General features: G+C 68.4%; 56 protein-coding genes and 1 tRNA gene (2 of these 57 running past the window's edge). 36 read left to right on the top strand and 21 right to left on the bottom strand.

From position 1 onward, the window contains the following. Both Ssi02_RS17810 and Ssi02_RS17805 read right to left on the bottom strand, forming a co-directional pair. Window positions 1-245 carry the beginning of a VanZ family protein gene (locus Ssi02_RS17810; RefSeq protein ID WP_204026847.1) on the bottom strand. It extends 274 nt beyond the left edge of the window, so the window shows 245 of its 519 coding nt (coding positions 1-245); it begins with the start codon at window positions 243-245; the stop codon falls past the left edge of the window. 897 nt (window positions 246-1,142) lie between these two features. Then, complete coding sequence (locus tag Ssi02_RS17805; RefSeq protein WP_204026846.1) at window positions 1,143-1,646, bottom strand: DUF6232 family protein; 504 nt, start codon at window positions 1,644-1,646, stop codon at window positions 1,143-1,145. Window positions 1,647-2,046: 400 nt separating this feature from the next. Between Ssi02_RS17805 and Ssi02_RS17800 the strand changes: the two genes are divergently transcribed. Next, on the top strand, window positions 2,047-3,072 hold the full coding sequence (locus Ssi02_RS17800; protein WP_204026845.1) for a hypothetical protein: 1,026 nt from the start codon (window positions 2,047-2,049) through the stop codon (window positions 3,070-3,072). Between the two features lie 321 nt (window positions 3,073-3,393). Here the strand turns inward: Ssi02_RS17800 and Ssi02_RS17795 are convergent, their stop codons facing one another. After that, window positions 3,394-3,714, bottom strand: coding sequence for a GYD domain-containing protein (locus Ssi02_RS17795; protein ID WP_204026842.1), 321 nt, complete (start codon window positions 3,712-3,714; stop codon window positions 3,394-3,396). Window positions 3,715-4,053: 339 nt separating this feature from the next. On the opposite strand from Ssi02_RS17795, the gene Ssi02_RS17790 reads away from it, so the two are divergent. After that, entirely contained in the window at window positions 4,054-5,100 is a 1,047-nt protein-coding gene (locus tag Ssi02_RS17790) for a hypothetical protein (protein ID WP_204026840.1), read from the top strand. A gap of 6 nt (window positions 5,101-5,106) precedes the next feature. Here the strand turns inward: Ssi02_RS17790 and Ssi02_RS17785 are convergent, their stop codons facing one another. Then, window positions 5,107-5,838 carry an AfsR/SARP family transcriptional regulator gene (locus Ssi02_RS17785; protein ID WP_204026838.1) on the bottom strand — a complete coding sequence of 244 codons (732 nt, stop codon included), beginning with the start codon at window positions 5,836-5,838 and terminating at the stop codon, window positions 5,107-5,109. Between the two features lie 427 nt (window positions 5,839-6,265). Here Ssi02_RS17785 and Ssi02_RS17780 point away from each other — a divergent pair, with 427 nt between their 5' ends. The 5 genes from Ssi02_RS17780 (at window position 6,266) to Ssi02_RS17760 (ending at window position 9,765) form a co-directional block, all read left to right on the top strand. Further along, entirely contained in the window at window positions 6,266-7,042 is a 777-nt protein-coding gene (locus Ssi02_RS17780; RefSeq protein ID WP_204026836.1) for a hypothetical protein, read from the top strand. 8 nt (window positions 7,043-7,050) lie between these two features. Continuing rightward, complete coding sequence (locus Ssi02_RS17775; protein WP_204026835.1) at window positions 7,051-7,716, top strand: hypothetical protein; 666 nt, start codon at window positions 7,051-7,053, stop codon at window positions 7,714-7,716. A gap of 105 nt (window positions 7,717-7,821) precedes the next feature. Continuing rightward, window positions 7,822-8,208 carry a hypothetical protein gene (locus Ssi02_RS17770; RefSeq protein ID WP_204026833.1) on the top strand — a complete coding sequence of 129 codons (387 nt, stop codon included), beginning with the start codon at window positions 7,822-7,824 and terminating at the stop codon, window positions 8,206-8,208. Window positions 8,209-8,346: 138 nt separating this feature from the next. Then, window positions 8,347-8,547, top strand: a complete 201-nt coding sequence (locus Ssi02_RS17765; RefSeq protein ID WP_204026831.1) for an antitoxin — start codon at window positions 8,347-8,349, stop codon at window positions 8,545-8,547. A 702-nt stretch (window positions 8,548-9,249) separates the two neighbouring features. Beyond that, a complete protein-coding gene (locus Ssi02_RS17760) occupies window positions 9,250-9,765 on the top strand; it encodes a hypothetical protein (protein ID WP_204026829.1) in 516 nt (171 codons plus the stop codon). 300 nt (window positions 9,766-10,065) lie between these two features. Here the strand turns inward: Ssi02_RS17760 and Ssi02_RS17755 are convergent, their stop codons facing one another. Together Ssi02_RS17755 and Ssi02_RS17750 are read right to left on the bottom strand one after the other, a co-directional pair. After that, a complete protein-coding gene (locus Ssi02_RS17755; protein ID WP_204026827.1) occupies window positions 10,066-10,632 on the bottom strand; it encodes a hypothetical protein in 567 nt (188 codons plus the stop codon). Between the two features lie 401 nt (window positions 10,633-11,033). Continuing rightward, window positions 11,034-11,633, bottom strand: a complete 600-nt coding sequence (locus Ssi02_RS17750) for a TetR/AcrR family transcriptional regulator (RefSeq protein ID WP_204026825.1) — start codon at window positions 11,631-11,633, stop codon at window positions 11,034-11,036. A gap of 91 nt (window positions 11,634-11,724) precedes the next feature. Between Ssi02_RS17750 and Ssi02_RS17745 the strand changes: the two genes are divergently transcribed. After that, window positions 11,725-12,954, top strand: coding sequence for a glycosyltransferase (locus Ssi02_RS17745; RefSeq protein WP_204026824.1), 1,230 nt, complete (start codon window positions 11,725-11,727; stop codon window positions 12,952-12,954). Window positions 12,955-13,926: 972 nt separating this feature from the next. Here the strand turns inward: Ssi02_RS17745 and Ssi02_RS38770 are convergent. After that, window positions 13,927-14,064, bottom strand: a complete 138-nt coding sequence (locus Ssi02_RS38770) for a hypothetical protein (protein WP_239128998.1) — start codon at window positions 14,062-14,064, stop codon at window positions 13,927-13,929. A gap of 393 nt (window positions 14,065-14,457) precedes the next feature. Beyond that, window positions 14,458-14,531: transfer RNA gene (locus Ssi02_RS17735), tRNA-Gly, on the bottom strand. A 111-nt stretch (window positions 14,532-14,642) separates the two neighbouring features. Here Ssi02_RS17735 and dcd point away from each other — a divergent pair. The 3 genes from dcd (at window position 14,643) to Ssi02_RS17720 (ending at window position 17,093) form a co-directional block, all read left to right on the top strand. Beyond that, the gene (gene dcd / locus Ssi02_RS17730) at window positions 14,643-15,218 is read left to right on the top strand and encodes a dCTP deaminase (protein ID WP_204026823.1); all 576 of its coding nucleotides are present in this window, start codon (window positions 14,643-14,645) and stop codon (window positions 15,216-15,218) included. A gap of 258 nt (window positions 15,219-15,476) precedes the next feature. Next, window positions 15,477-16,094, top strand: coding sequence for a DUF47 domain-containing protein (locus Ssi02_RS17725; RefSeq protein WP_204026822.1), 618 nt, complete (start codon window positions 15,477-15,479; stop codon window positions 16,092-16,094). Next, window positions 16,095-17,093, top strand: a complete 999-nt coding sequence (locus Ssi02_RS17720) for an inorganic phosphate transporter (protein WP_204026821.1) — start codon at window positions 16,095-16,097, stop codon at window positions 17,091-17,093. Between the two features lie 270 nt (window positions 17,094-17,363). On the opposite strand, the gene mshD is transcribed toward Ssi02_RS17720, so the two are convergent. After that, window positions 17,364-18,269: a mycothiol synthase gene (mshD, locus tag Ssi02_RS17715; protein WP_204026820.1), complete on the bottom strand. Its 906-nt coding sequence runs from the start codon at window positions 18,267-18,269 to the stop codon at window positions 17,364-17,366. Between the two features lie 174 nt (window positions 18,270-18,443). On the opposite strand from mshD, the gene Ssi02_RS17710 reads away from it, so the two are divergent. After that, window positions 18,444-20,210, top strand: coding sequence for a bifunctional metallophosphatase/5'-nucleotidase (locus Ssi02_RS17710; protein WP_204026819.1), 1,767 nt, complete (start codon window positions 18,444-18,446; stop codon window positions 20,208-20,210). A gap of 50 nt (window positions 20,211-20,260) precedes the next feature. Here Ssi02_RS17710 and Ssi02_RS17705 read toward each other — a convergent pair whose 3' ends face one another. Beyond that, window positions 20,261-20,977 (bottom strand): winged helix-turn-helix transcriptional regulator, encoded by a 717-nt coding sequence (locus Ssi02_RS17705; RefSeq protein ID WP_204026818.1) that lies wholly within the window; start codon window positions 20,975-20,977, stop codon window positions 20,261-20,263. A 287-nt stretch (window positions 20,978-21,264) separates the two neighbouring features. Here Ssi02_RS17705 and Ssi02_RS17700 point away from each other — a divergent pair, with 287 nt between their 5' ends. From Ssi02_RS17700 to Ssi02_RS17675, 7 genes are all read left to right on the top strand, one after another. Further along, window positions 21,265-21,516, top strand: a complete 252-nt coding sequence (locus Ssi02_RS17700; protein ID WP_204026817.1) for a ubiquitin family protein — start codon at window positions 21,265-21,267, stop codon at window positions 21,514-21,516. 102 nt (window positions 21,517-21,618) lie between these two features. Beyond that, on the top strand, window positions 21,619-22,302 hold the full coding sequence (locus Ssi02_RS17695; RefSeq protein ID WP_204026815.1) for an LmeA family phospholipid-binding protein: 684 nt from the start codon (window positions 21,619-21,621) through the stop codon (window positions 22,300-22,302). An 88-nt stretch (window positions 22,303-22,390) separates the two neighbouring features. Beyond that, window positions 22,391-22,903, top strand: a complete 513-nt coding sequence (locus tag Ssi02_RS17690) for a sigma-70 family RNA polymerase sigma factor (protein WP_204026813.1) — start codon at window positions 22,391-22,393, stop codon at window positions 22,901-22,903. Then, entirely contained in the window at window positions 22,900-23,802 is a 903-nt protein-coding gene (locus tag Ssi02_RS17685; protein WP_204026811.1) for an anti-sigma factor family protein, read from the top strand. Before Ssi02_RS17690 ends, Ssi02_RS17685 begins: the two co-directional genes overlap by 4 nt. A gap of 133 nt (window positions 23,803-23,935) precedes the next feature. Beyond that, on the top strand, window positions 23,936-24,142 hold the full coding sequence (locus Ssi02_RS39815) for a putative leader peptide (protein WP_373870158.1): 207 nt from the start codon (window positions 23,936-23,938) through the stop codon (window positions 24,140-24,142). A 455-nt stretch (window positions 24,143-24,597) separates the two neighbouring features. Further along, window positions 24,598-25,437, top strand: a complete 840-nt coding sequence (locus tag Ssi02_RS17680) for a sulfurtransferase (protein WP_204026809.1) — start codon at window positions 24,598-24,600, stop codon at window positions 25,435-25,437. After that, window positions 25,437-25,736, top strand: a complete 300-nt coding sequence (locus Ssi02_RS17675) for a DUF1416 domain-containing protein (protein ID WP_204026807.1) — start codon at window positions 25,437-25,439, stop codon at window positions 25,734-25,736. The genes Ssi02_RS17680 and Ssi02_RS17675 overlap by 1 nt, the downstream gene beginning before the upstream one ends. Window positions 25,737-25,822: 86 nt before the next feature. Here Ssi02_RS17675 and Ssi02_RS17670 read toward each other — a convergent pair whose 3' ends face one another. Then, on the bottom strand, window positions 25,823-26,230 hold the full coding sequence (locus Ssi02_RS17670) for a hypothetical protein (RefSeq protein ID WP_204026805.1): 408 nt from the start codon (window positions 26,228-26,230) through the stop codon (window positions 25,823-25,825). A gap of 365 nt (window positions 26,231-26,595) precedes the next feature. Here Ssi02_RS17670 and Ssi02_RS17665 point away from each other — a divergent pair, with 365 nt between their 5' ends. The 4 genes from Ssi02_RS17665 to Ssi02_RS17650 all read left to right on the top strand — a co-directional run bounded on the left by Ssi02_RS17665 (window position 26,596) and on the right by Ssi02_RS17650 (window position 35,043). Further along, window positions 26,596-28,773 carry a hypothetical protein gene (locus Ssi02_RS17665; RefSeq protein ID WP_239128997.1) on the top strand — a complete coding sequence of 726 codons (2,178 nt, stop codon included), beginning with the start codon at window positions 26,596-26,598 and terminating at the stop codon, window positions 28,771-28,773. A 160-nt stretch (window positions 28,774-28,933) separates the two neighbouring features. Continuing rightward, window positions 28,934-32,011, top strand: a complete 3,078-nt coding sequence (locus Ssi02_RS17660; protein WP_239128996.1) for an ATP-binding protein — start codon at window positions 28,934-28,936, stop codon at window positions 32,009-32,011. 250 nt (window positions 32,012-32,261) lie between these two features. Then, window positions 32,262-33,491 carry a Mur ligase family protein gene (locus Ssi02_RS17655; protein WP_204026801.1) on the top strand — a complete coding sequence of 410 codons (1,230 nt, stop codon included), beginning with the start codon at window positions 32,262-32,264 and terminating at the stop codon, window positions 33,489-33,491. 862 nt (window positions 33,492-34,353) lie between these two features. Further along, window positions 34,354-35,043, top strand: coding sequence for a type 1 glutamine amidotransferase (locus Ssi02_RS17650; RefSeq protein ID WP_204026931.1), 690 nt, complete (start codon window positions 34,354-34,356; stop codon window positions 35,041-35,043). Window positions 35,044-35,666: 623 nt separating this feature from the next. On the opposite strand, the gene Ssi02_RS17645 is transcribed toward Ssi02_RS17650, so the two are convergent. Further along, window positions 35,667-36,035, bottom strand: a complete 369-nt coding sequence (locus Ssi02_RS17645) for a DsrE family protein (protein WP_204026799.1) — start codon at window positions 36,033-36,035, stop codon at window positions 35,667-35,669. Window positions 36,036-36,124: 89 nt separating this feature from the next. Between Ssi02_RS17645 and Ssi02_RS17640 the strand changes: the two genes are divergently transcribed. The 6 genes from Ssi02_RS17640 to ygfZ all read left to right on the top strand — a co-directional run bounded on the left by Ssi02_RS17640 (window position 36,125) and on the right by ygfZ (window position 41,579). Beyond that, a complete protein-coding gene (locus Ssi02_RS17640) occupies window positions 36,125-36,634 on the top strand; it encodes a heme-binding beta-barrel domain-containing protein (protein ID WP_204026797.1) in 510 nt (169 codons plus the stop codon). Between the two features lie 52 nt (window positions 36,635-36,686). Beyond that, entirely contained in the window at window positions 36,687-37,004 is a 318-nt protein-coding gene (locus Ssi02_RS17635; protein WP_204026796.1) for a DUF2470 domain-containing protein, read from the top strand. Window positions 37,005-37,477: 473 nt separating this feature from the next. Continuing rightward, window positions 37,478-37,912: a Fur family transcriptional regulator gene (locus Ssi02_RS17630; protein WP_204026795.1), complete on the top strand. Its 435-nt coding sequence runs from the start codon at window positions 37,478-37,480 to the stop codon at window positions 37,910-37,912. Window positions 37,913-37,952: 40 nt separating this feature from the next. Then, complete coding sequence (locus Ssi02_RS17625; protein WP_204026794.1) at window positions 37,953-38,534, top strand: histidine phosphatase family protein; 582 nt, start codon at window positions 37,953-37,955, stop codon at window positions 38,532-38,534. A 53-nt stretch (window positions 38,535-38,587) separates the two neighbouring features. Next, a complete protein-coding gene (locus Ssi02_RS17620) occupies window positions 38,588-40,516 on the top strand; it encodes a WD40 repeat domain-containing serine/threonine protein kinase (protein WP_204026793.1) in 1,929 nt (642 codons plus the stop codon). A gap of 88 nt (window positions 40,517-40,604) precedes the next feature. Beyond that, a complete protein-coding gene (ygfZ, locus tag Ssi02_RS17615) occupies window positions 40,605-41,579 on the top strand; it encodes a CAF17-like 4Fe-4S cluster assembly/insertion protein YgfZ (protein WP_204026792.1) in 975 nt (324 codons plus the stop codon). A gap of 108 nt (window positions 41,580-41,687) precedes the next feature. On the opposite strand, the gene dtd is transcribed toward ygfZ, so the two are convergent. Then, window positions 41,688-42,113: a D-aminoacyl-tRNA deacylase gene (dtd, locus tag Ssi02_RS17610; RefSeq protein WP_204026791.1), complete on the bottom strand. Its 426-nt coding sequence runs from the start codon at window positions 42,111-42,113 to the stop codon at window positions 41,688-41,690. A gap of 69 nt (window positions 42,114-42,182) precedes the next feature. Here dtd and Ssi02_RS17605 point away from each other — a divergent pair, with 69 nt between their 5' ends. Beyond that, on the top strand, window positions 42,183-43,133 hold the full coding sequence (locus Ssi02_RS17605; RefSeq protein ID WP_204026789.1) for an asparaginase: 951 nt from the start codon (window positions 42,183-42,185) through the stop codon (window positions 43,131-43,133). A gap of 126 nt (window positions 43,134-43,259) precedes the next feature. Here Ssi02_RS17605 and Ssi02_RS17600 read toward each other — a convergent pair whose 3' ends face one another. Both Ssi02_RS17600 and Ssi02_RS17595 read right to left on the bottom strand, forming a co-directional pair. Then, on the bottom strand, window positions 43,260-43,958 hold the full coding sequence (locus tag Ssi02_RS17600) for an ankyrin repeat domain-containing protein (protein WP_204026787.1): 699 nt from the start codon (window positions 43,956-43,958) through the stop codon (window positions 43,260-43,262). A gap of 244 nt (window positions 43,959-44,202) precedes the next feature. Next, on the bottom strand, window positions 44,203-45,759 hold the full coding sequence (locus tag Ssi02_RS17595; RefSeq protein WP_239128995.1) for a DUF2207 domain-containing protein: 1,557 nt from the start codon (window positions 45,757-45,759) through the stop codon (window positions 44,203-44,205). A gap of 140 nt (window positions 45,760-45,899) precedes the next feature. On the opposite strand from Ssi02_RS17595, the gene Ssi02_RS17590 reads away from it, so the two are divergent. Next, window positions 45,900-46,823 carry a neutral zinc metallopeptidase gene (locus tag Ssi02_RS17590; RefSeq protein WP_204026785.1) on the top strand — a complete coding sequence of 308 codons (924 nt, stop codon included), beginning with the start codon at window positions 45,900-45,902 and terminating at the stop codon, window positions 46,821-46,823. Between the two features lie 70 nt (window positions 46,824-46,893). On the opposite strand, the gene Ssi02_RS17585 is transcribed toward Ssi02_RS17590, so the two are convergent. Together Ssi02_RS17585 and Ssi02_RS17580 are read right to left on the bottom strand one after the other, a co-directional pair. Continuing rightward, a complete protein-coding gene (locus Ssi02_RS17585) occupies window positions 46,894-47,577 on the bottom strand; it encodes a response regulator (RefSeq protein ID WP_204026784.1) in 684 nt (227 codons plus the stop codon). Further along, window positions 47,574-48,737 (bottom strand): sensor histidine kinase, encoded by a 1,164-nt coding sequence (locus Ssi02_RS17580; protein ID WP_204026783.1) that lies wholly within the window; start codon window positions 48,735-48,737, stop codon window positions 47,574-47,576. The genes Ssi02_RS17585 and Ssi02_RS17580 overlap by 4 nt, the downstream gene beginning before the upstream one ends. Window positions 48,738-48,882: 145 nt before the next feature. Between Ssi02_RS17580 and phoU the strand changes: the two genes are divergently transcribed. Next, window positions 48,883-49,530, top strand: coding sequence for a phosphate signaling complex protein PhoU (phoU, locus tag Ssi02_RS17575; RefSeq protein ID WP_204026782.1), 648 nt, complete (start codon window positions 48,883-48,885; stop codon window positions 49,528-49,530). Between the two features lie 80 nt (window positions 49,531-49,610). On the opposite strand, the gene Ssi02_RS17570 is transcribed toward phoU, so the two are convergent. The 3 genes from Ssi02_RS17570 to mshA all read right to left on the bottom strand — a co-directional run bounded on the left by Ssi02_RS17570 (window position 49,611) and on the right by mshA (window position 52,207). Then, complete coding sequence (locus tag Ssi02_RS17570; RefSeq protein WP_204026781.1) at window positions 49,611-50,354, bottom strand: phosphoglyceromutase; 744 nt, start codon at window positions 50,352-50,354, stop codon at window positions 49,611-49,613. Between the two features lie 72 nt (window positions 50,355-50,426). Beyond that, window positions 50,427-50,906 (bottom strand): type III secretion system chaperone family protein, encoded by a 480-nt coding sequence (locus tag Ssi02_RS17565; protein WP_204026780.1) that lies wholly within the window; start codon window positions 50,904-50,906, stop codon window positions 50,427-50,429. A gap of 23 nt (window positions 50,907-50,929) precedes the next feature. Continuing rightward, window positions 50,930-52,207 carry a D-inositol-3-phosphate glycosyltransferase gene (mshA, locus tag Ssi02_RS17560; RefSeq protein WP_275410700.1) on the bottom strand — a complete coding sequence of 426 codons (1,278 nt, stop codon included), beginning with the start codon at window positions 52,205-52,207 and terminating at the stop codon, window positions 50,930-50,932. A gap of 111 nt (window positions 52,208-52,318) precedes the next feature. Here mshA and Ssi02_RS17555 point away from each other — a divergent pair, with 111 nt between their 5' ends. Continuing rightward, a complete protein-coding gene (locus Ssi02_RS17555; protein ID WP_204026779.1) occupies window positions 52,319-53,059 on the top strand; it encodes an SDR family NAD(P)-dependent oxidoreductase in 741 nt (246 codons plus the stop codon). Between the two features lie 8 nt (window positions 53,060-53,067). Then, window positions 53,068-53,883 carry a class I SAM-dependent methyltransferase gene (locus Ssi02_RS17550; RefSeq protein ID WP_204026777.1) on the top strand — a complete coding sequence of 272 codons (816 nt, stop codon included), beginning with the start codon at window positions 53,068-53,070 and terminating at the stop codon, window positions 53,881-53,883. Window position 53,884: 1 nt separating this feature from the next. Here the strand turns inward: Ssi02_RS17550 and Ssi02_RS17545 are convergent, their stop codons facing one another. Then, window positions 53,885-54,400, bottom strand: a complete 516-nt coding sequence (locus Ssi02_RS17545; RefSeq protein WP_204026775.1) for an O-acetyl-ADP-ribose deacetylase — start codon at window positions 54,398-54,400, stop codon at window positions 53,885-53,887. Between the two features lie 90 nt (window positions 54,401-54,490). Between Ssi02_RS17545 and Ssi02_RS17540 the strand changes: the two genes are divergently transcribed. Both Ssi02_RS17540 and Ssi02_RS17535 read left to right on the top strand, forming a co-directional pair. After that, window positions 54,491-54,847, top strand: coding sequence for a BlaI/MecI/CopY family transcriptional regulator (locus tag Ssi02_RS17540; RefSeq protein ID WP_204026774.1), 357 nt, complete (start codon window positions 54,491-54,493; stop codon window positions 54,845-54,847). Continuing rightward, window positions 54,844-55,380: the 5' portion of a M56 family metallopeptidase gene (locus tag Ssi02_RS17535; protein ID WP_204026773.1), read on the top strand. The gene runs 378 nt beyond the window's last position; only the first 537 of its 915 coding nucleotides appear in the window; it begins with the start codon at window positions 54,844-54,846; its stop codon lies off the right edge, out of view. Before Ssi02_RS17540 ends, Ssi02_RS17535 begins: the two co-directional genes overlap by 4 nt.

The raw sequence follows: 55,380 nt of genomic DNA, 5'->3' as shown, positions 1-55,380 counted from the left end.
TGCTCCCCCAGGTCGACCAGAGGGATAAGTTGCACACTCTGCCCGCTCCCGGGCGTGAGGATCATCCAGAGCCACGGAGCGGTGCCGACCACGACGGCGACATCCGCGACTGCCGTGCGGCGGGGAGCGGGGTGCTCTCGGCGAACGCGGTGACGCGTGAGGACAAGCGCGACGAGCGCCGCTAGAGGGAGGGCCAGGGCAGCCGCGAGGACGACCAGCCCCCACGTGTCCCATACCTGGTGCATCGGATCATGATGGCAGGCACTTCGCACGATGTGCGGTCCCCGCCTGCCCCTGCAGGCTTCCGGGCTTCCGGGGCAAAGGGCTGGAGAACCTTGTCGAGTCTCGAAGTCGGCACGACGAGTGGCCTCCGGCCACTGAACCAGGCACGCTGATCAAAGCATGGCCGGGAGTTGTTGTGCACCGTGCGTGCTTCGCCTTGCCTGATCACCCCTCCGCCGCTGGACCGTCCGAAGTGGAAGCGGCGCCGGTCCGATTCGGCTCGCTGGAGACGGTGGCCACGTCTGGGATGATCAGGCTTCCTGGTCACCCGCCCCTTTTGATGCTGCTACGCGGCATGGCATTCATGCCGAAGCAGGAGTGCTCCGCTGGAGGCGGTTAAGGCTCGTCTACCACCTGGCTGCTCGCAGGTGCCGGCGCCAGGCGATATGCAATCGCCGCCACAATCAACAACAGCACGGCGGCGACGGCGAAAAGCCACCAGCTCCACGAAGCTGTGAGCAGGTTGATGAGGGCACTTACCAAGGTCGACAAGACCGCGCCAAGGGCCGCCAGCGGGGCGGGCCGAAACCAGCCCCTAGTGTGAGCGACCCGTTGTGGGATCGGGGACTGCGGCGGAGACGGAGGAAAAGGGGGATGACCGTGATCCGTCTTTCCCCCGACAACAATGTCTCCGGTGCCGCTGTGCTGAGCCTTGCCGATGCTTCCCGCCCCATACTGCTGGATGACGTCACCTCGGCCGGTGCCAGAGAGCCTCTCCGCGGGACTGGATCGCTGCATAGGGCGCGCAGACGGCTGTGGATGTCTGCTGGACTTTCCCCCGGCGACGATGTCTCCGGTGCCGCTGTGCTCTGCCTTGCCGATGCTTCCCGGTCCATGTTGAACTATGTGATCACTTTTGGTCACGGGACAACCACGTTGCCGGAACCGTTGTGCTGTGCCTTGCCGATGCCTTTTCCATATAACTGGATGAGGTCGCCTTGCACGGAGTTGATGTTGTAGATCTTGTTCACGGTGCCGGGTCGGCTGATCGCCGCAGTGATCTCCTGTACCAGATCGCCGATCTCGTTCTGGTTCGAGCCCCAGACGGCATCAAACTGCGTCCCGGCCGTATTGATGACCAATCCATACACCGGGGGTGTGCGAAGCACGGCGGTGAGCCGCCAAACCGAAATGGCCATCATGACGGCCAGGAACAGAAATTTGATCGCCTCGCCAGGGAAAAATATGCCGAGGAGCACAATGAAAACGGCTTGCGCGATGAATTTTTGCCTGGCTCTTTTTTTGTTCACCTCCAGGCTGCGCTGGCCCACGTGAGAGATGTTACCCAGTGGGTAGGCCTCTCCGCCTACCCAGAGGATGTTCTCGGCGATGCGTACCTGAACTGATGAGTAACTGAGCCGCATTCGGCTCCTTTCTCTTCTTGGAGTGACGCCGAGTCTAGGCAGGCCGGGACCTCCAGTTGGGTGAGAAAGGTAACCATTTGGCAACCGTAGGTGCCCGTCCCTCGTGCATGAGTTCACGTGTTACCTGTTCCCTGCCGGTTCGCCCTCGGCTACGGGCGCGCGGCTTTGCCGTACAGGTGCCGGTTCAACTGACAGGAGTTTTCGCCACTGCGACGACAGCGACCTAAATGGTGCCCGGATCGCCGTCGCACCGCTTGCTTGCCGACCGCCGTGAGGCCACCGGGAATGCGCGCCTGGTGATCCAAGTTGCCGACCTAGGGGGCCGGCGGCTTCGATGAACACCGTGTTTCGCTCATTTTCCACGTTCGCATGCCGACATAGGCCGGTCCCTCGAGTGCTCGTGATCGCCTTGATGACCGTATTCCTCGGGCCGCTCGCGTTGACGGGCTGCACAGGCTCGGGTGAACCGCCGCCGCTGCCGCCCGCCGGCGTTTACGAGCATGGCGCGGCGGGTGAGAACTCCCGGGCCGAGCCGGCCCCGGTCGGCGGTACGGCAGGGGCTCTCACTCGGCCGTTGGGGGAGGCCGGTTGGTTCTGTGCGCAGGTGCGGGCCAATGCGGACGGTCGGGCCATGTGGTGCCGGATCGGTCACCGTGACGAGACGGACACGCTCCATCCGCAGGTGGCCCACTTCCTGCTTGACCGCGAAGACCGGCTCGCCTGGGCGTGGTTCCCGGCCACCCAGGTGAACCATGAGCGCGATCAGGGCGATCGGGTTGCCGCGGCCGCGGCGCCTACACTGACCGCGATCTGGCCCGGCGCCGGTGATCGCATAAGGCGGGAGATGGACGATTTCAATCGCGATTTCGAGGCCCGTCCGAGATGGCGGGACGTCGATATCCCCTGGATTGGGTGGAGGGACGCGCACGCGGACTACAGCTACGACCGGCACAGCGGACTGGTCGTCTCCGCCCGGGACACCTCGGTGCGGCGGTGGCCGTTCGGTTCCGAGCACTACGCGACCACGATGAGTTCCGCTGTTGATGATCTTCTGGCCGGTGGTTATGACTGTTTCTATCCGCCCCAGCAGAGCTGCACTCGTTCCCAGTCGAACGGCTACTTCCGTGTCAGCCTCCGTGGTGATCAAATCGTCTCGGCCCAGTTCGGCATCGGCAGCCTGATCGAATCGGGGCGGCAACGACACCTGCTCAGCGAGGAATTCCCGCACGGCCTCACTTTTCTCACCGAGGCGGTCCGCCGTCCGGTCACGGACCGCATCGAACAGTCCCGGCGATCCGGCACCGGTTTCGCGGGCATCGTGGCCGGGACAATTGTGATCATCGATGCGCGCCGGGGCCGTGTCGAGGGAGATGACCTGGTGGCATACCTCGACATCCAGATCGGCGTACCGCTGGCCGCGACCTGATCGCGGCAGGTTGTGGAAGGTCCACGGCCGAACACCTTCACGCCCGGCATCCACTCTGATCAGAGCGTTCACATCGCGTTCCAGAAGCCATTCGAGCATCGTGACCGCGTCCATCCGGGCAGACTAAGGCCTCCCGCAACGCGCTGAACAAGGCGTTCACAGAGCCGATCGAAGCCAGGCCAAGGCCCGGGCGGAGGGGACTCAGTCAGGCTGATCTCGCTGGCAAGGGCCCGTCCTGTCGGTTGTCCGCCTCCCGACGCCGGGAGAGATTGACCGGCGCCATGCCCAAGAGCCGGTCCAGGCGTTCGCGATCACCGGCTGTCACGCGCCAGGAGCTCTGTACGCCACTTCCACTCGCGTGGCTTCGTCGATCTCCTCTGGCGTCAGCAGGACAGCCGTTTTCGTTCGTACCCCTCCAGACGCCGATATCGTAAGACCCAGAGCGGCCGAAGCCGCATTGCCCGGCAGATCGACGATTACATACGTGTCCGTCTCGCCGAACGCGAAATACATCTGCTCTACCCGGCCGCCGACGCTTTCCGCCATGCGCTCCACCGCCTGCCGGCGGCCGGTGCCGCCATCTTGCAGCACTCCTTTGAGGCCATCTGCGGTGTAGGTCGCCTGAATCAGGTATTTGGGCATGGTCGAGTCCCTCTTTTCGTGCCGCCACCCCACTCTGGAGCGGCGATTGCAGTCACGATCGAGGTTCTCGGCGTAGGGCGACGGTAATCCCAACCGTTGTACTGGTTTTCCCCTGTCGCACTCTGACGCTGCGAAGTCCGCACCGCTTTACATGCCATCCAAGCTCTGCTCCGGGGGTTAACCCCCGGCCCGGCCGGTGGGGTTAACCCCCGGCCGTGTTCGGGGGCATATCAGATGGTCATGGGGCGCACATTCGCCGAGGCTGGTGGACACATCACCTTTGTTCAAGCGGGCTAGTTCAAGTAGCTACGATCCCCTGATCCTCGTCTGGAGCGCCCGTTGGCGACCTTTGCAACATGTCTCAGCGCGGTGCGCGCATGGCACCGCCCGCTAGTGGCGAACGCCACGCTCATGTTCACCCTGACTTTGCTCTCTGCCGTCGCTCTGTTCGTCGACGATCGCCTGCTCATGGGCGAATCGGTCTGGGTGAAGCCGATGAAGTTCGGCTTCGCCATGGGGGTATACGGCCTGACGCTGGCGTGGCTGCTCAGCAAGCTGAGCAAGGGCAGACGTTTCGGCTGGTGGCTCGGCACCGTTTTCGCTGTCGCCGGTCTGCTGGACGTCGGCGCCGTCACTTATGCTGCCGCGCACGGGACCTTCAGCCATTTCAACACCAACGCCGAGCCCGTCGCTCAGACCGTGCGGACGGTGTTCTCCATAGGCGTCGCGCCGCTCCTGCTCATCACTTTGATTATCGCGGTCCTGGTCCTGATCCAACGCACCGGCGACCGCGCCATGACCCGCGCCCTGCGCGCCGGACTCGGGCTCGCCGTCGCCAGCATGGGCGTGGCCCTCTGGCTCAGCAACTCCGCAGGCGCGACGCCCCGCACGGTGACCGACGCCAATGGCAACCAGGTGTCCATGAAAGGCGGCCACGGCATCGGCGACCCCGACGGCAACGGAATGTTCCTCACCAACTGGAGTACGACCGGCGGTGACCTTCGTGTACCGCACTTCGTCGGCTTGCACGCCATCCAGGTGCTGCTGCTCATCGCCGCGATCCTGGGTGTACTCGCGACCCGTCATGGCTGGCTCCGCGACGAACGGGTCCGGGCCCGGCTGGTCGGTGTCGCAGGCCTCGGCTACACCGGTGTGTTCGCAGCGCTTACCTGGCAGGCGAAGCGAGGCATCCCGGTGACCCATCTCGATTGGCAGACGCTGATCGCCTTCGCGGGCGTAGCGGTGTTCACACTCGGGGCGGGCGCCGCAGTAGTCGTCGCCGCGCGTCGGCGGTCTGTGTCGCCCACCGACACGGTGCCCGCCCGGGTTTGCTCTGCCGTACCCGCGCATGACCCGCGTGCGACGCCAGAAGGGCTCGGCTCCTGACAAACCTCAACCCGCTTTCACCCGGCCGGTGCCGAAGGGGTACAGCTGCTGGATCGCCGCGACGATGTCCTGTGCCGGAGGTACTCCGAGCTCCCGGAACAGAATTCGGCTGAATTTCTCATACTGGCGTAGCGCGCTGCTGGGGTCGCCGCGGCGGGCGTGGATCTCCAGGAGGGTGCGGTTCGCGCTCTCCGACCAGGGCTCGGTCTGCACCGCGGCCAGGCCGTACGGCAGAGCCTCGGCCGGTCGGCCAAGGGAGAGCAGCCGGGCGGCGGCGGTCTGCAGGGCTTGGGCGGTGAGCATGCGCAGTCGCTCACGGCTGTCGATGACCCAGTCGTCGGACCAGCCGGCCAGCAGCGGGCGGTCGACGTCGGCGGGTGGGCCGGTCAGCTCCCCGTCGGAGGAGTCCACGCCGTAAATGGTGTCGTTTATCCAGCGTGTCAGCATCTCGACGTCCACCCCCGTGCCTTCGGAAAGGCTGAGTACATCGCCGCCTGACTCTACGATGTCACGAGTTTTCCGGGACAGTCTGGACAGGGTGGTGCGGAGGTTGGATAGTGCCTGTTGCTCGGTTCGGTCCGGCCAGAGCAGCCCAGCCGCCTGTGAGCGGGACATCGCCCCCATGATCGCCAGTGCCGCGACCAGCCTGGCCACCCCATAGGGCAATTGCAGTGCAGAGCCTCCGCAAAGTAGTCGAAACGGCCCCATGAGTCGAAGTTCGTGGACTGTCTCAGGCACCTTCGCCTCCTTCCCACGGCCCCATCCCGCTTGAGCGTATCCAGGCGCATGTGGAACGGCGGGCAGCAAGTCACAGCCGCGTTTACGTGCCGCGCCCGAAACGACATGAGGGTTCGCGCGTGGCAGTTCAGTACGGCAGTGCCCGCGGTAGGTGACGTGCCGGTGCCCTGTCTGAGGTGGTCCTGTTGCGCTGACTGGGGGCGATTGCCCAGTATCCGGGCGGCAAGATGCCATCTGTCGTGTGGTGAAGACGGCACCGTTGTGCGGCGGTTCCACGTTGGTGCTGATGCGTCACACATGGGCGACGCGACTGTCACGCCCGCATCCATCCGCGTATCGCAGAGGACAGGCTTTGTCGGCGCCATGGAAACGGGCCGCCGTGTCGACTGGTGGTCATCAGCCCGCTGCTCCATCCGCAGGAGGAACGATGAGCGACCAGTCCACTACCACCGCCGACGCAGCCGCGTTCGCCGAGGCAATAAAGCTCCCGCCGCTGCCGCCGAAGCTGCAGGCCGCAGCGGCGACCACCGAGGCGCCGGCGCAGACCAGTGGCGAGAGCGCTTCGGTCGTCGGCAACTCGATGGTGGCGTTCACCGCCCAGGTCTCACCTCAGCACAAGGACGACCTGCTGAACTCGTTCGGCCTGGCGCAGCTCTCAGCCGTCGCGCAGGGGGGCAACGCGGAGGCCGACCCCGTCGACTACTACCGCAAGGTCGTCACGGTGCTGACCAACATCGGCTACACAGGTCAGTCGATCAACTTCGCGAAATACACCACGAAAACCGCCACCGTAAAGATTGACCAGGTCGTGCTCGAAATCATGGCGGCGTTGGTCACCGCGCCAGAACTGGAGATCGTCAAGTCGGCTTTGACGGCACTGAAGGCCTCGGCCGACGCCAACGGAGCACCATGGCAGCTCTATAACAGCCAGTCCACTTCCGATAACAACGGGAGCTTCTCGATCGGTCTGGCCAACGAGACCAACAACAACGTCGCCGTCAAGGTGTCCGCCTTCCACTTCGTCGGCAACGAGACCGCGACCAAGTTCCTCTGGATGTCCTACTCGTCGACGTCGGTGGACATCCAGCAGGGGCAGAGCACACTGGTCCTCAACGACTCGGTCTACAGCGGGGTCCGGAACACCGTGTTGCAGAAGATGAGCAGCCATGCAAGCAGCTACATCGACAACCTTCCCTCGCTATAGGCAAGCCGATGGACACCATGACCGCGCTGCTCGTGGATGGCGCCTTCCTGCTGGTCGACGGCGCGCTGACGCCGCAGCAGAACCAGGACGTCGTCAACTCGGTGCTGCTGGCCAGGCTCGTCGCGGCGCAAGCCGCGGCGGGCGACGCCGGCAGCTACGTCAACGCGTTTCTCAAGGTACTCGGCAACGTCGGCTGGACCGGCACGGACATCACCAAACGCAGCATGCAGCTGGACATCGCCAAGGGCCCCAAGGGCGCCAAAGGCGTGGGGCCCGCCCCCCTGACGATCATCACGCAGGGGATGACCGAGCACATGTCCAGCGATCTCGTCAATCGGCTGGTAGCCGAGGTCTCCAACCTGGAACAGGCGAGTTCGGCGGTCCGCCAGGCATGGGCGACCAAGGCGACCCAGCCTCAGGCCCAGGCCTGCCTGCTGATCGTCGCCGCGCTGGTCAACGGCGCCCCCATGCTTGTGTACGACTACAACGAACTCACGCCGGCGAATCAGACCACGGGATATCCGTGGTCTCCGGTGACGGAGCCCAGCACGCTGACCCAGTTCAGCGGCACCGCCGTGATGAACCGGACGGTGTTCACAGCCGACTTCAGCACCACCCTGGCGAGCAAGGTGGCGTCGGCGCGCTCGGGCGCAGTCATCCCACTGCGCCCGTGACCCATAAACCGCCCACCGGAACGGTGCACATCACTCCGTTTCGCATAGAAGGCGGCTCGCCGCGGTCCGGCACAACGCAGAAAGTGGCACAGAAGGGAGAAAGCAATGCAGCTTACCCAGCAGTCAACACCCGCACCCGCCCAGAATCTACCTGCAGGGGATAACACCATGGTAACCGGCCCTATGGGCGACTGTGTCTCCGTGGTCGTGCTCTGGAATCCGGACGGCAACGGCCAATATCAAAACGTCCGCGGCTATCACGGGTCCGGCGGGTTCCAGGCCATCAACCTGAATTCGCTGTTCAATGCGGTGCCGAACGTCGCAGCTACGCGTGTCATCGGTTTCTTCACCACTCAGTCGTCGTCATCAAACGATCGCCAGCGATTCCAGGACTACTGCGCGGCGAACATCGCCAACGCCGTGCGCACCATCGCACAGGGAGGCGGCAACTATCGCGTGGACAGAAACGGCGTGTGGGCCATCCAGCAGTGATCTCGGGGGCTCCCCGAATATTCTCTGACCGGCTCTGCTTTCCTGCAGGCCATGGCAGAGACGGAGGCGGCTCTTTCCGGCTACGCCACCCCGGACAGATCACGACATCGACCGCGTCTAGCAACGAGGAGGCATTTCATGGGGGTCACCGACTGGCTGAGGAAGGCCGCGAACGTGGCCAAGGGGCACGCCGTCGAGACGGACGAAGTCCTGAAGGACGCCGAGGAGTTCGCCGAAGACCGCACGGCACACAAGTACGACCAGCAGCTCGAAGAGGGGGTGGAGGCGCTCGAACGCACCTTCAACGACGGCAAAGAAGGGAAACCCGAGCAGACGTAGAGCCAGAGGCCCTCGTGCCCACCGGCAGCGATCGGAGCGGGCAAGGCCGGCCTAGACCCCGGTAGGACATCGCTCGGATCCATACAAGGAAGGAGTCTCGTGGCCGGCAGCAGCCAAGATCAACCGATCTGGCACAGATCTGGCACACAGGTGCGAAAGCACCCTGAAAACAATCAAGGCCCGGGTCGGGACGCAACCCCTGACCTGGGCCTTCCACGACCTGGGCGTATGTCGGTCCAGCACAAGCCGTCAGCCGAGAGCGTCGAGCAACTCGCGCTCGCGCCGGGCGCTGAGGCCGGCGCGTCTTGCTTGCGAGTCGTCAGTGCGAGGAAGATGAGGAAAGGCTCAGCTCTAGATCGCATTCTGGAGCTGGGGCTTTGATGCTGAAGCGGGTGACGGGAATCGAATCCGCGCTGTCAGCTTGGGAATCATCTACTGACAGAGATGATGTAGGTGAGCACTTCCCACCGGGGTCTGACCGTCTACTGACTGACTTCCTTGCTGCCCTGAGCTGGGAATACGAGGGTGCAGGTCAGAGCGGGTCGAGTCCCCGTGACTCACCGTGAGTGACTGCGGTGCCCCGCGTGTTCTGGCGCGCATTTAGCACGGGAAACTCGCTCGCCGTCCATCACTTGAGGGCAACCTGATTGTGCTGCCGCTGGTAGGCGGTCTTGTCGGTGACGGAGTCTATGCTTCCCGGCCATGGCCAGAGATGAAACTCCAGTCGTGCAGGTCAAACAGATGGATGTGGAGGTGGATTACAGCCAGGTTTATCTCGTGGATGAGGGGTGTGAAGCGTACGGCCATTTTGCTGATATGCCGAGCCGTCCTGTGGGGATCATCCGAGTGGAGAAAGGCAACGCCCTCCTGATTGTGGGCCTCCAGTGGGGCGAGGTGGAGTTCACGGTGGCTGTCGCCGATCGGGATCCGGGGGCTGACCTCGATGGCTACGAAGACATCGTCGAGATCAGCTACGAGTCCCCGTCGGGCCGGCTTTCGCTGCAGGAGTGGGGAGGGGGGAAGACACATCCTCTTCCTCCGCTGCCCGCAGGCCCCGGAACGTATCGTTTGCGATACCACGTAAGAGGTATGGATGAAGAAGTCTCGCTCGAAATAGGTAGTCACTACTTCATACAGATCTGGCCTGAGCCGCCATGCGATCCCGTTGTGCTCAAATCTACGAGTTCATCCTTCCAATATTGGCTGAACCCTGGATGATCTAGACAGGTTGCCGTGGAATAGGGCGAGCTGCATTGTCAGCTTGGGAAGTCTCGATCGCCCCGACCACATAGGGAGATTTGCCACCGCCAGGCAATTGTGAGGGCGAGGTCCTGTGGGCCGGGGCTGGAGCTTCTCTTCCCAAGGTGCAATCATCGGCTCATGACGTTGATCAGAAAGGGCCATGCCGCGTAGGCGCCCTTCGGAGGTTCGCTCACGGGGATCGGTGTGCGCGACCCACAGAGCTTCGATCCATCAGGTTCCCGGCCCAGCGGCATTGAACGTCTGGGATGCATCTAATCAGCACTCTGGTGGATCTCCGCCGACCGTGTGCAGGGCATCGATGTACCCGCCACCGACGTCGAGCCGGGTGATGTCCGTTGTCTTGTTCGTGGAGTAGGTGAATGCCCAGTTCGCCGCCGGCCCGATCTCCTGCAGACGCAACCGCTTCTTCCGAGTGATCCCATGAGCGCGACCGATGTAGCAGACATGTGGATCGATCTTCTCGATGTAGACAGCCATGAGAGGAAATGCCTCGGTCAGCGTCCCGATCAGACCTGCGGTGGAATCAAGGTCGACCCCGGCCGGAGAGTGGACGCACTCCCCGCGCAGGGCGAGAACACGATGGGTCATCGCTGCACCCTTCCAGCCCGATCGCGTCGCGTGCTTGATGTCGTGGAGACGTATGGCTGAATGGCCATCGAGATGAAGTTCGTCGGAGATGGTGTGCAGAAGTACCCACTTGCGGCCGATGCCGACCACGTAGGCGTCGAACCGATCCGCACAGTCGATCTCGCGGCTGACTCTCACGGGTTTGCCGGAACGTCGTGCTCTTTTCAAATCCTGGAGGATCGCCTCTTTAGCCATGATCGGGATCGTCCCATTGCGTGCATCTGGTGCTCATCTGGTTTTTGAAAACAGCCGGGACGATCCGGCGAAGAACGCGATGCCGGTCGCACTCCTGTCTGGTTGCGCCGGCCGCCCGGCTCCAGGGCGTGCTTGAAGAGGGTCGCGCACGAACTCCTCGCGGTGCACGTCGCCGTAGCTCGCGCCATGCGGGCGTCGAATCGTGCTGTCAGTTTGGGAGTCGGCTCCTGGTGTGGGTGGGCTGAGCTGGGAAAGCAGGGGTGCAGGTTGGCGGGGCACGGTTCCCTGTGAATCCCCGGGGATGACCGGGGTGTTCGGGAACGGCCGAAGGCATGGATCATCCCGCGCATATTCCGCACACCTATTGGTCGGCTATAGCTCGGACCGGCCGGAAATTCCCGCTAGGACCATCGCCCCGGGCGGAGCCGCGCCAAGTGGTAGTCGAGCAACGCCGCGACCTCCTCGGGCGTGTAGTGCCCGACCAGAGTGGCGTTCACGGTGCCCTGCGCGAAGGCGTACAGGATGCTCGCCTCCTTGTCGGCATCCAGTTGGGCGGCGAGCTGCCCGGCGGCCTGAGCGGCCCTGATCTGCTCGGCGAGGAGCGACAGCAGGAGCGGCAGCCCGAGCCGCATCGCGGCCGCCTGGTCGTCGTCAACCACCGAGCTCGCCTGGAACGCCAGCCCGATGCGGTTCAGGTAGCTGCGCTCGTCATCCAGCGGCAACAGCTCCCGCATGGTCTCCCGCAGCAGGTCGAGTGGCGTGGACTGGCGCGCGGCCACGGCTGCCACCCGGGCCCCGATCCAGACCGCGATGTGCTCCAGCGCCAGCAGCAGCATCTGGTCCTTCGTCGTGACGTAGTACTGGACCGCCCCCATGGACATTCCGGCCTCGGCGGCGACCTCCCTCAGGCTGACGTTCTCCATGCCCTTGTCGTGGATGATGCGGTGCACGGCCTCGGCGATGTGCCGCCGCCGGTCGTCGTGGTCGACGATCTTCGGCATGCCCCACCTTTCTCATGCGAGTGCATGGTAAAAGCTTACTGCGCCGTTTATCATACGACTGCATGACAAAACGAGATGATGGGTGATGCGGATGCGCGTTCTGATCATCGGGGTCGGCACGCGGGGGAACGTGGCGCCGTACACAGGACTGGGAATGCGTTTACGCGAGGCTGGGCACGAGGTGGCCGTCGCCGCGCACGAGCCGTACGCGGAGCTGGTGACTGATGCGGGCCTGGATCATCTACCTCTTCCCGGAGACCCGCTCTCCGCACTGACCGGCCGCTTCTCCATCAGCGCGTTCAAGGAATACAGCGAGCAGCTCATGGAGGGCCTGACCGCGATCGCCGAGCAGGAGGCCGACCTGCTCCTGCTCGGCATGGCGGGCGCGCCGGGCTGTCATGTCGCCGAGGCGATGGGCGTGCCGAGCATGGGGGTGCACCTGCAGCCGATAGACCCCACGGGGGACTTTCCGCCGCTCCTGAGCCTTTTCCGCCGATCGCTCGGACGGTGGGGAAACCGCAGGGCGGCCCGACTCGCGTTCGAGGTGCCCGCAGCCGGCCCGATGCTCGCCGGAATGAGCACAAAGATGCGGACCCGGCTCGGGCTGCCCCCGATGACTCCACGCGCCCTCTACCGGCGTCGGGAGAGCACGCGCTGGCCGGTCTTCCACGGGGTCAGCCCGCTGGTACTGCCGCGCCCCGCCGACTGGCGGCCAGGGCTGGAGATCACAGGTTACTGGTGGCCGCTCCGGCCGCGAGGCTGGCAGCCGGATCCGGTGGTGCGCGACTTCCTGGCATCGGGGCCCACACCGGTCTTCGTCGGCTTCGGGAGCCTGGCGGGCGCACGGGCCGAGCAATACACGGAGCTGGCCGTGCAGGCGCTGCGGCGGGCCGGGCTGCGCGGCGTGTTGCAGACCGGCCTGCGGGGACGCATCTCGGACGACGTGCTGGCGGTCGGCGACGTACCGCACGACTGGCTGTTCCCCCGCATGGCCGCCGTCGCCCACCACTGCGGCAGCGGCACCACCGGGGCCGGGGTGCGGGCGGGGGTGCCCGCCGTGGCTGTGCCGGTCATGAACGACCAGCCGTTCTGGGCGTCCAGGCTGACGGCACTCGGCGTGGCCCCGGCCGCGATCCCGTGCCGCCGCCTGACGCCCGCACGGCTGGCCGCCGCGCTCACCACCACGATCACCGACCCGGCCTATCGGCAGCGGGCCCAGGCCCTGTCGGTCCGCGTCTCGGCAGAGGACGGTGCGGCGCCCGTCGTCGAGGCAGTGAACCAGCTCCAGGTCACCCGCGGGCCCGGCCGCCGAACAGGGTGACAGCCGCCGAACATCCAACAACTTTGGCTAACCAGCAGAAACAGCGCTCCGGATCGGTATGCCGTAGGTACGGCAACGCGCTCAACCTATGGAGCTGACTGGTCAACCCGCGGCAGCGATCGGCGTCGCCGTGGCGGGGGAGGATCCTCGGCGACCCGCTCGGCGCGCGCCCGGCCGGGCTGCGGGCTAGGTCGACCACCGCGGCGATCCACGCGCTCTGCGTGTGCGCCCACCCCAGGCCGTCAGGCTGTGGCGTGAGGACGATGAGGGGGACGGCATGGCCGGCGGGCTGGGTTCCGGTGGGCTGGTCAGGCACCAATGGCCCGTGAAGATCAATCATCCCAGAGAACAATCAAGGCCGGGGTCGGGAGTCACTCTCCTACCTGGGCCTCATGTTGAGTAAGCAGGTGAGCAAGCGCGAGAGCAAGCATGTGTGGAGCGGGTGACGGGAATCGAACCCGCACTGTCAGCTTGGGAAGCCTCTAGCGCGCTTGATAGCTGACCTGGCAGCACGGTGAACTGCGGGGGAATGCAGGTGTCGACCGTGGTTCCCCCCGAGTCCCCCTTGATCGCCTTCCTGACGGGCACGCAACGGGCACGGGGCGAGCCATCGACCCCAACCGCATTAGCCGCTCGGGAGATCGGCGTGCAGGACAGTCCTACCTGGACCAACCTCCCTCCCCCGATCCGCCTGGAACACACTGGTACGGCGGTGAACTGCAACCTAAACTGCGACCAGGAGGCAGCGAGTAGCCACGGCTCCGTATGAGTCCCCTCTTGGTCTCCTCACTGACGGGCATGCAGCGGGCACGAGGCATGGGGCATGGCTTCTGCTCCTCGCGGCATACCTATGCTCGTATGGCCGGGCCGAGGAAGGACCGTCTCCACACGGTCCTGTGGACGTCGGCTCGGCCGAGCTAGACGTCGGCGTGGATGTGCTCGCGCTGTGTGCTTTCCCGTGTGACAGCGGTCTCAGAGTTTGTACAGCTTGTTGAACGGTGTAGTGATTCGTTCCTGCCGTGATCCGAAATCGACGACCACGGCGATCTCGTCTTCTACAGCGACGACGACGCCGAGACCATACCGATCATGGGTCACTTGGTCGTTCACGCTGAATCGCTCGGCAGGTGGGGCGGGGGGCGGGGGCTTGAAGGGACTTGTGGGCAGGTGGCGACGGGGCGCGCCGCTGGCTGACTTCATCTCCACCAGTATGTGCCGCCTGTTAGAACGCTCGCGACGGAACATGGAAAGGGCCCTAAAAATGACCAAGGTGCGAGTCTAGATCAGCATCCTGACCTGGGCCTTCGCGCGTGGAGCGGGTGACGGGAATCGAACCCGCGCTGTCAGCTTGGGAACTGGAAGGATCGCGGCACGTGAGGGCTCCGAGCTGGGCGGAAACCCGGTCGTGAGTGACCGTGACTGACCCCTCGTTACCCTGTCCAATTGCAAAAAAGCCAGGTTGGGTGACCATCCCTGACCTGGCTCTTCATGTTGAGTAAGCGCTGGAGCGGGTGACGGGAATCGAACCCGCGCTGTCAGCTTGGGAAGCTGATGTTCTGCCATTGAACTACACCCGCATCGGCCGACCCCGGAGGCTCGGTCGACCACTACTGTAGCGGAAACCGGCAGGGCTGTGGGATTGGAGTTCGGGTCGGCGGTGGGGCTGCGGGGTTGGTAGGTTGCGTCACGTGCTGCTTTCCGATCGTGACATCCTCGCTGAGATCAAAGCTGGGCGGGTAGGGCTTGATCCGTTTGATGTGGGGATGGTCCAGCCGTCCAGTGTGGATGTGCGCCTTGATCGTTTCTTTCGGGTGTTCGAGAACCACCGCTACCCCCACATCGATCCGTCGGTCGAGCAGCCCGATCTGACAAGGATGGTGGAGCCGGAGGGGGATGAGCCGTTCATCCTGCATCCGGGGGAGTTCGTGCTGGCGTCGACCTATGAGGTCATCCGGCTTCCCGATGACATCGCGTCGCGGCTGGAGGGGAAGTCCAGTCTGGGGCGGTTGGGGCTGCTGACGCATTCGACGGCCGGGTTCATCGATCCCGGTTTTGAGGGACATGTCACATTGGAGCTCTCCAACGTGGCGACGCTGCCGATCAAGCTCTGGCCGGGGATGAAGATCGGGCAGCTCTGCATGTTCAGGCTGAGTTCGCCGGCCGAGCACCCGTACGGCGCGGCCAAGTACGGCTCTCGCTACCAAGGGCAGCGTGGCCCGACGCCGTCGCGGTCGTTCCTTAACTTTCATCGGACGATCATCTAGGCGGGTGCATACCGGTCAGAGTGGGTCACCTCACCTCACTGTGTGTCAAAAGCCACTCTGACGTGCGCATCCTCGACCGGCAAAGCGGCGATCAAGGCTTTTTCCCGGGGGTGGCGCGGCCGGTATCGGCGCACCACGGCAGGGTAGTGACAGCGAGAAGAGAGGGTGACATCCAGGAGATCGGAGGGTGAAGTTCGCATTTCCGCTGGTAACCCGTACCCTTCTCTGCGGACTATCCCCGCACATCTGGAGTACGACGTGCGCCTGCGTCTCACGCCCCGTGAGGACAGCTACTACGAATTGTTCGCTTACTCCGCGAACAACCTCGTGACTGCGTCACGGCTGCTGGTGGAGATCATCAGTGATGGGTCGGACAGGGAGGCTCTCGCCGAAAAGATGCGCGCGTGCGAGCACGCGGGCGACGAGCGGACCCATGCGATCATGAATCGCCTGAACGAGAGTTTCATCACACCGTTCGATCGCGAGGACATTTATCGCCTTGCCTCGAACCTGGATGACGTCATGGACTACATGGAGGCCGCGGCCGACATGATCGTCCTGTATCAGGTCGAGCACCTCCCGAAGGAGGTCGTTCGCCAGGTCGAGGTGCTGGAACGCGCGGCCGAGTTGACCGCCGAGGCGATGCCGAGGCTCCGGTCGATGAAGAATCTCACCGAGTACTGGATCGAGATCAACCGGTTGGAGAATCAGGCCGACCAGGTTTACCGCCGGTTGCTCGCGAGGCTCTTCGGCGGTGAGTACGACGCGCTGACCGTCATGAAGATGAAGGACATCATCGAGCAGCTTGAAATGGCCGCCGACGGCTTCGAGCACGTGGCGAACACGATCGAGTCGATTGCGGTCAAGGAAAGCTAAGTGGAGCTCGCACTCGTCATCGGCGTCATCGTCGTGGCGTTGGTCTTTGACTACACCAACGGTTTCCATGACGCCGCGAACGCGATCGCGACCTCGGTCTCGACTCGTGCGCTGACCCCTCGCGCCGCACTGTTCATGGCGGCTGCCATGAACTTCATCGGTGCCCACCTGGGCACACAGGTCGCGCAGACCGTCGGTAAGGGGATCATCGATCCCCCGGACGGCTCTCACGGTCTCATCATCGTGGGCGCCGGTCTGGTCGGCGCGATCACCTGGAATATGGTCACCTGGTACTTCGGCCTTCCCTCCTCCAGCAGCCACGCGCTGATCGGTGGTCTGATGGGTGCCGCCATCGCGGCGTCCACGACAGTCCACTGGGACGGGGTCGTGGAAAAGGTCGTTATCCCGATGATCCTGTCTCCGCTGGTGGGCTTCTCGCTGGCCGGGGCGATCATGATCGCAATCTATTGGATCTTCCGCAAATCACAGCCGGGACCGGCGAACCGCGGGTTCCGCTACGCGCAGACGGTGTCGGCCGCGGCGATGGCGCTGGGGCACGGCCTGCAGGACGCGCAGAAGACCATGGGTGTGATCTTTCTGGCCCTGGTGGTCGGCGGTTTCGCCGGCCCCACCGATCCCATTCCGCAGTGGGTGATCCTCGCGGCGGCGGCCGCGATTTCCCTCGGCACCTACGCGGGCGGCTGGCGGATCATGAGGACTCTGGGGCGGCGCATCATCGCGCTGGATCCGCCGCAGGGTTTCGCCGCAGAATCGGCGGCGGCGACGGTGCTTTACGGCGCCGCCATCGGTTTCGGCGCCCCCATCTCGACCACTCACACCATCACGAGCGCCATCATGGGCGTGGGCGCGACGAAGCGCCTGTCGGCCGTGCGATGGGGCGTGGCGGGCAACATTGTGTTCGCGTGGATCCTCACGATTCCCGCGTCCGCGCTCGTCGCCGTGCTGACCTACTACCTCTTCCACTGGATCTTGGAATAGTCACGACCGAGGCGCACGAGGCGGGTGGAGGCCACGTGGGATCGTGCCCACGCTATGGACCCCGCTCATAAGCGCTCCAAGGATCCCCACAAACGAACCGTACGGCGGAGCCCGAGTCACCTGGGCTCCGCCGTACGCGTTTATCCGTGGTCCGGCAGGAGGGCAGCCGGGGGTGGTCGTGTCACCTGGGGTCCGCCGTAGGCGTTTATCCGTCGCCCGGCAGGAGGGCAGCCGGCGGGGCCCGTGTCACGCAGGCTCTGCCGTACGCGTTTATCCGCGGGTGTACATCACGTCGGTGTCCCACCGGGCGAAACCGAGGGATTCATACAGCCGGACCGCGGCGGCGTTCTCCTCGTCCACATAAAGCAAGACGTTGCCGAGGCCGCGTGAGCGCAGGTGGGCGAGGCCGGCGAGGGTGAGGGCGCGGCCGAGGCCGGTGCCCTGTTCCGCGGGGTCGACGCCGACGACGTAAACCTCGCCGATGGGGTCGTGGGCGTGTTCGCCGTCGCCGTGGGTCTTGGTCCAGTGGAAACCGACGAGTTTCCCTTCGCGCTCGGCGAGGAAGAAACCGGCGGGGTCGAACCAGGATTCCTGTTCGCGGCGTTCGAGGTCGGGGCGGAGCCACGCGCCCTGTTCGGGGTGGGAGGCGAAGGCCCGCGCGTTGAGCGCGATCCACTCGTCCTCGTCCTGCCCGGGGACGAATGTGCGGACCCGTACGCCCGGGGGGATGGCCGGGGTGTCGAGAGGGGCGAACAGGGAGCGTCTCATCTGCCACAGGGAACGGGCGCGGGTGAGGCCGTGGGCGGCGGCCAGGCGGGCCGCGCCAGGGTGGTCGCCGTGGGCCCAGAGCCGCAGGCGTCCGCCGGCCAGGTCGAGGAGGGAGGACAGCAACCTGTGGCCGTGGCCGCGCCGGCGGTGCGCGGGGGCGATCACGAGTTCGCCGCTGGGGCCCTCGACGGGGTCGGTGGGGTCGAGGTGGGCGAATCCCACCAGCGTGGGACCGTCGTAGACGAGCACGGCCTTGGCCCGTTCCTCGCCGCCGTACCTCAGGTGCAACATGACATGCTCGTTGAGCGGTCGTACTCCGTCGCTTTCGGTCGCGGCCTCGACCAGCGACAGCACCGCGGTCACCTCGTCGTCGCCGAGCCGCCCTCTGGTCTTCACGTGCACGTTCATAGTGGAAGACCCTATGCTGCCTGATCTGCGTCTGACGTGCGGGTTACGGGGGGTCTGTCGCCTGGCAGCGGATGCGAGAATCCTTCAAATAGCAGAAAACGCCATCTGATCATCAGATGAATCGTTATCTCTCGGGCATTACCGAGGTAGATCCTCAATCTAGTGTCGGGGGTCATGACGTCACGTTCTTTGCTCCGGGTCGTGTTGTCCGGAGCGGTGGTCGCGAGCGCCCTCGCCCTCACCACCGGACCCGCCGACGCCGGCCAGAAGGCCCCCCGGACGGTTCCCGTCCGACTGCTGTCCCTGAACGACTTCCACGGCCACCTGGAACCCCCGACCGGGTCGGCGGGCCGCATGGTCGACGAGCACGGAGCGACGGTCGAGGCCGGCGGAGCCGCCTACCTCGCCGCCCACCTCGACCGCCTCGACGACGCCAACACCCTGAAGGTCGCCCAGGGCGACCTGATCGGCGCCACCCCGCTGATCTCAGCGGCCTACCACGACGAGCCGTCCGTGGAGTTCCTCGGCAAGGTCGGGGTCACCGTGGCCGCCGTCGGCAACCACGAGTTCGACGAGGGCTACTCCGAGCTCAAGCGCATCATGTACGGCGGATGCCACCCCGTCGACGGCTGCTCTCCCGCGGGCGAGTGGAAGGGCGCGGACTACGACTACATCGGGGCCAACGTCCTGTTCAAGCAGCCCGGCGCGAACGCCGAGAAGACCGCTCTCGACCAGTTGAAGGACGCCCCGAGCCGGCAGACCACCCTGGTGCGGCAGTTGCTCCGCGACTACGGCATCCCGGCCCTGCCCCCGGTCAGCATCCGCTGGAAGAACGGCGTGCCGATCGGCTTCATCGGCCTGGTGACCAAGACCACACCGTCGATCGTGACGTCCGAGGGCATCAAGGATCTCCGCTTCATCGACGAGGTCAAAGCCGCCAACGTCGCCTCGAAGCTGCTCAAGCTGGTGGGAGTCAAGGCTCAGGTCGTCCTGGTCCACGAAGGCGACCAGGTCACCCCGAATCAGTCGCCCGACGCGTGCAGTGCCGTACCGGGTGAGGGCAACCGCATCGCCACCCAGGTCGACCCCGAGATCGACATGGTGCTGAGCGGACACTCCCACCAGGCATACCTCTGCCAGCTGCCCGACCCTGCGGGCCGCAACCGCCTCTACAGCCAGGGCGGCTCCTTCGGCCGGGTGATCACGCAGGTCGATTTCCAGGTGAACACCCGCAGCCGCGACATCGTGCGCGAGAGCGTCGTGGCGGACAACCACGTGGTGACCCGTACGGTGACCCCGGACCCGCAGATCGTGAACTTCGTCCAGACCTGGAAGGACCGCGTGACCCCGGTCGCGAACCGGCCGGTCGGCAACATCAGCGCCGACATCACCCGCGCGCCCGCCCCCTCCGGCGAGTCGCAGCTCGGCAACCTGATCGCCGACGCCCAGCTTGAGGCCGCGAAGACCGGCGGGAACGCCGAGATCGCCCTGATGAACCCCGGCGGTGTGCGCGCCGACTTCACCTACGCCCCCGACGGCGTGGTGACGTATGGCGAGGTCTTCACGGTGCAGCCGTTCAACAACTTGACGCAGGTCGTGACCTTGACCGGCGCGCAGCTCGACGCGCTGCTTGAGCAGCAGTTCCAGGTCAACAGGATTCTGGCGCCCTCGGCCTCCCTGACGTACACGATCAACCGCGCACTCCCCCTTGGATCGCGCGTGTCGAACATCGCGATCAACGGGCAGCCGGTGACCGAGACGCAGCAGATCCGGGTGGCCGCCAACAACTTCCTGGTCGGCGGGGGTGACGGCTTCTCGGTCTTCACCCAGGGCACCGACCTGTGGAGCGGGCCGCTGGACATCGACGCGCTGGTGGCCTATATCGGCGCGAGGTCGCCGGTGGGGCCGCCCGCGGTCGACCGCATCACCGTGGCCGGATAGGAGAGCAGAGGATGGGTCCGCTCCCGGGAGAGGGCGGGCCCGTCCGCGCTCTAGCGGTGTGAGGGGGCCGTGTGGCGGTCGTCGCTCTGCTCGCCCCGGTCGGGGACGAACCGGTAGCCCACGTTGCGCACCGTGCCGATGAGGGCTTCGTTCTCGGGCCCGAGCTTGGCCCGCAGCCGCCGCACATGCACGTCGACCGTGCGGGTGCCGCCGAAGTAGTCGTAGCCCCACACCTCTTGCAGCAGCTGAGCGCGCGTGAACACCCTTCCCGGGTGCTGGGCCAGGTATTTGAGCAGCTCGAACTCCTTGAAGGTCAGGTCGAGCACGCGCTTGCGCAGTCTCGCGGTGTAGGTGGCCTCGTCGATCGACAGGTCGCCGCTGCGGATCTCGTCCGGCGTGTCCTCGACCTGGGAGCTGGAGAGCCGGCCGAGGGCCATGCGCAGCCGGGCCTCCACCTCGGCCGGGCCCGCGGTGTCCAGCAGCACGTCGTCCACGCCCCACTCGGCCGTCATCGCGGCCAGGCCGCCCTCGGTCACGATGACCATGAGCGGGCAGTCGATGCCGGTGGTGCGCATCAACCTGCACAGGCTCCTGGCCTGGGCCAACTCCTTGCGGGCATCGACTATCACGGCGTCGGCGGGTGGCGCGTCGATCAACGCCGAGGCCTCGGCGGGGGCGACCCTGACCGAGTGCAACAGAAGTCCGAGCGCCGGGAGCACCTCGAAGGAGGGCTCGAGGGCATTGGTGAGGAGTAGCAGGTTGCTCATTCGGTCACCCCACTGGCCGCTGCCGTCATGGACGCCATGGCCGGGTAGGTACGCTCACTCACATCGGCCCCCTTCCGGATGGCGCAGGCCGTGAAACACATAAGGTCCTACAAACACGTAAAGGACCCGGGGGCTACGTCGCCCAGGTCCCGTATAGCTGAGGATAACCCACCTGAATTACGGGACCGGTGAGTGGCCGCACGATAAACACGCACCGGCTGTTGCTTCCATGTAAGCAGGTCCGCACTTCCCAACGAAGCGTGACGTGAGGATTGGTGAACTCCCACATGCCCAAAGTGACCATTCGCTACTGGGCGGCGGCCAGATCCGCGGCCGGCACCGCCGAGGAGGTGTTCGAGGCGGCGACGCTCGCGGAGCTGCTGGGCGAGGCCACCCGCGGCCGCGCCGACCTCGCCCGTGTGGTCGGCCTGTCGTCGCTGCTGATCGACGGCGCGCCTGTGGGCACCCGCGATCCCGCCGCGATGGTGCTCCAGGAGGGCGCCGCGATCGAGGTGCTACCGCCGTATGCCGGAGGGTGAGGCCCGTGCGCCGGAGGGCGCGCGGTGATTCAGGCCGCGTCGGCTCGGGCATTTGTACGTGACAGATAAGGTACGCGGAGGCATTCCCCCCGAAGGAGCCCGATGCGCAAGCTGATCGTAGGCCTGATCCTGCTCGCCATCGCGCTCGCCGTGGTCGACCGCGTCGCCGTGTCGGGCGCTCAGAGCGAGATCGCGCGGCAGATCGCCGCCTCCTACAACCTCAGGGGCGAGCCCGAGGTGACCATCGAGGGCATCCCGTTCCTCACCCAGGCCGTCTCCGGCCGCTACGACGAGATCAAGCTCAAGACCGGCCCCATGACCCAGCGCGGGGTCCGCCTCAAGGAGGTCGAGGCGACCCTCTACGGCGTCGACGCGCCCCTCCTGGCCCTGATCCAGAACGTCGGGCGGGACAAGATCCGCGCCGACAGGGTGGTCGGCAGCGTCGTGATCAGCCACGACACGCTCAAAGCACGCGCCCCCAGCGGCATCGAGATCAAGGGCGAGGGCGACCGCCTGAGCGCCTCGGGCGATGTGGTCATCGCCAACGTGAAGGTGCCGGTCAAGGCGTTCATGAAGTTCCAGGTGATCAAGGGCGGTATACGGCTGTCGCCGGAGGACGTGACCCTCGCCGGGGGCATCCCCGTGCCGGAGAACGTGACCAGGTCCCTCACCTATGACGTCCCCGTGCGTGACCTGCCGCTCGGCCTGCGGCTCACCGACGTGCGCTCGGTGCCCGAGGGCCTGCGCGTCAGCGGCGAGGCCGAAGACGTGGCGCTGCGCGGGTAGCCGGGACTTTCGATAGAGATCTGGCGAGCAGGTGAGAGATTCCCTGGAAGGGGCTGAACCGCTGCGTCGGGAGTTACGTCGTGAGGATGTGAGCCCAGCAGGAACCGCCGACGAGCAACTGATCAAGGCGCTCTTCGACGACCATGCCGGGCCTCTCTACGGTTACGTGTTGCGACTGACGGGTGACACCGGACGAGCGGAGGACGTGGTGCAGGAGACGCTGCTGCGGGCCTGGCGTCATCCAGACGCGCTGGCCGGCAAGCCGATCCGGGCCTGGCTCTTCACCGTCGCCAGGAACCTCGTCTTCGACCAGCACCGCGCGCGCAGGTCGCGCCCGCAGGAGACCGGCGACGAGGCTCTGGCCGTGATGCCCGCCGACGACGAACTGGAGCGGGCCGTCGAGTCCTGGGCGGTGGCCGAGGCCATCGCCGCGCTGCGACCGGAGCACCGAGAGGTGCTCATGCACGTTTACTACCAGGGGCGTTCGGTCAGGGAGACCTCCGACGCGCTTGGCATTCCACCCGGCACGGTCAAGTCGCGCACCTACTACGCGCTACGCGCGCTGAAGCTTGCACTGGAGGAGCGGGGGCTCGCGCCATGATGACCTGCGAGGAGGTACGGCTGTCGCTCGGCGCGCATGTCCTTGGCGCACTTGAGCCCGACGAGGCCGTGCTGGTCGAGGCGCATCTGGCCGAGTGTGAGGCGTGCGCGGCCGAGTTCGACGAGCTCGCCGGGGTCTCCGACTTGCTGGCCCGGGTCGGGCGGGTGTCCGAGCACGACGTGGCGCAGGTGGCGAGCCCGCCGGCGGCCGTGCTCGAGCGGCTGCTGAGCGCGCGTGCGGCCCGCCGGCGCAGGTCGCGGGCGCTGCTGTCGCTGGCGGCCTCCGTGGTGCTGCTCGCGGGCGGCGGCGCGGTCTGGGCGGTCATGGGGTCGCAGACCTCCACCCAGACGGCTTCCTCGGACGCGCCCGCCGTGTTGTCGGCCCCCTCGTCCGCGGAGGCCTATGCGCACAACCGGGCGCAGGACGCGGAGAGCGAGGCGGCCACGGCGCCGCGGGACGCCGAGAACGCCCAGAAGGCGTTCACGGAACCGCCGGGCGCCGGGTCGGGCGGTCCGCCTGAGACCGCCGAGAAGTCGGCCAGGGGCCCGCAGACGGCCGCGGCCACACCGGCGCCCCTGCAGGAGAGGGCGGCGGACGCCGCCGGGGTGCCCGGCGAACTGGTCAGGTCGGGGCGGTCGGGCGACGTGCGGGTCACCGTACGCGCCTCTCCCACGCCGAGGGGGGCCGACATCGCCGTGTCGCTCGCCGGGGTGGCGGCAGGGGAGCGGGGCCGCCTGATCGTGGTCGGCGCGGACGGGAAGTCCGAGACGGCGGGGTCCTGGGTGGTGAAGAACGCGGACAAGGGTGTCTATCAGGGGGCCACGTCGATCACGCCGGAGTCGATCACGCGCTTCGAGATCCACGGGGCCGACGGCCTGCTGGTGTCCGTGCCGCGCTGAGGCTGGTGGCCGTCCCGCGCTGAGGCGGCGTCCCCCGGTGACCCGGCAGATCACAGTTTGGGCCGCTTGCGAACCGGGCGGTCCGCCAGGGCCCCGAGCGACGCTGCCCGGGAACCCGGCAGTCTCGACAGGTATGGGGCACCGGGGACAAATCACCCCTAAAGTGGACGGGAAACCGTCTCAGTGGCCAGAATTTTATGTCTCACTAAGCGGACAGGATGTGACAGACGGCGAGACGCCATGTAGTCTCATGGCCATGAATCCCTGGACAGAGCTGCTCACCAAGCGGCGCGCGGTTGATTTCTGCCGCGTCGCCACCGCGCTCTGTCGCGCTTCCTAAAGGGCGATCCGTGCGGCTTTGAGCCGCATCTTCGACAAGTCCCCTTCAGGAGCATCCCGCGATGCAGGTTGATCCCAGAGGCCCCAGCCGTTCAGCGGCGGTGACGATCGCACACCCCGGCCCACCAGGTCCGGGCCCGCGTGGCCATCACCGCCCACGACTCCGTCTTCCTGCCGAGCATCTCCGATCTCTCGCCTTACGGTCCCCTCGCCGCGACGCCGCCGGGCGCGCGGAGACGGGGCTCGCGAAGCCGCCGTGTTTCGCGAAGGCGGTGGGCCTGGTCTTCCCAAGGCGCAGGTCTCGTCGGGTACTTCAAGGAGACTCCGCCGCCCGCGCACCGCGCGCGTCGGCAGCCGCCCTTCCGACCGCCGCCGTCGGCACCCGCCCCGGCTGCGAAACGTATCTGACCAATCGCCGTTCACTGCCCACCGCAATCCGATAACCGGAGGATTCTCATGAGCCGCTCCGCCGTCCTGGTGGATGCCGACTGGGTCGAGGCCAACCTCGACACCGCTGGTGTCGTTCTTGTCGAGGTCGACGAGGACACCAGTGCCTATGACAAGGGCCACATCCGTGGCGCCGTGAAGATCGACTGGAGGCAGGACCTCCAGGACCCGGTCCGCCGCGACTTCGTCGACAAGGCCGGCTTCGAGGCGCTGCTGTCGGCTCGCGGCATCGCCAACGACGACATCGTGGTGCTCTACGGGGGCAACAACAACTGGTTCGCCTCCTACGCCTACTGGTACTTCAAGCTTTACGGCCACGGCGACGTGCGCCTTCTCGACGGCGGCCGCAAGAAGTGGGAGCTCGACTCCCGCGAGCTGGTCAAGGACGTCGTGGAGCGCCCCGCCACCACCTACACCGCCAAGGACCAGGATCTCGCGATCCGCGCCTTCCGCGACGACACGGTGCAGGCCATCGGCAAGCTCAACCTCGTCGACGTGCGCTCGCCCGACGAGTTCACCGGCAAGCTGCTCGCCCCCGCTCACCTGCCGCAGGAGCAGGCGCAGCGCGCGGGCCACGTGCCGACGGCCCGCAACATCCCGTGGTCGAAGGCGGCCAACGACGACGGCACCTTCAAGTCCGACGAAGAGCTCAAGAAGATCTACTCCGAGGCCGGTGTCGACTTCGGCAAGGACACCATCGCCTACTGCCGCATCGGCGAGCGCTCGGCGCACACGTGGTTCGTGCTGCACGAGCTGCTCGGCCAGGCCAATGTGAAGAACTACGACGGATCGTGGACCGAATACGGCTCGCTCGTGGGCGTGCCGATCGAGTTGGGAGAGGCTCGCTGATGAGTGCTCAGGGTTGCGCTGCTCCGGAGCAGACTGTCGCGCTTCCGGCCGGGGTCGATCTTTCCACCCAGGCCGTGATCCAGGGTGTGGTGACCGGCGCCGGCACCGCTTACGCCCGCCTGCTGGACGGCGCCGGTGAGTTCACCGGCGAGGTCGTCGTGTCCGACGAGGGCGTCTTCCGCTTCTTCGCGGCCCCCGGCGACTGGACCGTCCGCATCATCGCGGGTGGCGGTGTCACCAAGGACATCAACGTGGAGGCCCGCCTCGGCGAGGTCTCGCAGCTTCAGGTCGCCGTCTGATCGCATCGATCGAGCGGGCCTGATCGGCACCGGTGAAGGCCGGCGTCCCCTTAGGGGGGCGCCGGCCTTCTCGTCGTCCTGGGCCCCTAGCCGAAGACGAACCACACCGCCACCCCGATCGCCAGGACGATGAGAAGCCCCAGGAGGATCAGAATGGCGGTGGTAGGGCTCCCACCCCTTCCGCGCCTCCTGGAGCCGCCTCCGGCGCGCTGAGGGATCGCCAGGGGGCCGGTGCTGGAGGTGTCCCGGGCGGCGTGAGCCGAGGCCACCTCGAACGGCTGGGTGGACGCCGAGCGCATGTCGACCGGTTCTTCGGCGGGCTCGGCGGGCTCGACGGTGATGATCGCGTCCGGCGGCATCGGCGGTCGCGGGGGCGGCAACCGGGGCGGTGCCCGGTGCGGCTCCTGGTCCTCGTGCGGCGGACGGGCCTGATGGGGTGAGGGGGCCTGCGCCGGGGGAGGCACCTTCTGCCGGGGTCTTCCGTCAGACGTCACCGCGGGTATCGGCACCGTCGACGGATCGTTGGCCTCGGGGCGATCCGGGGGTGGCCAGACCAGGGTGTCGGGCCGAGGCTGTCTTCTAGGGGAAGGGGTGAACCAGGAGGAGTCTGCGGCGGCCGGTCGGGACCACGCGCCCGTCCTGTCATGTTCGCTGCTCATGCGGTCCTCTACCTCGAAGACGTCATGTAAAGGGATGGTAATGGGTATGGGTGCCACCATCCGCCGCATTGATCCTCGAAGTAGGTCCCGAGCTCTTTGATCGCTGAGAAATCTGGCTAGTTGGTCAGAACTCTGCCCGAATGGGAGGTGTACCTCTTACGCTGTCACGGAGGCGGAGTGGCTAATGCGGCGGAGGGCCGGTGGCGGACGTGCGTCCCGAGCATGCGCAGCTCCAGGCGGACCGCATCTACCTGGGCTGGCAGTATGTCTTGCCATACCCTGACCCGGGCCCGCCGCCCAAGCGGCCGTCCCCGGGTGAGACCCCTGCGGAAAGCGCCGATCCCGAGTGGGCCCGCCGTGCCCACATGCAGGAGCAACTCCTCAACCGCCCCGTGAAGGTCTTCCGCGGATTCGTCGCGGTCGTCGCCCTTCTCATTCTCATCCTCGCCATTATGGGCAGCCTGACCTGGGCTTTCGCCATCATCGGCCTCGTCGCGGCGGCGGGCGTCGCGATGATTTGCAGTTTCGCCATCCGCCAGGGCGATCTCGCCCTCCGCTACCGCATGCGCGAGCGCCAGGCCCAGGTCGACCGCAAGCGCGAGGTGCGCGACCGCGAGCTCTACCAGGCCCAGGAGGAGCACGCCCAGCGCTACCGCGAGTGGCAGCGCCGCAAGGAGCGCTTCGACCGGCAACTGAGCTGGTACGCCGTGGCCGTCCCGGACGAGATCGACCGCATCGACGTCGCCGGCGGCACGATTCCCGGCTGGTCGGCCCTCGTGACCCTGATCGGGGCCACCCGCCTCTACAGCGGCGGCCACCTCACCGTGCTCGACCTGTCCGAGGGCGCGATCGCCAGCGACCTGATCGAGCTCGCGCGGCGGGGCGGCGACGATCCGCTGGTCTGGGTGCTGCCCACCGACCTGCCGCGGCTGGACCTCGGCGCGACCCTCGCCCCCGAGGCCTTCGCGGACGTGCTCGCGCACGTGGTGAGCGTCAGCGAGGAGCACCGTACGACCCGGGACCTCTCCTTCGACAACGCCATCCTGGAGCGGGTCCTCGAGGTGCTGGGGGAGAACGCGACCATCAACCAGGTCACCGCGGCCCTGCGGGCACTCGCGCAGGTCGGCGACCCGCGCCGGGACCTCGGCTCCGGCCTGCTGACCCCGGAGCAGTTCGAGCGCATCGGCACGCTGTTCGGCCGCGGCGTCAGCGACCGCGTGGTGATCGAGCGCGCCTGGGCGCTCGAATCGCAGCTGCGCAAGCTGGAGACGCTCGGCTCGGAGGCGGTACGGCTGCCGCCGGCCCGTTTGCGCGTGGTCTCGATGGACCGCCAGGCCGGGGTCTTCGGCAACCGGGTGCTCGGCACATATGTCGCCACCGCCCTCACCCACATCCTTCGCCAGTCGCCCACCGCCGGGCGGCCCTGGTATCACACGCTCATCGTCGCGGGCGCCGACAAACTACGCGGCGACGTCCTTGACCGCCTCATGGACGCCTGCGAGACCTCCCGCACCGGGCTCGTGCTCACCTACCGCTCGCTCACCCCGACCGTGCGGGAGCGGCTCGGCCGCGGCCACGCGGCGGTCGCATTCATGCGCCTCGGCAACGCCGAGGACGCCCGCGTGGCGAGCGAGCACGTCGGCACCGAGCACCGGCTGGAGCTGGCCCAGCTCACCGAGACCATCGGCGCGTCCGTCGCGGGCGGCCTGTCGGCGGACTACACCTCCACCATCGGCCTGGCAGAGGACGGCGGCGACGAGCGCGACGTCGACCCGGCGGATCTGAAGGAGGACATCACCGAATCCACCGAATGGGGCCGCACCTCGACCAAGATCGAGGAGACGGAGCGGGTGCTCCAGCGGTCGCGGGAGTTCCTCGTCGAACCCCACCAATTGCAGCAGCTCCCCACCACCTCCGTGATCGTCACGGACGCCACCGCCAGTGGCCGCCGCGTCCGCCTCGCCGACGCCAACCCGGCGATCCTCGCCTTCCCCAAGACCACCCTCGCGGAGTTCGAGGACGTCACCGACGTCCCGCAGATCCCCACCGTCCCGCCGGAGCCCGAACGCCCGGTCACCCGCCGGCATGAGCGTGTCTCGAAGTCGGCGCCCACCCCGCCCGTGCCGCCGCCCGCCGCGCCCGAGATGCCCGCCACTGAGACACGCGCCCCGGCGGACGAAGTGATCGGCGATGTGCTGGAGGACCGGTTGGATGAGCGCGCCGACGACCGGCACGACGACCTGTACGACGACAGGCCGGCCGACCGGCTCGACGATGGATTCGACGACCGGCTCGACCACCGCCTTGACGACGACGACCCGCCGCCGCCCAACCTGGGCCCGCCGCCGCCCCGCCTCGACTGGCGCAGACGGAGATGAGGGCATCTGCCGGATTCGTTCGACCACGACGGTGGTGCCGATGTCATGAGTCTGAGTAATGGGACAACCAAGAGGCGTGTGAGAGCTTGATCGTCGCAAGATCGTAGTCCGGGGGCCGGAGCTGTCCCCGATCGATGGCGGGAGTCCAATGCAGCCAAGTGTGCCCCCGGGAGCGCCCAGTCCGCCCTCGGCTCTGCGCGGGCCGTGGTTCCGCGTTCAGGCGGTCACCGCGCCCTCGCGCAGCTCGTCCGCCGAGTGGGACTTCGTGACGGTGCTGCCCGCCGTGCTCTCCTCCGCCCAGCGCGACCGGGCGTTCGTCATCGGCTGGTTGTCGCGGGGCGCCGGCGCCCCGCTCGAGCTCATCACCAACGCGGGGCCGCTGACCCCGCCCCGCCCGCCGCGCCGCTCGGCCGCTCCCGCCCTCGACACCCGGCCCGCCGGCCCCCAGCCGCTGCTGTTCCCCGGCGGGGCGCGCGGCGTCCCCGTCGGCGACGAATGGCTCGCCGACCTCGCCGACCTCGTCTGGACCCCGTGCCCCGGCCGCCAGGCCCCGCCGCTCGCCGGCCGCCGCGAGTCCGACCCCGACGAGCTCACCCGGCCCACGCTGTTCGAGTCGACCCTCGTCACGCTGATGTCGCGCCCCTTCGCGTGGATGGTGGTGGCCGAGCCCACCGACCTGCTCGACGCCGAGGTGGCCGAGTTGCGCACCCAGCTCGACGTCCTCCGGCTGTACGGCGAGGCCTCCGAGAGGTCGCGCTTCAACGCCGAGCGGGCCGAGCGCCGCATGCAGGAGCTCGACGCCTTCCGCGAGGCCGGGTTGTGGAACGTGCGCGTGCTGGCCGGGGCGGCCAACCTCGACGAGCTCCGGCAGATCGCCCCCGTGCTGGTGGGGTCGGTGGAGATGAGCCACCACCCCTACCGCCTCGGCACCGCCCTGTCCGGCCTGCGCGCGAACGGCGGCGAGCGCACCGAGCGCGTCTACGGCCTGGCCGAGGCGCTAGCCATCACGTTGAAAGAGCCGTCCGAAGGCCCGGCTTCGCCGTTCGCCGCGACCGCGGGGGCGCTGGCCGCGCTCGCGGGGCTGCCCCGCCGTGAGGTGCCGGGTGTGCGGGTGCTCGACGCGGGTTACTTCGACGTCACCTCCGAGGCCGACGTCTCCACCGACGAGGTCGTCGATCTCGGCGCCATCGTCGACGGGCAGGACCGCGAGGTCGGAACGTTCCGCGTGCCCCTCGCCTCCCTCAACCGGCACGCGTTCGTCACCGGGGCGACGGGCTCCGGCAAGTCGCAGACCGTGCGTCACATGCTCGAACAGCTCACCGCCGCCGGCATTCCCTGGCTTGCCATCGAGCCCGCCAAATCCGAATACGCCGCCATGGCCGGGCGGATCGAGCATCTCGCCCCGCTGACCGTGATCAACCCGTCGGCGCCCGACAACGTGCCCTTCAGCGTCAACCCCCTCGAACCCGAGCCCGGCTACCCCGTGCAGGCGCACATCGACATGGTCCGGGCGCTGTTCATGGCGGCCTTCGACGCCGAGGAGCCCTTCCCGCAGATCATGTCGTTGTCCCTGCAACGCGTCTACGAGGCCAACGGCTGGGACGTCGTGACCGGCGGCGGCGTCCCCGGTGCGGGCGTCGGCCCCGCCGTTCCCACGCTGGAGCAGCTCCAGGCCCAGGCCATGGACGTGATCAAGGAGATCGGCTACGGCAGGGAGGTCCAGGCCGACGTCGAGGGCTTCATCTCCCTGCGCCTGCGCTCGCTGCGCGTCGGCTCCGCCGGGCGCTTCTTCGAAGGCGGCCACCCCGCCGACATCGGCGGCCTGCTCCAGCGCAACGTGGTGCTCGCCATCGAGGACGTCGCCAACGACGAGGACAAGGCGTTCCTCATGGGCACGCTCATCATCCGCATCGTCGAGCACCTGCGCATGCGAGCCCGCCAAGAGCGGTCGACCGGCCTCCAGCACGTGATCGTCATCGAGGAGGCCCACCGCCTCCTCCGCGACCGCGGCGCCGGGCGCGCCTCCACTCACGCCGTCGAGCTGCTGGCCGGCATGCTCGCCGAGATCCGGGCATACGGCGAAGGCATCGTCGTCGCCGAGCAGATCCCCACCAAGCTCGTGTCCGACGTGGTCAAGAACACGGCCCTCAAAGTGGTGCACCGCCTGCCCGCCGAGGACGACAGGCACCTGGTCGGCGCGGCCATGAACCTCAGTGAGGAGCAGTCGCGCCAGGTCGTCTCCCTCCAGCCGGGTGTCGCCGCGGTGTTCGCCGACGGCATGGACCGGCCGCTGCGTGTGCGTGTGCCGCTGGGGGAGGGGCGCGAGCGGCCGGGGCTCGGGCCGATCCCGCCGATCCGGGGCCGCCGCTCGGCCGGGTGCGGCGCCGAATGCCGCGACGGCAAGGCGTGCACCCTCTTCGAGCTCCGCGAGGCCGACCTCCTCGCCGACGCGCCCGAGTGGGCGTGGTTACGCATCTGGACCGACACCGTCGTGCTCGCCTTCTGCACCAACCGCAGCCTGCCCGGCGTGCCCCGCGCGCTCGCCGAGCTCTGGGCGGAGCCGCCCACCAGGCGGCGCGAATGCCTGCTCGCCACCCTCACCGAGCGTGCGGTGACCCGCCGCGCCTGGTCCCTGCGCACGTGGTTCGATCCGTCGTTGCTCACCCAGAAGGCCACCGCGACCGCGGCGGCGCTGCTCGACCCCGGCGGCGAGGGGCCGCAGGCGGGTGACCGGCTCGGCCCCTCGTGGGTGATCCCGCAGGTGCGGTGGCTGCACGAAGTGGACAAACTCTTCCCCTTCGGTCACCCCGCCCCCGATCTGCGCAGCCCGGCGCCGACCCTCGACTATCCGCTGTTCGGCACCGACGCCGCCGGACGGCCCCACCCCCGCCGGCCGGTGCCGGGCGTGGCCACCGCCGACGACCACGTCGAGCTTCTCGGTCACCGCGCCCGTGCCCTGCGCCACCACCCGCTGTCCATGGAGATCGAACGCAACCGCGTCGTCGCGTGGCGGGTCATCCTCGGCGACGACGAGCACGAGATGGTGCAGGAAGACATCATGACCGTCGCCCTCGGCGTCGAACCGGCCGGCCGGACCCGGCACGTGGCGCAGACCATGGGCGCCGGGTGGGTGGAGACCGTGCTGAGCTGGCCGCGGCGGTTCGTCATGCCCTTCGACCACGAAGGTGAGCGGGAAACCGAGATCTCGTTCGCCGAGAGGAACGGCGAGGCGGGATGATCCGTGCTCACCGGCCATGCGAGATGTTCCGTACTCTCCCTCGCTCGGCGGGGAGCGCACTCCCGCCGCCGCGCCATCGAATCCGTCCGCGTCCGGCCTGTCCGGCGTGCGGGCGGCGAGGACGCGCACGCGCAACCTGCCGTACGATCGGCGGAGTGTGCCGCGAATCCGGGAGATCCACAGTGGGATCGTGCCGCTTCTCTTCCCCTAGCCCCATGAGGCGCGGGGCCGCAATGTTCAGGGAGTGCAGATGAGCCAGCTACCCCTGCGGGCGCAACTCGCCAGCGCCCTCGGACGCACGGCGGCCACGCTGTCGCGGGTCACCGGGCGCGGCGACGGGTCCGTGATCGGCGGCCGGGTCGGCCTCGTGCTCGAACCCGACCTGCTGCGCAAACTCGCCCGCGACCGCAAGCTGGCCCTCGTCAGCGCGACCAACGGCAAGACGACGACCACCCGGCTGATCACCGCCGCGCTCCAGGAGCTCGGTGAGGTCGCGAGCAACGCCTTCGGCGCCAACATGCCCGCCGGCCACGTGTCCGCGCTCTCCCAGGCCAAACACGCGCCCTACGGCGTGCTTGAGGTCGACGAGAAATACCTTCCCGAGGTGCTCGCCACGACCGAGGCCGGGGTGCTCTGCCTCATGAACCTCAGCCGCGACCAAATGGACCGTGCGGCCGAGATCTGGCTGCTGGCGCAAAAGTGGCGACGTGCCCTTGAGGGCAAACCCGCTCATGTCATCGCCAACTGCGACGATCCGCTGGTCACCTGGGGCGCCTCCACGGCGGCCAAGGTCACCTGGGTCGCCGGCGGGCAGCGCTGGAAAGAGGACTCGTGGTGCTGCCCCGAGTGCGGCGGTCCGCTCGACCGCAAGAACGCCGACTGGGCGTGCCGCGAATGCACCTTCCACCGGCCCGAGCCCGACTGGCACCTTGACGACGACGCCGTCATCGACCCCTATGGCAACCGCATCCCGCTGCAGATCGAGCTGCCCGGCCTCGCCAACCGCTCCAACGCCGTCATGGCCCTCGCCGTGGCCGACGCGTTCGGCCTGCCGGTCGAGCGGGCCCTGCCCCGGCTCCGCACCGTGCGCTCGGTCGCCGGCCGCTACACCACCGTCGAGCGCGACGGCCGTCAGGCCCGGCTTCTCCTGGCCAAGAACCCCGCCGGGTGGCTGGAGGCGTTCGACGTCACCGACCCCGGCCTTCCGATCATCCTGTCGGTCAACGCTCAGGGCCCCGACGGCCGCGACACCTCGTGGTTGTGGGACGTCGACTATCGCATCCTGCGCGGCCGGCCCGTCTTCGTGACCGGCGAGCGCCGCCTCGACCTCGCGCTCCGGCTCGACGTCGCCGAGGTGCCGTTCCAGCTCTGCGGCAGCTTCGGCGAGGCCATGGCCTCCCAGGCCCCCGGGCGGATCGATGTGATCGCGAACTACACGGCTTTCCAGCAGATTCGATCGGAGTTCGGGCGTGCAGTCTGACGGTGGATACGGCAACGCCGGCCCATACGGCGGGTCCGAGCACGACGACCCCACGGTGGCCCGCCGCCTGCCCGACGGCAGGCCGGTCAACGGGCACATGTTCGGCGCCCCCGCCGAGCAGCCGCAGCCGGGAGGGCCGCAGCCGGGAGAGCAACCGGGTTATCCCCAGGCCGGTGTGGACCATGGTTATGCTCAGGTGGGCCAGACCGGTGGTTACGACCAGGGGGGCTACCCTGCGGGCGGCCACGCGGGTCAATACGAGCAGGGGCAGGCGTCCTACCCCGGGGGATATGACCCGCACGCCGGTTATCCGGCGGGGGGTTATGAGGCACCCGGTCACGGTTACCCGGGTGAGCACCAGGCTCCCGGCAGTCACGCCCACGGGCATTCGCAGCCCGGCCACGAGGGTGGCTATCAGGCTTCCGGGCACACGCCCGGCCACGACCAGGGGCATGCTCAGGGTGGTTACCCGGGCGAATATCAGGCGCCCGGTTATGAATACGACCAGGGGCACGCGCAACCCGGCTACGACCAGAGCCATGCCCAGCCCGGCTACGACCAAGGACACGCGCAGCCCGGCTATGACCAGGGGCACGCGCGGCCCGGCTATGACCAGGGCGGCTATGACCAGGGCGGCTATGACCAGGGACATGTCCAGCCCGGCTATGGCCAGGGCGGCTACGACCAGAGTCATGCCCAGCCGGGCTATAACCAGCCGCATGCCCAGTCCGGTTACGACCAAGGGCACGCCGCCGCCCAGGACTCCTACCCCGATGGATATGCGGCCGACAGTTACGAGGCCGCCCACCCCGAGACGACGGCCCACTCGGGGACCAACAGTGGCGGGGAGAGCGTCCTCCGCCTGGTCTGGGTCTATCCCGACCTCCTGAGCACATACGGTGACCAGGGCAACGTGCTCGTCCTTGAGCAGCGGGCCCGCGCCCGCGGCATCCCCGTCGAGATCGTGCACGTCCGCTCCGCCGACCCGGTGCCCGAGGGGGGCGACATCTACCTGATCGGCGGTGGTGAGGACCGTCCGCAGATCCTCGCCGCCGACCGCCTGCGCCGCGACGGCGGGCTCCACCGTGCCGTGGGACAGGGCGCCGCCCTGCTCGCGGTGTGCGCCGGCTACCAGATCATGGGGAGCGCCTTCGGCGGTGAGGAAGGCCAGCCCGTCGCGGGCATCGAGCTGCTCGACATCTCCAGCACGCGCGGCCAGCGCCGCGCCGTGGGCGAACTCGCGGCCAACGTCGACCCGGCCCTTGAGCTCCCCACGCTGACCGGCTTCGAGAACCACATGGGCGTCACCCACCTGGGTCCCGGCGTGCGGCCGCTGTCCCAGACCGTGGTCGGCACGGGCAACGGCGACGGCACCGAAGGCTGCTACGCCGGCAAGGTCGTCGGCACCTACCTCCACGGCCCCGCCCTGGCCCGCAACCCGGCCCTCGCCGACCTGCTGATGAGCTGGATCGTCGGCCCCCTGGCCCCCATCGACGACGGGTGGTACAACCGCCTGCGCCAGGAGCGCCTCAACACGGTGATCCCGACCTGACGAACGGCCTCGCAATCCCTCACCCCGCGCCCCTTGGGGCGCCGGGCGGGTGAGTACGGCGAAGCCGGCCGGACGTGGTGTGGCGGCGCGTTGCCATGTGCCGCGTGGATAGGTACGGCGATGCCGGCCAGATGTGGTGTTGGGGCGCGTTGCCATGCGCCACGGGGATAGGCATGGCGATGCCGGCCTGATGTGGTGGGGTGGCGTGGCGCCGTGTGCCGCGTGGATAGGTACGGCGATGTCGGCCAGATGTGGTGTTGGGGCGCGTTGCCATGTGCGACGGGGATAGGCATGGCGATGCCGGCCTGATGTGATGTGGCGGTGCGGCGCCATAGGTACGGCGAAGCCGGCGGGGCGGGTGCCGGGGACCGTGGGGTGGTGCGGTGTCGGCCCGGGGGAGATCGCGGGCGCGGGTGGCGACGCCTGGGTGGCGGCGCGGTGCCTTGTCGACGGCAGCCACCGCGTCGCGGCTTATCGGTGCGCCCGGTGGGTGAGTACGCCGAAGCGGGCGCGGGGCGGCGTTGGCACTGCCGTACCGGACTCGTACGGCCAGGCTGGCTTTGCCGTACCTTCAGGAAGATTTTGGTGTGCCCCCGGGAGGCCGGGGGCGTGTGGTGCGGTGATCAGTAGACGAGGGCCTGGGCGCCCTCGGTGAGGGACTCCTCGATGAAGGTCGGGGCGCCGGCGATGCGGATGCCCTTGATCACGTCCTCGGCGGTGATATCGCGGCGGGCGGCGCACTGGGTGCAGAGGGTCACCGTGCCGCCCGCCAGGACGGCGGCCAGCAGGTCGCTCAGCGGGGTCGCGTGGGCGAGGCCGAGGCCGAGGTCGTCGGCCTTGCCTGGCAGGGCGAACCACGATGCCTCTCCGGTCAGCCACAACGACACCGGCACACCGCTCGCTGCGGCGGCGGCGGCCACGGTGAACGCCTGGTTGCAGCGTTCGGGAGCGTCGGTGCCGGCGGTCACTTTGATCACAAGAGAACGGGCCATGCCGTGCAGCTTATGCGTGGGCGCCGAGGAGCTGCCAGCCGGTCCCGCCACGCCCGGGTGGGGGTCCAGCGGCTCTAGGCTCGGATGTCATGGAAGAAACACCTGAGCTTCACCCCGATCTTGAGCCGATCGCCTTCCTGCTGGGACGCTGGGAGGGTGCGGGCGTGGGGGGATACCCGACGATCGAAAGCTTCAACTTCGGGCAGGAGATCGTCTTCGGCCACAACGGCAAGCCGTTCCTGACCTATGTGAGCCGCACGTGGCTCCTCGACGAGGCCGGTGAGCGGGTGCGTCCGCTCGCGACCGAGTCGGGCTACTGGCGGCAGCTGCCCGAGCGGCGGCTTGAGGTCGTGCTCTCGCATCCGACCGGCGTGGTGGAGATCTACGTCGGGGAGGTCGTGTTCCACAAGATCGAGCTGCGCACCGACGCGGTGGCGCGCACGGCGACCGCGAAGGAATATACGGCCGGGCACCGCCTCTACGGCCTGGTCAACGGCAACCTCATGTGGGCCTACGACATGTCGGCCGTGGGGCAGCCTCTCCAGTCTCACATGTCGGGCGAGCTGAAGAAGGTCGCCGAGTTCGACGCCGCCGAGTGATCGCCGCCGTCCACGGCGAGGCCGGGCCAAGGGGGGCTTAGCATCGGGCGATATGAGCACCCCTTTCACGCCGAGCGTGGTTGAAGCCATCAAGCGCCACATGAACGACGACCACGCCGCCGACTCACTGCTGATCTGCCGGGCTCTCGGGCGGCAGCCCGAGGCCACCAGTGCCGTCACGACCGGGGTCGACGCGGAAGGCATCGACTTCCTGGTGACGGTTCACGGTGAGGAGGTGCCGGTGCGGCTGCTGTGGGGTGAGACGCTGACCGAGCGGGCTCAGGCCCGCACGGCGGTTGTCCGGCTATATCGGGAGTCGTGCGCCATGCTCGGCGTCGAACCCCGGGGAGAGGCCCCACGCCACGCCTAGCCCCGGTCCCGGACATGGCCTCGCGCCACGCTTATCCCGGTCCCGGACATGGCCTCGCGTCACGCTTATCCCGGTCCCGGACATGGCCCCGCTCCACGCGTGGTCCCGGGCCCCGGACATGGGAGAACCCCGGGTCTGCTCCGCCTCGAAAAGAGGAGGGCCAGTTGGACCTAGGAGGGACCCGATCTCGCGGCCCATGCACGCGAAAAAGGGGGTCTCCCACTGGCAACCCGGGGTTCCGGTAGTTGTCTGGAATTCGCCAGGGCGTCACCGACACCCGGACGTGGGTCCGGACAGCGGTGTCCTAGCGGACAGCCACCTCGCAAGCCCAACTATGATCAACCATTGTTTGGACCACCTCCTTTCGGCGTGCTTGTAAGCTATGCGACCTCCTGGCCATGGGCAAGCGAATTATTCGCCGGGGTGTTCGGACGATGCCATGTGAGCTTCTTTCTGCTTTTAGACTCGTGGGCATGGCCGAGACGTCATGGCACGAGGAGCTCCGGGCCCGCGGATACCGCGTCACCCCTCAGCGTCAGCTTGTCCTCGAGGCCGTCAAAGGTCTTGAGCACGCCACCCCGGAGGAGATCTGCTCTCGCGTGCGCGAGACCGCGCGCGGCGTCAACATCTCCACGGTCTATCGCACGCTGGAGCTCCTCGAAGAGCTCGGCATGGTCACCCACACGCACCTCGGCCACGGCGCCCCCACCTACCACCTGGCCTCCGAGGCCGACCACCTACACCTGGTCTGCCGGGGGTGCGGCGAGGTGACCGAGGTCAGCTCGGACACGGTGTCCGAGCTTGTGTCCCGTCTGGACCGCGATTTCGGCTTCTCTCCGGACGTCCACCACCTCACTGTCTTCGGCCGCTGCCGCGGCTGCCGTCCCTCAGCGTCTGGTACGGCATAAGCCACCCTCTTATCCGAGTGACCACTCGAAGGAGTGCCACATGCGCTGGTTGGATGTGCGCCGCCACAGTCTGACCAAGAAGGGCACGGCACGCGGCCGGGGGTCGCATCTTTCGGCCGACGGCGTCGCCTTGGCCCGCCTCATCGGCGCCGGGGCCGGACCTTATGAGCGTGTGGTCACCAGTTCCTCCCCTCGGGCCGTTGAGACCGCCGTCGCCATGGGGTTCGCCGTCGACGACACGGTGGAGATGCCGTCCGGCTATGTGGAGGGAGTGATTCCGAAGCATGCCCAGTGGGAGTGGGCTGCGCCGTACGCCCGGTTCGCGGAGATCGTGCGCACCGGCGGTGTCGCGGCGGGAGTGGCCGAGGCCCACCGGGCGATCTGGACGGACACGGTCGGCGGGGTGCCGGAGGGCGGGACGGCGTTGCTCGTCGGACACGGCGGCGGGATCGAGTTCGCGCTGGTGGCATGCCTCCAGGAAGATTCGCATGCCTCCTGGGGCGCCCCTTTCGCCCACGGTGACGGGGTGCGCCTCGGCTTCGCCGACGGCCGCTTCGTGAGCGTGTCCTTCCAGCGCGCCCCACGATCACGCTGCGAGCGGAGGTCGCCGACTCCCCTGTGAACGGACGAGGTCGCGGTGTTCTTTCGTGATCTGAACGCACTACCGTGCCGATCGTGCGTGATGAGGACGGGGATTTACTGGCGGGACGCTACCGTCTCGTCGAGCAGATCGGCGCCGGCGGCATGGGCCGCGTCTGGCGGGGGCACGATGAAACGCTGGAACGCGACGTCGCGATCAAGGAGATCCTCTTCCCGCCAGGGATAGAGCCCGCGCAGCGTGACGTGCTCACCCAGCGGGCCATGCGCGAGGCGCGCTCGGCCGCCCGGCTCAATCACCCCGGCATCGTCACCGTGCACGACGTGATCGACTCGGGCACGGCGCCGGTGATCGTCATGGAATACGTCCGGGGCCGATCCCTCGCCCAGGTCATCGCCGAGGAGGGGCGGCTGGACCCCCTGCGGGTGGCGGCCATCGGGGCGATGATGCTGGAGGCCCTGCAAGAGGCGCACGCGGCCGAGATCATCCACCGCGACCTCAAACCGGCCAACGTATTGCTCGCCGGAAAGCGCACGGTGATCACCGACTTCGGGATCGCCAGTCTCGCAGGCGACGCCACCTTGACCGCCTCGGGCATGTTGATCGGTACGCCGTCCTACATGGCCCCCGAACAGGCCCGCGGCAAGCGGATCACCCCCGCCTGCGACCTGTGGTCGCTCGGGGCGACCCTTTACGCGGCGGTCGAAGGCAGAGCTCCCTATTCGGGAACCGACGTCATCGCGGTGCTGTCGGCGCTGCTCAGCGACGAACCCGAGCCGCCGCACCACGCGGGACCGCTGGCCCCGCTGCTGGCCGGTCTGTTGCGCAAGGACCCCGCCGAACGCTTCACCGCCGAGGAGGCCGCCCGATCGCTCGCCGGGGCCACCGGCGAGATCTCGCTTCCCCCGGCTTCCGCCGTACGGCATGAGCCCACCTTGGCCGATCCCGACCGCACGGTGGCGGTTGTGCGCGATGAGCCACCCGGAACCGTGGTGGACCCGGCGCCACCGGCTGTCCGGCGACGGCTCCCCGGCCGGCGGGCGATCGTCGTCGGCGGGCTCGGCACCTTGGCCCTCATCGCCGCGGGTGTCACGCTGCTCCCCCGGGGCATGGATCCCGAGCCCGGCAGGTGGGTGCGGGGCAAGCCGCTCTTGGCGCCGGGATTCGAGGGGCGGCCCGTGGCCTTCAGCCCCGACGGCGGCACGCTGGCTCTCCCGGACGGCGCCCATCGGGTGCAACTCTGGGATGTCGCCAAGGGCGCGGTCACGACCACCTTGACCGGACACACCGATCGTGTCCTGGCCTTGGCCTTCGCACCCGATAGGAGCACCCTGGCCACCGTGAGCGAGGACAGCTCCGTTCGGTTGTGGGAGGTGGGCACGAACAAGAGCACCACCCCGCTCACCGAGCTCAACGGGGTGGAGAGGACGGCGGTGTTCAGCGCGGACTGCAAAACTCTCGCCACGGCAGGCTCGGGCGGGGTGATGATCTGGGACGTGACCGAGGGGAAGAACACCTTCACCCTTTGGGACGGCTCGACCTTCGTGTATGACATGTCCTTCAGCTCCGATGGCCATGCGCTGGCCACGACGTGGTCGCTGGAGGCCGCCCCGGCGGTGCGGTTGTGGGACGTGACCAGCGGCACCGAGACCCTTGACCTCACCGGTGACAACTCCCCGGCCGTGACCGTGGCGTTCAGCCCCGACGGCACCTCCCTGGCCACGGGGAGCACAGACGGGTCGGTGCGTCTGTGGGAGGTGTCCACCGGCAAGAACACCGCCACTCTCGGCAGCCACGGCAGATCGGTCAACGACGTCGCGTTCAGCCCGGACGGCACGACCCTGGCGAGTGCCGGCGCCGACGGCACGGTGCGGCTCTGGGACATCGCCACCGGCAGGAGCGCCGCCGTGCTCAGGGGCCCTGCCCGGACCGTTGTCTTCGCTCGCGACGGCCGCACGCTGGCGGCCGGCATGGGGGGTGAGGTGAGGCTATGGCGGGCCACCTAGCCGACCGGCGACCTCAAGACGGACAACCTTAGAGCGTGAGGTGCCCCCTTGCCCTCCGGCAGTGTCGTGGTGGTCATAGCCTTGGGGCATGCGAAGCCCCTTGCTGGACATCCCCGGAGCGGTCGCCGCCCAGGCGCCCGACGCCGACATCGCCGCACACTACGGTGACCCGTTCGCCGAGCAACGTGCGTTGCTGAGCGGGGAGGCCGTGGTTGACCGGAGCAACCGGGAGGTTGTCCGAGTCAAAGGCCCGGATCGGCTCAAATGGCTCAACGACTTGAGTTCGCAGAAACTCGACGATCTTCGTCCGGGGCAACCGACCCAGACCTTGATCCTCGACCTTCAGGGCAGGGTCGAGCATCACCTTGTCCTGGTCGACGACGGTGAGAGCGTGTGGGCGCACGTCGAACCCGGCGCCGCCGAAGCTTTGGTGACATATCTCGACAAGATGCGCTTCATGCTGCGGGTGGAGGTCGCCGACCTCACCGCCGGCTACGCCGTGCTCACGACCCGCGCCGATGTGCGCCCCGAGGGGGCCGTCGCGATCGGCGAGGACCTCCTGGTGCCCCGCGACCTGCTCGCCGGCCACCTGGGGCTGCGGCCCGCCGGCCTTTGGGCCTACGAGGCCCTGCGCATCGAGGACCACAGCCCCCGGTATGGGTTCGAGACCGATCACAAGACCATCCCGCACGAGGTGGGCTGGATCGGATCCGCTGTGCATCTGAGCAAGGGCTGCTACCGAGGCCAGGAGACCGTGGCCCGCGTGCACAACCTCGGCCACCCTCCCCGCCGGCTCGTCTTCCTCCACCTCGACGGCAGCGTCGACACCCTGCCCGCCCACGGTGCCCCGGTCGTGCTCGACGAGACCGAGGTCGGCTTCGTCGGCTCGTCCGCCCGCCACCACGAACTCGGCCCCATCGCCTTGGCCCTGGTCAAACGCACCGTCCCGGTGGAGGCCACCCTCCTCGCGGGCGGCGTGGCCGCGAGCCAGGAGGTCATCGTGCCCCCGGACGCCGGGCGCAACGTCACGATCGACCCCTCCCTGCGCCGCCGCATCCGCTAGAACCCGCGGCTAGGCCGCTGGAACCCGCGCCAAGGCCGCTGGGGCCTGCGGCAAGGCCGTTGGAACCGCAGCCGGGGATCGCCTGGTCCCCGGCTTTGCCGTATGAGGTCAGACGTCCAGCACCAGGGTGATCGGCCCGTCGTTCACCAGGCTGACCTTCATGTCCGCGCCGAACACGCCGGTTTCCACGTGGGCGCCGAGGTCGCGGAGGGCGGTGACGACGGCGTCGACCAGGGGTTCGGCCACCGGGCCGGGGGCGGCGGCCTGCCAGGTGGGGCGGCGGCCTTTGCGGGCGTCGCCGTACAACGTGAACTGGCTGATCACCAGCAGTGGCGCGCCGATGTCGGAGCAGGACCGCTCGCCGGCGAGAATGCGCAGCCCCCAGAGCTTGGCGGCGAGTCTGCTCGCCTCGGCGGGGGTGTCGGTGTGGGTGACACCGACGAGGACCATGAGCCCAGGCTTGTCGATCTCTCCGACGGTCGCGCCGTCGACGGTGACCGAAGCAGAAGTGACACGTTGAACGACCGCTCGCATAGCAGCTTATTGTCCCAGATCAGATCAGTCGGATGCCGTCCGTAGACTCCCCCTCGAAGGGAGCGTGAAATGTCGAGTGAGTCGTTGATTGTGGAGGTAGTCCGGTCGGGATTCGTGGAGTCCACGCACCGCGCCAGGATGCTGACACTTGACGCCGACGGCAAGCCCGTCTGCATCTACGGCGCCGTGGACAAACTGGTCTCGCCACGGTCGTCGATGAAACCGTTCCAGGCAGTGGGCATGCTCCGGGCGGGGCTACCGCTTGACGGCGAGCAGCTCGCGCTCGCCGCGTCCAGCCATATGGGCGAGACCCAGCAAACCGAGGCCATCCGGAAGATCCTCGCCTCGGTCGATCTGGATGAGCGCGCGTTACGCTGCCCCGAGTCGCTGCCCGATCATCGCGAGACGGCCCGCGAGGTGCTCCGTTCGGGAGGAGAGCCTTCCCCGATCTACATGAACTGCTCCGGCAAACACGCGGCCATGGTCGTGACGTGCGCCGTGAACGGCTGGCCGACCGAGACCTATCTGGACCCGGCGCACCCGCTCCAGCGGGTGATCAGGGACACCGTCGAGGAATTAACCGGCGAACGCATCGCCGCGAGCGGGGTGGACGGCTGCGGCGCGCCTCTCTTCTTCGTCTCGATGGCCGGGGTGACCCGGGCCTTCCGGGCACTTCCGCTGGCGGCTCCCGGCACCCCGGAGCGCCGTCTGGCGGACGCCATGCGCGCCCACCCGGACTGGGTGACCGGGGCGGAACTCCCGGAGACCACCCTGATGCGTACGTTCCCCGGCCTGCTGGTCAAGGCGGGCGCTGAGGGGTTCGACGCCTTCAGCTACGCCGACGGCCGGGCAGGCGCGATCAAGATTGAGGACGGCGGCTCCAGGGCACGGCCGGCCGTGACGGCGGCGGCGCTGCGCTCGGTCGGGCTCGACGCTCCGGAGCTCGCCAAACTCGACTCCGTCCCTCTATTCGGCGGCGGGAAGCCGGTGGGGGAGATCCGGCTGCGCCGGGTTCACTGACCGGCTGGGCACATCGACCGGTCCGGGGTCGCCCCCCGGTGAGGCTCGCCGACAGGCCGGGCCTACGGGACAGGGCGATCGTCACCCTTCCGGCTCCCGCCTCGACCAGGCGGGAGCCCACACCGCTCAGCGCCCCCCGGCGGCGCGCAAAAGCTCGGCGATCTCGCCGAACCCCTTCTCCTCCGCGCGCGTGAGCGGCGTGACGCCGTCGGCGTCGGCCAGGTTGACGTCGGCGCCCGCCTCGATGAGCAGCGAGACGATCTCCTGGTAGGGCTTGGATCCGTCGCCGAGGATCACGGCTTCCAGCAGGCCGGTCCAGCCGAGGTTGTTGACGTGGTCGACCTTGATATCGGTCTTGAGCACCTCGCGCACATAGTCGACGTGACCGCGTTCGCAGGCGGGGATCAGCGAGATGCCGCCGTAGCGGTTCCTGATCGTCAGATCGGGACCGGCGGCGAGCAGCACCTTGAGCATCGCGACGCTTCCCGTCACGCCCGTCACGAGCCAGGGCGTGTCGCTTCTGTCGTCCAGCGCGTCGGGGTCGGCGCCCGCGCTCACCAGGATCTTCGCCACCTCCACGTGATCGCCGGCCGAGGCCAGCAGCAGTGGTGTGCGCCGGTTCGCGTCGCGCACCTCAAGATCGGCGCCGCCCGCGACGGCCTCTTGGACCTTGGCGGCGTCGCCTGTGGCGGCGGCCCTCAGCAGTTGATCGTCGAACACGTCTCTTCCCTTTCCCCCGGAGGGCGCGGAGCGGTCCGGCTCAGGGCCGGCGCAGGCCCCCAGCACAACGGCCACCCCTGAGAGCAGCAGCGTCCGCCTCTTCACGTCCCCCCTTACCCGATAGGTCTGGTCGCACCCGACCCTCTCCTGGGGACTGTACGGCGAAAGCCTGGAGGAACTGTACGGCGGAAGCCGGGGCGGCCATGCCCACCCTGACGGCGAGACGGGTGCGGGCGGAAAACATCGTTTTCACGATGTCACTCCAGATGAGAGGGATTCGATGCCACCTCAGGCCGCCATTCCGCCCATCCAGGAGTGCCGTGGAGCGCAGGGGCCGGCAGATGTGTGCCTAGCGGAGGGTGCCCGAGAGGGCGCCGGAGGCGGTCAGAGTGAAGGCCCGGATTGAGGAGGGAAAACGGGATCTGTCCCAGCCGGCGGGCCCGCGATACCACGCCCAGTCGGTGTTCTCCGTGGCCGGGGGGATGACCTTCATCCATTGGTCCAGCTCCCCGAAGACCACCGCGTAGGGGAGGTAACGCGAGAACAACGCCATCCTCTCCTGATCCGACATTTCTGACACGTCAGGTATGGCGCTGAAGTACTCCCGGAAGGCCTTAGCCCGCGCCAGCGCCGCCGCCCCCTTCTGACTGCGCGCCGGCAGGAGCTGCGCCCCCACGGTGATCGCCGCCCCCGCGATGATCAGCACGAGCCCCAGCAGCCCGTGATGCGTCAACCACGCCAGCAGCGCCGTCGCCGGCACCCCGGCCGCGGTGAGCACGACCCCCGCGACGACCCACCGGGTGCGCCCCGAGTCGGGCGGGTGCACGAACCACCCCTGCTTCACCACATCTGCATAAAGCGCATCACGCACCTCGCCCAAGCAGTCCCCGAGCGACCCCCGCAACTCCGACATCTTCACGCTCTCCCGCCCCGCGAACAACGCACTGTAAAGCACCCGTTCGTACGGCAGAAGCTCCCCTGGCGCCCCCTTCGACAACACCCAGTCCGGCGCGTCGTAGAGCTGCCGCGGCAACTCCTCCACCCGCAGATGCCCTCGTACGGCGAGATCCACGATCGTCGCCGTCACATCCACCACGTCGGCCTGTTCGCCGATCAGCGTGCCGATCTGGCCCGGCCGTACCCCGCCTGGCGGCGCCTTCACCGGCTCCCTTACCCGCGCGTGCGCCCTGGCGTCGCGGCCCCGAATCCAGGCGACGGCCCCGAGCCCGAGCAGTAGCAGCCCGGCGAGCGTCGCGAGCGCCCATCCCGTCACCGGCGTGACGACGAACGCCGTGGCCAGATCGGCGCGGCGGTCCAGAATGGGCACCGCCCCGCCCGCGCGCCGCGGAAAGGCCACCACCACGGTGAGCACGTGATGGGCGTCGAGCGCACGCTCGTGGAAGGTCGCCGTGGACCCCGTGTGGTCCATGGTCGCCGACGTGCACCCGAAGGCCGAGGTCAGCGCACCCGCGAAACACGAAAGGCTCTGGATGCGCTCCGGTCCCGTGACGGTCACGGTCGCCCTCGACAGCGGCACATTCCACCCGCCCGCCGCGAACCACCGCAACTCCTCCACCTCGCCGTGCGGCGCCACCGCCCCCGTCACGTCGTAGGACACGGTGACGGTCCCGCGCCCCACGCCGCGCACCGTGAGCGTCTCGTCGTCCACCACAGCGCCCTGCCCCCGGACGTTGGTGACGTGATAGACGCGATCGTGCACCTCGTCGTGCCGGGTGCGGGTCAGCAACCTGCGGGTGATCGTGTCGCCCGAGCCGAAATCATGGGTGATCCGCTCGGTGACCCGCAGCACGCCGCCGTCGTCCAACTCCATCTTCACGTCGTGAGCGGCTTCCACTCCGCCGGGAACCCCCGCATGCGCCGTCACGGCCAGGACGGCTGCGGCCACGAGCTGAACTACCCCCATGTAACGGAGAGTAATGAGCTGGCGTGTTCAGGTCACGGAATGAAGCGGGCTGGTGTGCCATGGGATGACAAGCAACCCGGCATACACCTGACATTCAACCTCGCGGCATCGGAGGAAGCCTCATGCCCCGCCACAAGCGCGCCGCCCTGCGCCGCGCCGCGAGCTGCGCGGCGGCCCTCGGCCTGCTCGCCGGCGCCGTCATCGCCATGGTCCTCATCGGCTCCGCCGCGGCAGGCGGATCACACGTCGCGGGCCACGCCGGCCGCCACGACCCGGCGGTCGCCGAACGCTATGGCCTGCCCGCCGACCTGCACGGACGCCTCGACCGCGCCAGAGTGCTCAACCACAACCCGCTGTATGCCTTGCCCCGCCTCGACGGCTTCGGCTGCCGGGCGTCGGCCATCGCCGACGGCGACGCGGCGTCGATGGCGACCTTCCTCGGCCGGTTCACCGACTGCCTCGACCGCAGCTGGCACGCCGGGTTCACCCGGCTCGGCCTGGCCTACACCAGACCCGAACGCGTCTTCTGGAACCGCCCGGGACGCGGCCCCTGCGGTGACTTCCCGGTCGCGGGGGCATCGGCGATCTACTGCCCGATCAACGGCGGCGTCTACATCGGCACCCGGGACATCGTCAAAGGCTCGGCAGGCGCCCCCGGCGCGATGTACGGCGTCTACGCCCGGGTGCTGGCCCACGAGTATTCCCACCATGTGCAGGACCAGGCCGGGATCCTAAGGTTCGCCTGGCGCCTGCGCGACAGCTCGCCCACCGGGGCGGCCAACGAGATCACCCGGCGGGTCGAGTTGCAGGCCCAGTGTCTGGCCGGGGTCTACTTCGGCGTGACGCGCCATACCTTTCCGATGACCGGCGCCCAGTGGGCCAAGGTCCTCGCCGACTCACGCACACGGGGCGAGGACCGCACCCCCGAGCAGGAACGCGACCACGGCTCAGGCGCGAACTACGCCGGCTGGCTCGCCCGTGGTTATACGGCGGCCCACCCGGGCGTATGCGACACGTGGTCCGTCCCGGCCTCGGCCGTCTCCTGAGGACGCCGGCCAGGGAGGCTCGTGCCGTACAAAAGCCCCGCCTGGCCGGCAGGGCTCCGGTGAAGAGGGGCTAGGAGGGGTCGAACTTGTAGCCCAGGCCCCGCACGGTGAGGATGTGCCGCGGGGCCGACGGGTTGGCCTCCACCTTGGCGCGCAGGCGCTTGATGTGCACGTCGAGGGTCTTGGTGTCGCCGACGTAGTCGGCGCCCCAGACGCGGTCGATCAGCTGCCCCCGGGTGAGCACCCGCCCCGCGTTGCGCAGCAGCACCTCCAGCAGCTCGAACTCCTTGAGCGGGAGCTGCACCGGCGTGCCGCGCACGGCGACGATGTGGCGCTCGACGTCCATGCGCACCGGACCGGCGGTCAGGACCGCGGGCTGGGGCTCCTCGGCGTCGCCCTGGCGCCGCAGCACCGCGCGGATGCGGGCCACGAGCTCACGTGAGGAGAAGGGCTTGGTCACATAGTCGTCGGCGCCGAGCTCGAGCCCGACGACCTTGTCGATCTCGCTGTCCTTGGCGGTGAGCATGATCACCGGCACTTTGGACCGCTGGCGCAGGGTGCGGCACACCTCGGTGCCGGAGATGCCGGGCAGCATGAGGTCGAGCAGCACGAGGTCGGCTCCGTCGCGGTCGAACGCCTCAAGGGCGGCCGGGCCGGTGTCGGCCACGAAGACCTCAAAGCCTTCCTTCCTCAACATGTACGACAGCGCGTCGGAGAACGACTCCTCGTCCTCGACCACCAGAACGCGGGTCACTTCGCGGCCTCCAGGGGGGTTGAACCGGAACTAGGCGCGGCCAGCGTCACCCCACCGAGGGCGGGGAGCCGCAAGGTGAAGGTGGAGCCCGAGCCTTCCTTGCTCCAGACTGTCACCTCGCCTCCGTGGGCCACGGCGACGTGTTTAACGATGGCGAGACCGAGCCCGGTTCCGCCGGTGGCGCGTGAGCGGGCGGCGTCGACCCGGAAGAACCGCTCGAAGATCCTCTCCTGGGAGGTCTCCGGGATGCCGATGCCCTGGTCGCTCACGCTGACCTCGACGGAGTCGCCCGCGGATCGGGCGCTCACGACGATCCTCGTGTGCTCGGGGCTGTAGACGACGGCGTTGTCGATCAGGTTGCGCAGGGCGGTGACGAGCAGTTCGTCGTCGCCCCACACCTGAAGGCCCTCGGCGCCGCCCGCCGCGAGTGTGATGTCCTTGGCCACCGCCTTGGTGTTGCAGCGGTCGATGGCCTCCTGTATGACCTCGTCCACGGGCACGGGCGCCGGGGTCGGCACCGGGTCGCCGCCCTGGATGCGGGACAGGGTGATGAGATCTTTGATCAGGTAGTTCAGGCGGGCGGCCTCGTGCTGCATGCGCCCGGAGAACCTCGTGACGGCCTCGGGGTCGTCCGCGGCGTCCTGGATGGTCTCGGCGAGCAGGCTGAGCGCTCCCACCGGGGTCTTGAGCTCGTGGCTCACGTTGGCGACGAAGTCGCGGCGCACGGCCTCGACGCGCCGCCGCTCGGTCTGGTCCTCGGCGAGCACGAGCACCTGGCCGAAGGCGCCGAGCGGCGCGACCCGCACCGCGAAGGTCGTGGACTCCTGGCCGAACCGGTTGGCGGCCACCTCGATCTCGCCCTCGCGGATCTCGCCGTCTCGCCGGACCTTTCTCGCCATCGCTATGAGTTCGGGTGCCATGAGATGGTCACCTTTGACTAGGCTGAAGGCGCGGGCGGCTGAACTGGCGCGCAGCACACGGTCCTCCTGGTCGAGCACGACGGCCGACGAAGGGAGAACGGCGAGCACAGAGGCGACGCCCTGGGGCAGGGTGCCCGGACTGGCAGCGTCCTTGCGGGCTCCGCGGTTCGGATCGTGCTGATAGTTGCCGTAAACCAGCACTGCCAGCCCGCCCACCACGAACCCCGACAGGGCGATCATGCTTGCCACCAACTCGCTCACATAACCGATGGTAGGCGGGCTGTTCCAGGGCTCGGCACGTCTCGGCGTGCTTCCTGCGAGACCTTCCTGCAATGTTCACTTTCCGGTCGAGGCTCGTTCATCGGTAGAGAAATAGCGTGTCGGCATGCGCGACGCTTATCACGACGAACTGAGAGCCCTTACCGGTCGGCTGGTCGAGATGACCCGCCTGGTGCGTTCTGCCATGTCCAGGGCCACGACAGCTCTGCTGGACTCCGACTTGCCGCTCGCCGAAAGCGTCATCTCCCGCGACAAGGACGTGAACCAGCTCTGCGAGGAGATCGAGACGTCGATCTTCGGGCTGATGGCGACGCAGCAGCCGGTCGCGGTCGATCTCCGTACCGTGATCACGGCGCTCCGCATGGCGGCCGATCTTGAGCGCATGGGCGACCTCGCCGTCCATGTGGCGAAGATCGCACGCATGCGGCACCCCGACTCCGCCGTGCCGGCCGAGATCCGCGACTCCATCCTGGAGATGGGGCAGATCGCCGAACGTCTTGTCACCAAGACGGGAAGCTGCATCCTGACGCAGAACGCCGAGCTCGCCCAGGAGCTGGAGCAGGACGACGACCACATGGACCGTCTCCACCGCCGCCTGTTCCGGATGTTGCTCTCGGAGAGCTGGGAGCACGGGATCGAGCCGGCCATCGACATCACCCTGATCGGCCGCTACTACGAGCGTTACGCCGACCACGCCGTGCGCGTGGCGCAAGACGTCGTCTACATGGTGACGGGATCACGTGTAGGCGAGTAGGCAGCCGATTCCGCCCGCGAACCCCGAAGCCCCGCCCCCCGAAGGCGCGAGGGGGGCGGGGCTTGGCATGTGCGCGGGGTCTACCGGCCCTGGTTGGCGACCGCCTCGATGGCGGCCTTGGCGGCCTCGGGGTCGAGATATTCGCCGCCGGCCCGCACCGGCCGGAAGTCGGCGTCGAGCTCGTAACGCAGCGGGATGCCCGTCGGGATGTTGAGGCCCGCGATCTCCTCGTCGCCGATGCCGTCGAGGTGCTTGACCAGCGCCCGCAGCGAGTTGCCGTGCGCCACGACGATCACCGTGCGGCCCGCGGCCAGGTCGGGCAGGATCCGGTCATACCAGTACGGCAGAAGCCGGTCGACGACGTCCTTCAGGCACTCGGTGCGCGGCATCACCTCGGCGGGGAGCAGCGCGTAGCGCGGGTCGCCCACCTGGCTGAACTCGTCGTCGTCGGCGATCGGCGGGGGAGGCGTGTCATAGGAGCGCCGCCACAGCTTGAACTGCTCGTCGCCGAACTCCTCGCGCGTCTGCGCCTTGTCCTTGCCCTGCAGCGCGCCGTAGTGGCGCTCGTTGAGCCGCCAGGAACGCTCGACCGGCAGCCACAGCAGCCCGGCCGACCCCAGGGCGAGGTTGGCCGTCTGGATGGCCCGGGTCATCAGCGAGGTGTGCACGACGTCCGGGCGCACCCCGGCGTCGAGCAGCAGCCGCCCGCCTCTGCGGGCCTCCTCCTCGCCCTTCGCCGACAGGCTGACGTCCACCCAGCCGGTGAACAAGCCCTTCGCGTTCCACTCGCTCTCGCCATGTCGCAACAGCACCAAAGTCGCCATGGGGGCAAGCTTATCGGCGGCTGCCGAAGCCCCCCTCGGCGAATCCCCCCACCTCCCGGCGGGTCGCCCCCGCTATCTGTCGGGGTCCGCAAAACGGGCGAAAGCCCGCAGATTCGCCAGCGACTCGCCACGTTTGGCACGCCATTCCCACTCACGGCGGATCGACGAGGCGAAACCGAGCTCAAGCGCCCGGTCGAAGCCCTCGTCGGAGTAGGTCAGCACGCACCCGAGCACCCGGTCGATCTCCTCGGCGGTGACGCCCCCGAGGGGGAGGCGCCCGACGAGGTAGACGTCGCCGATGGGATCGAGGGCGAAGTGCACGCCGTACATCGATCCGTTGCGCGTCAGCAGCCACCGGTAGAACTCGACGTGGTTCTCGTCGGGCTTGCGGCAGAAGAACGCCTCGACGTGCAGCGCCTGGTCGCCGACGATCAGCCACGTCATCGTGGCCAGCTTGTGCTGCCCTGGAAGGGTGACGAGAAACGCGCCCGGGCGCGGTTCCTCGAAGGCCACCTCGGAGTCCTTGAGCGCGGTCTCGATCAGGTCCCTCACGCCGACCACCTTAAGCGAGCCGGTCAGAAGTTCGCCGCCACGGGCACGGCGCGCATGTGGCGCAGGGTGCTCGTGTAAATGTCGGCGAGGCTCGCCGCCGTGGCCGACCAGCCGAACGCCGCGGCGTGCTCGGGCGCGCCGTTCGCGAGGCGTTCGCGCAGCTTGGGGCGGGTGAGGACACCGTGCAACGCGTGCGCCCAGTCGCCTGGGTCGTGCCCGTCGACGAGCACGCCGGACACACCGTCGCGTACGGCGGTGCGCAGTCCGCCGACCGCCGCGGCCACGACCGGGGTGCCGCACGCCTGGGACTCCAGGGCGACCAGCCCGAAAGACTCGTTGTGGGAGGGCACGACGGTGATGTCCGCGGCGCGGTACCAGTCGGCGAGTTCGGCCTGCGGCGCCGGGGGCACCAGCCGTACCACGTCGGCGATGCCGAGTTCGACGGCGAGCTGGGCGAGGAAGGCCGGGCGGGCCAGGCCGTTGCCGCTGGGGCCGCCGACGCAGGCCACGATGAGGCGGTCGCGCAGCGACGGGTCCTCGATCAGCATGCGGGCGGCGGCGCGCAGGAGCACGTCGGGGGCCTTGAGAGGCTGGATCCGGCCCACGAACAGCAGGATGTGGGCGTCCTGCGGCAGGTCGAGCCGGTGCCTGGCGGCCCCCTGGGAGGCCGGTTGGAATACCGACAGGTTGACGCCGGGGTTGACGACGGCCACGCGGTCGTGGCCCGCGCCGTACAGGTCGATGAGCTCGCCGGCCTCGGCGGCGGTGTTGGCGACGAGCCGGTCGGCGACCTCGACGACCTGCTCCTCGCCGATCACGCGGGCCTTGGGCTCGGGGTTGTCGCCTTCGGCGAGCAGAAGGTTCTTGACCTTGGCCATGGTGTGCATGGTGTGCACGAGAGGCACGCCCCACCGTTCCTTGGCCAGCCAGCCGACCTGCCCGGACAGCCAGTAGTGGGAGTGGATCACGTCGTAGCGGCCCGGGTCGTACATGGCCTCGGTGCGCAGGACGCCGGACAGGAAGGCGCAGAGCTGACCGGACAGGTCGCTCTTGTCGAGTTCCTCGTAGGGGCCGGCGGTGACGTGGCGGACGAGTACGCCGGGGGCCAGTTCGACGACGGGAGGCAGGTCACGCGCGGTCTGCCGGGTGAAGATCTCGACCTCGACGTTCAGCTGGGCAAGTCGCCTGGCCACTTCCACCACATACACGTTCATCCCGCCCGCGTCGCCCGTTCCGGGCTGGTCAAGGGGGGATGTGTGCATGCTGATGGTCGCGACCCGGTTCACCCGTCGTCGCCTCACCTACACCACCTCCGAAGGGGTAATAACCACCCGAATCATCCTGCGATTCCCCGAAATACGGTGACATGCGAAAAATCCGGTTGGGCCTCCGGGCTGGCAGGATGGCGAGTCATGAGTAGGACAGCAGTGGTGACCGGAGCCAGCAGCGGCATCGGCGAGGCGACCGCCCGGCGGCTCGCCGCCGAGGGGTTCGAGGTGATCGCGGCGGCGCGCCGCCGCGACCGGCTGGACAGGCTCGCCGCCGAGGTGCCCGGCGTGCGCGCGGTCACCCTGGACGTGACCTCGCAGCGCTCGGTGGACGCGCTCGCGGCCGCCCTCGCCCGCTGCGACGTGCTGATCAACAACGCCGGCGGCGCGGTCGGCCTTGAGTCCGTCGCGCAGGCCGATCCCGCCGACTGGCAGCGGATGTACGACGTCAACGTGCTCGGCACCCTGCGCGTGACCCGGGCGCTGCTCCCCAAGCTGATCGAGTCGGGCGACGGGGTGTTGCTCATGTTGACCAGCGTCGCAGGGCTGATCTCCTACGAAGGGGGCGGGGGGTACGTAGCGGCTAAACATGCCCAGACTGGGATGACCGAGACACTTCGCCTGGAGTTGTGCGGCCAGCCCGTCCGGGTCGTGGAGATCGCCCCGGGCATGGTGCACACCGAGGAGTTCTCCCTGGTGCGCTTCCGCGGCGACGCCGAGGCCGCCGCCAAGGTCTACGACGGCGTGCCCGGCCCGCTCACCGCCGACGACGTGGCCGACGCCATCGCCTGGTGCGTCACCCGGCCCGCCCACGTCAACATCGACCGCATGGTCATCCGCCCCCGCGCCCAGGCCGCCCAGCACAAGATCCACCGGGTCACCTGAGCACCGCCATGTCTACGCGCGCGCGACCGGTCGGCGAGATCACCCGGGGCACCACCTGGCACAACAGGCTCAGGCGGTGCGACCGGTGGCTCACCGCCGTGCACGGCCCCCTGCTGCGCGCCGCCACACCCGCGCCGCTCGTGGTCGACCTCGGCTACGGCGCGTCCCACATCACCACCACCGAGCTGTTCACCCGTCTGCGCCGGATCGTGCCCCGGGCCGAGGTGGCCGGACTGGAGATCGACCCGGCCAGGGTCGCCGCGGCTTCGCCGTACTCCCGGCCGGGGCTGACCTTCGCGCTCGGCGGCTTCGAGCTGCCGGTGGACCGGCCGCCGACGGTGGTGCGGGCCTTCAACGTGCTCCGGCAATATGACGAGGAGAGGGCGCTTGAGGCGTGGGACCTCATGCGCCGGCGCCTTGCGCCACGCGGCGTGATCGTGGAGGGCACCTGCTCGGAGATCGGCCACCGGGCCACCTGGGTGACCCTCGGTGAGGAAGGGCCGCGCACGCTGACCTTCTCGGCGCGGCTGACGGGCATCGAGCGCCCCTCGGACCTCGCAGAACGCCTTCCCAAGGCGCTCATCCACCGCAATGTCCCCGGAGAGGCGATCTACGAGCTCCTGCGGGACTTCGACCAGGCATGGGCGGTGTGTGCCCCACATGGGGCGTACGGCTTGCGCCAGCGTTTCCTGGCCACCGTCGAGACCCTGGCCCGGGCGTGGCCCGTGGCCACCGTCCCGCCCCTCGGCGGGCGCGGGCGGTGGCGGCTCGGCGAGATGACCGTCCCCTGGTCGGCGGTGGCCCCGCGGCGGTATGTGGGGTAGATCACCCCAAACGGCTGAATGCTTCCTCAAAGTGTGCATAGGCTGAGGTGTCAAACAGTACGAACCTCACCTCGATCACCGAGGTAGTGGCCTGCCGCACCGTCTCCAGCGCGATGCGGGCGCCGTCGTCCATGGGCCAGCCGTAAATCCCCGTCGAGACGGCGGGAAAGGCGACCGTATGGGCGCCGAGTTCATCGGCCACCCGCAGCGACTCCCGATAGCAGGAGGCGAGCAGATGAGAGCGGTCCTCCGAGACCGAGTGGACCGGGCCGACCGTGTGGATGACCCAGCGCGCCGCGAGCAGCCCGCCCGTCGTCGCGACGGCCTGGCCGACCGGCAGGCCCTTGCCGTATCTCGCGGCGCGAAGCGCCCTGCACTCCGCCAGGATCGCGGACCCGCCGCGCCGGTGAATCGCCCCGTCGACACCGCCGCCGCCGAGAAGCGAGGAATTGGCCGCGTTGACCACGGCGTCGACCCTCTGGTCGGTGATGTCGCCCTGCAAAAGCCGGATGTCCATCCCTCATCTCTACCCCCTGTGACCTCGGTGAGGCCACACTCGACAACCCGTAGTACTACGGCTCGTGGTCCCCGCGCTAACCTGGGAGGTGTGAAGGGTTTGGGTGAGCTGGAACGCAGCATCATGGACATCCTCTGGGCGCAGAACTCCCCGGTGACCGCCCGCGAGGTCGGACGTCTCATCGAGGGCCGCGACCTCGCGCCCACCACCGTCATGACCGTGCTCGACCGGTTGACCCGCAAGGGTTTCCTGATCCGCACCCGCGACGGCCGCGCCTGGCGTTACCAGTCCGCGGGGACCCGTGACACCTACGTCGCCGAGCTGATGCTGGAAGCCCTCGGCATGACCGGTGACCGCGACGCGGCACTCACCAGGTTCGCCCAGGCCGTCTCCGGCTCTGAGGCCGAGATCCTCCGTAAGGCGCTCACGGAGCTGGAGGAGGAGTGATCGCGGCAGCGGCGCTCGCCGCGCTCGCGATCGTCTGCGCCGTCGGCGCGTGGCGGCTCAACTCCGCCCGCTGGACCACCAGGGCCCCGCACACCGCAGTCGTGCTCTGGCAGGCGCTCGGTGTCACCTGGGGGCTCGCCACCACCGGCGCGCTGCTCGCCTACGCGTTCGAGCCTTACGGCAAGGGCGCGCTGCTCGGTCTGCGTGACTTCCTGGTCGCCGCCTACACCGGCGGGCACGGCACCATGCCTCTCGACCTTCCGCACGTGCTGGCGCTCATCGCCGGCATGACCATGTTCACCGTGCTCGTGGCCGTCCTGGTGGGGGCCACCTTCCAGACCTTGCGGGCGCGTCGCCGGCATCGCATGCTGCTCGCCCTCATCGCACGGGATGAGCCGGGCGTGCCCGGAGTGCGGGTGGTCGACCATCCCGGCGCCGCCGCCTACTGCGTGCCCGGACTGCGGTCCCAGGTCGTCGTCAGTGCGGGGACCCTCGCCCTGCTCTCGCCGGACGAGCTCACCGCCGTCCTCGCC

The sequence above is a fragment of the Sinosporangium siamense genome, assembly GCF_016863435.1.
GTDB classification, from domain to species: Bacteria; Actinomycetota; Actinomycetes; order Streptosporangiales; family Streptosporangiaceae; genus Sinosporangium; species Sinosporangium siamense.
This window is presented reverse-complemented; position numbering and strand designations above follow the sequence as displayed.

What these genes read in the sequence shown, in the direction of transcription:
- Ssi02_RS17805 (WP_204026846.1), bottom strand. Translation starts at nt 1,646, where the DNA reads ATGCGGCTCAGTTACTCATCAGTTCAGGTACGCATCGCCGAGAACATC.
- Ssi02_RS17795 (WP_204026842.1), bottom strand. Translation starts at nt 3,714, where the DNA reads ATGCCCAAATACCTGATTCAGGCGACCTACACCGCAGATGGCCTCAAA.
- Ssi02_RS17780 (WP_204026836.1), top strand. Translation starts at nt 6,266, where the DNA reads ATGAGCGACCAGTCCACTACCACCGCCGACGCAGCCGCGTTCGCCGAG.
- Ssi02_RS17775 (WP_204026835.1), top strand. Translation starts at nt 7,051, where the DNA reads ATGGACACCATGACCGCGCTGCTCGTGGATGGCGCCTTCCTGCTGGTC.
- Ssi02_RS17770 (WP_204026833.1), top strand. Translation starts at nt 7,822, where the DNA reads ATGCAGCTTACCCAGCAGTCAACACCCGCACCCGCCCAGAATCTACCT.
- Ssi02_RS17765 (WP_204026831.1), top strand. Translation starts at nt 8,347, where the DNA reads ATGGGGGTCACCGACTGGCTGAGGAAGGCCGCGAACGTGGCCAAGGGG.
- Ssi02_RS17760 (WP_204026829.1), top strand. Translation starts at nt 9,250, where the DNA reads ATGGCCAGAGATGAAACTCCAGTCGTGCAGGTCAAACAGATGGATGTG.
- Ssi02_RS17755 (WP_204026827.1), bottom strand. Translation starts at nt 10,632, where the DNA reads ATGGCTAAAGAGGCGATCCTCCAGGATTTGAAAAGAGCACGACGTTCC.
- Ssi02_RS17750 (WP_204026825.1), bottom strand. Translation starts at nt 11,633, where the DNA reads ATGCCGAAGATCGTCGACCACGACGACCGGCGGCGGCACATCGCCGAG.
- Ssi02_RS17745 (WP_204026824.1), top strand. Translation starts at nt 11,725, where the DNA reads ATGCGCGTTCTGATCATCGGGGTCGGCACGCGGGGGAACGTGGCGCCG.
- mshD (WP_204026820.1), bottom strand. Translation starts at nt 18,269, where the DNA reads ATGAACGTGCACGTGAAGACCAGAGGGCGGCTCGGCGACGACGAGGTG.
- Ssi02_RS17710 (WP_204026819.1), top strand. Translation starts at nt 18,444, where the DNA reads ATGACGTCACGTTCTTTGCTCCGGGTCGTGTTGTCCGGAGCGGTGGTC.
- Ssi02_RS17705 (WP_204026818.1), bottom strand. Translation starts at nt 20,977, where the DNA reads ATGAGCAACCTGCTACTCCTCACCAATGCCCTCGAGCCCTCCTTCGAG.
- Ssi02_RS17700 (WP_204026817.1), top strand. Translation starts at nt 21,265, where the DNA reads ATGCCCAAAGTGACCATTCGCTACTGGGCGGCGGCCAGATCCGCGGCC.
- Ssi02_RS17695 (WP_204026815.1), top strand. Translation starts at nt 21,619, where the DNA reads ATGCGCAAGCTGATCGTAGGCCTGATCCTGCTCGCCATCGCGCTCGCC.
- Ssi02_RS17685 (WP_204026811.1), top strand. Translation starts at nt 22,900, where the DNA reads ATGATGACCTGCGAGGAGGTACGGCTGTCGCTCGGCGCGCATGTCCTT.
- Ssi02_RS39815 (WP_373870158.1), top strand. Translation starts at nt 23,936, where the DNA reads ATGGGGCACCGGGGACAAATCACCCCTAAAGTGGACGGGAAACCGTCT.
- Ssi02_RS17680 (WP_204026809.1), top strand. Translation starts at nt 24,598, where the DNA reads ATGAGCCGCTCCGCCGTCCTGGTGGATGCCGACTGGGTCGAGGCCAAC.
- Ssi02_RS17675 (WP_204026807.1), top strand. Translation starts at nt 25,437, where the DNA reads ATGAGTGCTCAGGGTTGCGCTGCTCCGGAGCAGACTGTCGCGCTTCCG.
- Ssi02_RS17655 (WP_204026801.1), top strand. Translation starts at nt 32,262, where the DNA reads ATGAGCCAGCTACCCCTGCGGGCGCAACTCGCCAGCGCCCTCGGACGC.
- Ssi02_RS17645 (WP_204026799.1), bottom strand. Translation starts at nt 36,035, where the DNA reads ATGGCCCGTTCTCTTGTGATCAAAGTGACCGCCGGCACCGACGCTCCC.
- Ssi02_RS17640 (WP_204026797.1), top strand. Translation starts at nt 36,125, where the DNA reads ATGGAAGAAACACCTGAGCTTCACCCCGATCTTGAGCCGATCGCCTTC.
- Ssi02_RS17635 (WP_204026796.1), top strand. Translation starts at nt 36,687, where the DNA reads ATGAGCACCCCTTTCACGCCGAGCGTGGTTGAAGCCATCAAGCGCCAC.
- Ssi02_RS17630 (WP_204026795.1), top strand. Translation starts at nt 37,478, where the DNA reads ATGGCCGAGACGTCATGGCACGAGGAGCTCCGGGCCCGCGGATACCGC.
- Ssi02_RS17625 (WP_204026794.1), top strand. Translation starts at nt 37,953, where the DNA reads ATGCGCTGGTTGGATGTGCGCCGCCACAGTCTGACCAAGAAGGGCACG.
- ygfZ (WP_204026792.1), top strand. Translation starts at nt 40,605, where the DNA reads ATGCGAAGCCCCTTGCTGGACATCCCCGGAGCGGTCGCCGCCCAGGCG.
- dtd (WP_204026791.1), bottom strand. Translation starts at nt 42,113, where the DNA reads ATGCGAGCGGTCGTTCAACGTGTCACTTCTGCTTCGGTCACCGTCGAC.
- Ssi02_RS17605 (WP_204026789.1), top strand. Translation starts at nt 42,183, where the DNA reads ATGTCGAGTGAGTCGTTGATTGTGGAGGTAGTCCGGTCGGGATTCGTG.
- Ssi02_RS17590 (WP_204026785.1), top strand. Translation starts at nt 45,900, where the DNA reads ATGCCCCGCCACAAGCGCGCCGCCCTGCGCCGCGCCGCGAGCTGCGCG.
- Ssi02_RS17580 (WP_204026783.1), bottom strand. Translation starts at nt 48,737, where the DNA reads ATGATCGCCCTGTCGGGGTTCGTGGTGGGCGGGCTGGCAGTGCTGGTT.
- phoU (WP_204026782.1), top strand. Translation starts at nt 48,883, where the DNA reads ATGCGCGACGCTTATCACGACGAACTGAGAGCCCTTACCGGTCGGCTG.
- Ssi02_RS17570 (WP_204026781.1), bottom strand. Translation starts at nt 50,354, where the DNA reads ATGGCGACTTTGGTGCTGTTGCGACATGGCGAGAGCGAGTGGAACGCG.
- Ssi02_RS17555 (WP_204026779.1), top strand. Translation starts at nt 52,319, where the DNA reads ATGAGTAGGACAGCAGTGGTGACCGGAGCCAGCAGCGGCATCGGCGAG.
- Ssi02_RS17550 (WP_204026777.1), top strand. Translation starts at nt 53,068, where the DNA reads ATGTCTACGCGCGCGCGACCGGTCGGCGAGATCACCCGGGGCACCACC.
- Ssi02_RS17545 (WP_204026775.1), bottom strand. Translation starts at nt 54,400, where the DNA reads ATGGACATCCGGCTTTTGCAGGGCGACATCACCGACCAGAGGGTCGAC.